The following is a 54644-nucleotide window of genomic DNA, read 5'->3' as shown; positions in this document are numbered from 1 at the left end:
CTTCCCCTTCGCCGGTCTCTTCACCCTCATTACACCCACGACGCTCGGCACCGTCACCACGACGATCGCCGACCAGAACCGGGTCTTCGGCTCATGACCGGGCCGCTCGCATATCACGCGCGCGCACTGCGCCGCTTCCTGCGCGACGAGGAGGGCGCGACCCTTGTCGAGTTCTCGCTGGTCTTCGGCCTCTACCTGCTGGTGTTCTTCGGGCTTCTCGATTTCGGGCGTCTGGCCTTTCACTATGTGAATATGCAGCGTGGGTTGCAGGTCGCGGCGCGAGTGGCAGCGGTACGTCCGGCGGCATGTGCCGGCGTGCCGGAGACGAATGAGCGCGGCGTGACGCCGAAAGACGAGACCGAGCCGCAATTCGGCACGAATTGCAGCGCCAAGAGCTGGGTCTGCGCGGCGCCCGCCACGGTGAGCTGCTCGGGCGCGACGACGAATGCGACAGTGGCCGAGATCTGGCCGATCGTCGCCCCGGCGCTTCCCAACGGCTCGACCGCTGCGAACCTGTCCTTCAGCTATTCCTACGATTCCGAGCTTGGATTTCTCGGCGGGCCCTATGTGCCGATGGTCACCGTCGAATTGCAGAATGTGAGCTTCCAATTCGCGACGCCGCTGGGCGCGCTGGTGGGGCTCGTGACCGGCACTGCCGATGAAAATCTTGATGCAGATATCGCCTTCCCGAGCATGAGCACGTCGATGCCGGGCGAGGATCTCGCGCAGGGCGCGGGAAGCTAAAGCAAGGGGAGACATGAAATGACCCGTAGAACCAAACCGATATTCCTGGTGCCCGAGCCGAGCGCGCGCGACCTTGCCGCGCCCGCCAAGCGCCGGCTGACCTTTTCCGCCGAGGCCGAGCGTCTGACGCATGCGCGGGCGCCCGACGAGGAGGGGCAGGTCATCGCGGTCGCGCGCAGCCGCGGCGGGATCGGGGCCACGATGCTGGCGGTGAATCTCGCCCATCAACTGGCGGCCCAAGGGGTGAAGAAAGGTCAGGCGCCGCGCCGCGTCGGGTTGATCGACCTCGATCTGCAATTCGGCATGGTCGCGGGCTTCCTCGATCTCGATCCGAGCCCGGCGCTCTACGACATGGCACGGAGCGGGGCGGTGCCGGACGAGACCTTCCTCGATCAGTCGCTCCAACATTCGAAAGACGGGCTCGAAGTGCTCTGCGCCCCCGCCGCTTTCGCGCCGCTCGGGGCGCTCGGCGCCGATCAGGTCACCGAACTCATCACGCTGATGCAGGCGCGGTGCGATTACGTCGTCGTCGATCTGCCGCATGCGCTGATCGACTGGGTTTCGCCGGTGCTGGCGCGCGCGTCTCTGATGTATCTGGTGACCGATCTCGCGGTGCCCTCGCTGCAGCAGGCACGCCGCCTGATCGACGCCTATCACGAGGAGAACCTCGCGCTGGAGATCGAGGTGGTCGTGAACCATCAAAGCCGTCCGCTGATGCGCTCGCGGGTGCAGCAGGAGGCGGCGAAGGCGCTCGATCGCGATCTGAGCCACTGGCTGCCCGATGACCCGCGCGCCGCCAAGGAGGCTGCCGATCGCGGCGTACCTCTCGCGCGGATCGGGCGGCGCTCTGCGCTGTCGAAAGCGATTGCCGGTCTGGCGAAGGGGCGGCTCGCACAGAGCGCAGCCCGGACGAATTGAGGGGGAGCACGAGATGTTTCGCAATTTCACGGATCGCGGGTCGAAACCGACCGAGACCGAAAAGGTGATCCCGCTCGGCAAGCCCTATGCGGGCAGCCCTCCGAAAGACGCGCGCGAGATGGCCGCACAGCAAGTTACGCCCAAACCGCCCGCGGCAGAGGTCGACGAAGACGCGCAGCGGCGAGCGCTGGAACTGAAAAGCCGCCTGCATGACGCGCTTCTGGACCGGCTCAACCTGTCGATGCTCGACAAGGTCGTGCCCGAGGAGCTGCGCCGCGAAGTGGCGGCGCTGGTGAGCGAAGAGCTGCGCGACGCGAAAACCCCGTTGCGCGCGGAGGAGTTCAAGACACTGGTCGACGAGCTTCTCAACGAGGTCCTGGGGCTTGGTCCGCTGGAGCCGCTGCTGGCCGACCCGTCGATCAACGACATTCTCGTCAATGGCTGCAACCGCGTCTTCGTCGAGCGTCACGGCGTCCTCGAGCGCACGGCGGTACGCTTCCGCGACGAGCGCCACCTGCTGCGGATCATCGACAAGATCGTCTCGCGGGTGGGGCGCCGGATCGACGAGAGCAACCCTTGGGTCGATGCGCGTCTCGAAGACGGCAGCCGCGTGAACGCGATCATCCGGCCCTGTGCGATTGACGGGCCGAGCCTGTCGATCCGCAAATTCGCGCGCCAACCCTATACGATGGAGCGGCTTGTCGAGACCGGGATGATGACGGGGGCTGCGTCGCGGTTCCTCCACGGGCTGGTGCATGCCCGCAAGAATATCCTGATCTCGGGCGGTACCGGCTCGGGCAAGACGACGCTCTTGAACGCGATTTCGGCTGCCATCGACCCGCGCACGCGGATCGTGACGATTGAGGACGCCGCCGAATTGCAGCTGCAACAGGAGCATGTGGTGCGGCTGGAAACCCGCGCGTCCAATCCGAACGGGCAGGGCGCGGTGATCCAGCGCGATCTGGTGAAGAACGCGCTGCGGATGCGCCCCGACCGGATCATCGTAGGCGAGGTGCGCGGCTCGGAAGCCTTCGACATGTTGCAGGCGATGAACACGGGCCATGACGGCTCGATGACCACCGTCCACGCCAATTCCGCGCGCGACGCTCTGGGACGGATCGAGCAGATGGTGACGATGATCGGCCTCGACATGCCGCTCAACGCGATCCGCTCGCAGATCGCCTCCGGCCTCGACATCGTCGTGCAGATCGCGCGCATGTCCGACGGTCGCCGCCGGGTGCTCTCGATCTCCGAGATCACCGGGCAGGAAGGCAATATCGTGATGATGCAGGACATCTTCACCTTCCGCAAAACCGGCACCTCCGCCGATGGCGTGATCGAGGGCGAGTTCACCGCCACCGGCCTGCGTCCGCGCTGCCTCGAAGACCTGATCGCGGCAGGCGTCGCGGTCGATCCGTCCGATTTCAAGATGCGGGGGAACTGAGCCATGTGGGAGATCATCGAAAAGGACCTCGCCGCCTATATCGCCTATAGCGGCATCGCGCTTGGCGTTCTGCTGGCGCTGACCGGCGGGCTGCACCTGCTCAACCGCACCGAGACCAGCGGTGAGGCGAAAAGCCGTCGGATGAAGATGATCGCGAAAGGGCGCGACACCGAGGAGATGCTCGCACTGCTCAAGCCCAACCCGCGCAAGGGCTGGATCGCCCGGCTGCCGAAGCGGTTCGACCTGCCGCGTCTGCTGCATCGCGCGGGCTTTCGGATCGGGCCGGACAAGTTTCTGCTGATCTGTGCCGCGCTTGCGATCGGGAGTTTCGTGCTGGCGCTTGCCCCGCTAGGCCCGTTGCGGGCGGCTTCGGCCGCGCTGACGATCGGGCTGGCGCTACCCTTCATGATCCTGCGCTCGCGGGCGACGCAACGGATGAAAGTGCTGACGAGCCAGCTGCCTGATGCACTCGACATGCTCGCGCGAGGTCTGAAGATCGGCCATCCGCTGAATATGTCTATCGGCGCCGTGGCCGAGGAGATGCCCGATCCGATCGGCACCGAATTCGGCATCATCTTCGATCAGGTGACCTATGGCGAAGACCTGCCCGACGCGGTGCTGGAATTCGCCGAGCGGGTGGGGCTGGAAGACGCCGACTATCTCGCAGCTAGCATCGGTATCCAGCACGGCACGGGCGGCGATCTCGCCCGCGTGCTCGAAGTGCTGGCGGCGACGACGCGGGGCCGGATCTCGATGCGACGCAAGATCCGCGCGATCTCGGCGGAGGGGCGCGCCTCGGCGTGGTTCCTGACCGCGCTGCCGTTCATCATGTTCGGCTTCACCTCGGTGATGTCACCAAATTACTACGGCGAAGTCGCCGATCACCCGATGTTCCGCACGATGGCGATCATCGTCGTCACGCTGATCATCCTGAATGCCGTGGTGCTGCGCCGTCTGGTGCAGTTCCGGATCTGAGCCGGGGAGAGAGACCATGTTGATGACAGGGATCGAGGATTTCGCGCTTCGGATGGGCATCGCGCCCGAGACGCTTCTGGCCGCCGGGATCGGCTTCGGCCTGCTGCTTCTGATAGTCGGGCTTCAGGCCGCCTTCCAGCGCGACCGCGCCGCCGAGCGCATTGCGGCCATCGGCGGGTCGAAAACGGGGGGACGCGCCGAGCACGGCTATCTCAAGGCACCGGAGGCACGTCCGGGCCAGATCCTGAAGGCCTTCGTGCCCGCCGACCGCCAGACCCGCTCCAAGCTGGAACGCAAACTTGCGCAGGCCGGGCTGTCCGGGGCCAGCGCATTGCGCCGCTTCACCCTGGTCCGGATCGCGCTGGGGATCGGCCTGCCGGGTATTTTCATGGGGCTTCTGTTTGCCGCGCGCAGCCCCGAAATAGGCCTGCCGATGGGGCTGGATGCCCGTCTCGGCAGCCTGAGCGGCATGGCGACCTATCAGATCCTGACCGGGCTCGTCGCAGGCGGCTATCTGCTGCCGCTGATGTGGCTCAACAGCCGGATGCGCGAGCGGCGGCTGCGGATCGAAGAGAGTTTCCCGAACGCGCTCGATCTGATGCAGGTCGCGATCGAGAGCGGCATGGGGTTCGATGCGGCGATGACCCGCGTGGGCAACGAGCTTGCGGAGACGTCGCCGGAGATTTCCTTCGAGTTCCTCTCGGTGCAGCGTCAGGTTCAGGCCGGGCGCGAGCGCGAGGCGGCACTGCGCGACATGGCCGACCGGACCGGGGTCGAGACCGTGCGCGCCTTCGCCAATGTCGCGAGCCAGTCGCTGCGCTTCGGAGCCTCGATGGCGCAGGCGTTGACCACCTATGCCGCCGATCTGCGCGGTATCCGCGAGATGCGGGCCCAGGAAAAGGCCAATCGCCTGCCGGTGCAGATGTCAGGGGTTCTGGCCTCGCTGATGCTCCCGGCGCTGATCCTGATCGCCGTTGGCCCGGTGGTGATTCGCTATTTCGTGAATTACGCGCAGTAAATCGAATCGTTTCCAAATTCGATCTTTTCCCAAAGCATTGTTTACGGACAATTTTTTCGGCCGAAATGTCGACTTAAATGCCGAATATGCAACCTTTGATTGCAGTGGGTATCAATAGAATCATCCACAGGAGGCTGTGGATATAGTCCAAATGGCTAGCTTAGGAATTAACGCATTTAGGGGTTACGCTTAGAGATGGTCTACGCGCTGTCACGCACATAAGTGGGCCACATATAATAGTTTCTGGGGATGGTGGGGACCATGCGGGACTATGGGACAGCCGGGGCTTCGCCCGGGCAAGAGCGCGCTATCGAAGCGGGCATGATTGGGGCCGTTGCACAGTGGTGTGAGTGTCTGCACGGGACGAACCCGCTGCGCACGGCGTTGAGATATCTGACCGACAGTATCGGGGCCGAGGCCGTCATATTGGCGCGCTATCCGCGAGATGCGGGCGCATCGGCACGGGCGTTGGTCCATGACAGGGCGCGATCCGGCTGCCGGATCCCGCTGGAGCAAAGCTTCGCAGGCGATCTGCTTGGCGATTATCTCGACAAGGCCAAACGGGGCTCGACCTGGTATCGCTCGATGCAGGACGAGGACGTGCCGCAGGCGGTCGCCTCGGCACTGGCGCGGCGCAACCTTGTCGAAATGGTCGTTATCCCGCTCGAGATCAGCGATCGCTGGGTCGATACGCTGGAGTTGCATTTCACCGAAAAGCTGCGCCAGTATCAGCAAGCGGTGCTGACCACGCTCGGCGATACGCTGAGCCGCACCTGGCACAACCGCGCCCGGGGCATGTTCACCGAGACCTTGCTGAAATCCGCCGCCAAACAGGCCGCGCCGCTCATCGGCTCGCCGATCCTGAGCGCGGACAACCCGGCGCGTCTGAGCCGTTCGGAATATCGCGTCTGCCTGCTGCTGCGCCACGGCCAGTCGCCCGATCAGATGCTTGCAGAGCTGGGGATCAAGGAATCCACCCTGCGCACCCATCTGAGCAATCTCTACGCCAAGACCGGCGCGCGCAATCTGGCGGAACTGACCTTCCAGCTTGTCTCCGAACTGCCCTTCGAACTCGCCGGCGCCAGAGCCGGACGGGTCGCATGACCGGGCAGCTCCTGCCGCTGGCGGCGCTGGCCCCGATATTGATCTGGGTCGCGCTCAGCGATCTGCGCGAGATGCGCATCCCGAACAAGATCGTGCTGATCACGCTTGGCTTCTTTGCGCTCTGCGCCCCGTTTCTGGGTCTGCACGAGCTGAGCCTGCGCCTCGCCGCAGGCGCGATCACCTTCTTGGTCGGCTACGTCTTTTTCGTGCTGCGCGCCTTCGGGGGAGGGGACGTGAAATTCCTCGCGGCCCTGATACTGTTCGTACCCTCTGCGGCGATGGGGGAGTTTTTGATCGCCTTTTCCGTCGCGCTTTTTGCGGGCTCGGCGTTGACGATGGGGCTGCAAAGCGCGCCGGTGGCGACGCGGCTTGGGCCCCGTTTGGGTTGGAAAAGTTGTTACGTACGGGGAAAGCTCCCGATGGGCGTCTCGATCGCGCTTGCGGGTCTGGCTTTGCCTTATCTGGTCGGCGGGTAGGCCCCGCCAAGGGAGGACCTATGTCACGCAAGATCTGGACCAAACCGCTCGGAGTGGTCGCTCTGGCTTTGTGCACGGTCAGCGCACCGCTCTTCGCGGACGAAACGAAGCCCGACGTCACCGAACGCGCGCAGGCGCTCGTCTGGGGCTCTGGCGATGTGAAGCCCGATCCACAGGCCGGGCTCTCGATGTTGGAGGACGCCGCGGCGCAAGGCGATCCCGAAGCGGCTTTGGCCGCAGGTGACCTGCTCCTCTGGGGCGGTCCTGTCGCTGCGGATCGTGATCGCGCCGTAGGCTATCTCGAACAGGCGGTCGAAGCGGGCAGCTGGGATGCGCACCGTCTGTTGGGCAAGCAGCTGATCGGCGGCTGGGCTTTGCCACGCGACACTGCGCGCGGGGTCGACCTGCTTGAGACGCAGATCGCAAAGGGCGATGCGAAAGCGGCGCTGATCTTGGGCGAGGCCTATCTCTACGGAACGGGACTGCCGCGCGATTATGCCAAGGCGCGCGACCTGTTCGAGACCGCAGCAGAGGCGGGCGACGCGACCGGATTGTGGAAATACGGCGAGACGCTGATGTGGTCGCAGCGCGATCCGAAGACAGCGCAGGCGTTTCTCGAACGCGCTGGCGCGGCGGGTGTCGATGGCGCTTATGCGACGCTGGCCGAGGGCGCGATGTATGGCTATCTCGGTGGCGGCAAGGTTTCGCGGGCGAAGTTCGACGGCTATGCCAAGGCCGCCCGCGCGGCGGGAAACGAGCGGATCGAAGTGCTCGACGCCACGCGCCGCATCTGGGGTATCTCGATGCGCGGCGATGGCAAACAGGCGGTGGCGCAACTGCGCGAGGCTGCCGAGGCGGGCAACAAGACCGCAGCGCGCTATCTGGTCGGCCTTTTGCGCGACGGCAACTCCTATAACGTCCGGCGCGATCCCAAAGGGGCGGCGGACTTCCTTGAAGCGCATAGCGATCTGTTCACGCCCGAAGAACGTGCGAATTACGCGATGACGATCCGTGTGGCGAGGCATCGGCACGATGTCGATTTCGCGCCGCTCGCAGGAGAGATCGCGCCCGCCCGGGGGAAGATGAATGCCGCGCAGGCGCGTGATCTGTTCAAGGCCAACCCGAGGCTCGCGGTCTATCTGATCCAGAAAGACCTCGCCGATAAGGGGCTGTATCGCGGCCCGCTCGACGGGTTCGCCGGGCGCGGCACACTTCGTGCGATGGAACGCGCCTGCGGCGGATTGTCGGGCGATATGGCTTGCCGTGACGGAGTTCTGGCGCCCGAGATCGTCGGCGCGATGCTGCGCGAAGGGTGGGGCTCGTAAGTGACATCGAAGGTTCTGGTCACCGGCGGCGCGGGCTTTATCGGATCGCATTGCTGCAAGGCGCTGGCTGCGGCGGGGCACGCCCCTGTGGTCTTCGACGATCTGTCGCGCGGCCATGCCGATGCCGTGCGCTGGGGGCCTCTGGTCGAGGGCGATCTGCGCGACCGGGATCTGGTGGAGACGGCGCTCAAGGAGCACCGGATCGACGCTGTGATCCATTTCGCGGCGCTGGCCTATGTCGGCGAGAGCGTGGCCGAACCCACCCGCTATTACGACGTCAATCTGGGCGGGATGACCGCGCTTCTGGGCGCGATGCAGGCGGTAGGGCTGGACAAGATCGTCTTCTCGTCGAGCTGCGCCACCTATGGCACGCCCGAGACGCTGCCGATCTCCGAAGACACGCCGCAAAATCCGATCAACCCCTATGGCCGCAGCAAGCTCATCTGCGAATGGATGCTGAAAGATGCCGCCGCCGCGACCGATCTGCGCTTCGCGGCCCTGCGCTATTTCAACGCGAGCGGCGCCGATCCGAGCGGCGAGATCGGCGAGCGGCACGATCCCGAGACTCATCTCATCCCGCTGGTGCTGCGCGCGGCCTCGGGGCAGGGCCCGGCGGTGAAGGTCTTCGGCACGGATTATCCGACGCCCGACGGCACCTGCATCCGTGACTACATCCATGTCGACGATCTGGCCCGCGCGCATCTTCTGGCGCTCGATCACCTGCAGGGCGGCGGCGGCAGCCTGAAACTGAACCTCGGGACCGGGCGGGGCGCGTCGATCCGCGAGGTGATCGCCTCGGTCGAGCGGGTGACCGGGCGCAAGGTGCCCTTCGAGGACGCCCCGCGCCGCCCCGGCGATCCGGCAGAACTGGTGGCCGACCCATCGCGGGCGCGCGACGCTCTGGGCTTTGCCGCGCGCTACCGTGAACTTGACGAGATCGTGTCCCATGCCGCCCCGTGGTTCGGCCTCTGACCTCGGGTTCGCCCATCGCCGGGGTTGAGCCTGCCGCCCAGCCATCTATCTTGCGGCTCAACGCAATTCAGGAGGCTCTCATGGCAAGCGACGCAATCGATCCGCAACTTCTCGACCGGCTGGCCGAGGTTGCCGTGCAGGTGGGGCTGAACCTGCAAGACGGTCAGGATCTGGTGTTGACCGCGCCCGTCGAGGCGCTGCCGCTGGTGCGCCGGATCGCCGCCGAAGCCTATCGCGCGGGCGCGGGCACCTTCACACCGATCCTCAGCGATGGTCAGATCACGCTGGCCCGGTTCGAGAACGCGAAGGACGAAAGCTTCGACCGCGCGCCCGACTGGCTCTATCAGGGCATGGCGAAAGCTTACGAGAGCGGCGCGGCCCGCATGGCGATCGTGGGCGAAGACCCGATGCTGCTGTCCGAACAGGACCCCGAGAAAGTCTCGCGCGCCGGCAAGGCCAACTCCATTGCCTATAAACCGGCGCTCGAGAAAATCTCGAATTTCGAGATCAACTGGTCGATCGTGAGCTACCCGACGGTGGCTTGGGCCAAGCGCGTCTTCCCCGATCTGCCGGAGGACGAGGCCGTGGGCAAACTGGCCGACGCGATCTTCGCCGCCTCGCGCGCCGACCAACCCGATCCCGTCGCCGCCTGGGAGGCGCATAACGCGGCCCTGCGCAAGCGCCGCGACTGGCTCAACGAGCAACGCTTCTCGGCGCTTCATTTCACCGGCGGCGGCACGGATCTGACCGTGGGCCTCGCCGACGATCACGAATGGAGCGGTGGTGCGTCCGAGGCCAATAACGGCGTCGTCTGCAACCCGAACATCCCGACCGAAGAGGTCTTCACCACGCCCCATGCCGAACGCGTCGAAGGCGTCGTTCGCGCGACCAAGCCGCTGTCGCATCAGGGCAGCCTGATCGAGAATATCGAGATGCGCTTCGAGGGCGGCAAAGTGGTCGAGGCGAAGGCAAGCCGCGGCGAAGCGGTGCTGCAGAAGCTGATCGACACGGACGAGGGCGCGCGCCGTCTGGGCGAGGTCGCGCTGGTGCCGAACGGCTCGCCGATCTCGGCCTCGGGGCTGCTGTTCTACAACACGCTCTATGACGAGAACGCGGCCTGCCATATCGCGATGGGGCAGTGCTATTCGAAGTGCTTCATCAATGGCGGCGAGCTGAGCGAGGACGAGGTCGCGGCCAAGGGCGGCAACAGCTCGATGATCCATGTCGATTGGATGATCGGCGGCCCCGAGACCGATATCGACGGCATCAAGCCCGACGGCACCCGCGTCCCGGTCTTCCGCAAGGGCGAATGGGCCTGATAGGCCGCGGAACCTGACAAAGTATAGCGCCCGGCACGCCGATTGGTGTGTCGGGCGCTTATTTTTTGTGCGGACGTGAGGAATTCCGCCTCATCTCGCGCAGTTCGATGCACCCGGCGTAGGATGGCGCCGCTGAACGCGGGCGCTGCTTGACGGAAACGGAAACTGGGCGAAATCTGAATATACGGGTCGGGCTTGGCCGACCCTCTTGGGCAACTCGCGCACCCTTGCGCTGTGTGAAGGGCCGCCCGGCCGACGCAGGTTTTCGATCCTCCTCCCCGAAAACGCGTTCAGGCCGGGCGGTGCCCAGCCTGACAAACAAGAATTCGAAATTTTCGTCCGCTTAGTTGCCGGTATCGAGGCTCTTCGAGATCAGTTCTTCGCGGCTCTTGGCGAGAGAGGGATGGATCAGCGCGTTCTCGATAGCGGCGACCTGCGTGAAGCCGATACTGTTGAGCTTTCTACCCTTAGCGAATTCCGCAGCCCGCGCTTGGTCGAGCATACTGAGATGCGGGTCGGCCGGCATGAAATAGGCCGGGTCGGACCCGCTCGAGCTCTGCTTGGGCGACTGCGATTGCGGGCCAAGGTCACCGGGCGGCTGCGACGTGACACCGGCTTGCGCGATCCCGACGCCAAGGCCAAGCGCCACTGCAAGGCTGCAACCGAATGTAGCGGCGGTACAACGGGTCGTCATAGGCAGTTTCCTCATTTCTTCTTCAGGGCCATACGGATCAGCGTTTCCTTCGCCGTGCGGTCGACATTCTGAACCAGCGCTTCCTTGATCTGCACGATCTGGCGGTCAGTCAGGTTGGACAGGTCGACATTGCCGACGAGGAAATGCACGCGTTGGATCTCCAGCGCATTGAGCGGCTGCTGCTGCGCGGCGGCCAGCGACGGCAACGCGGCGCAGGCGAGGGCGGCGATCAGGGCGATCGATTTCATCATGAGTCTCCTCAGGGTGCTCTTCCCAACGAAAATGCAGTTGCGCGCGCGTGGGACAAGCGTGGTCGCGCGCAAGTTTCGGTGAAGGTCGCTTGCCCTATGCGTCAAGATGGGGATTCACATCGCGAATTCATCATGATACCGTAACTATTAACAAGCAGAGGGCAGACATAAGCTCTCGCGAAATACGGGCAGGATCGAGGCAATGAAGGCGGGCTATCAGGGCACCTTCGTCATTTCATGGGCGCAGACGGAAATCGACGGCACTCCGGTGCCGCCACTTGAGGTCGTGACCGTGGGGGCATGTTGGCGATGGACGGGGCAGGCGATTTGCGTGGACGGGCCCAATGATCGGCTCATCTTGCACAATGCGCGCGGCGACGCGGAGCGGCGCACGAAAGCCGCCCGCGCGGTGCGTCGCCTGCTGGGCGAAGCGGTGGGACATACGCGAACGCTCGACGATCCCGACGAGACCGAGACGCCCAATCAAAGCTTTACCGTGACCGATGGCTATCACGCCTATGTCGTTACCCTGATCGAGCTGCCCGAAAGCGGCACGCGCATCCTGATGTTCGCCGGTCGGATGCCGCCGGTGGACAGCGATCTCTGGGTGGTCGACCGGGCGCTCGACCTGCGCCCGAAAGCGGCGCGGCAGGGGCCCGCGGGCGTCATCTGTTTCACCCCCGGCACGCTGATCGAGACCGACCAGGGCCGCCGCCCGGTCGAGGCGTTGCGCGAAGGCGACCGCGTGCTGACCCGCGATGACGGGGCGCAGCCGATCTGCTGGATCGGTCGGCGCGACATCTCGGGCGCGCGGCTCCATGCGATGCCGCATCTGCGTCCGGTGCGGATCTCGGCTGGGGCTTTCGGTATCGCCCGGCCCGATCGCGATCTGATCGTATCGCCGCAGCACCGGATGCTGGTGCGCGGACGCGCGGCGCAGGCGCTTTTCGCCGAGGACGAGGTTCTGGTGCGCGCCTGCGATCTGGTGAATGGCCGCCAGTTCCGCTTCGAAGGCGCGCTGCGGGGCCTGAGCTACATCCACCTGATGTTCGAGCGCCATCAGGTGCTGACCGCGAACGGGCTTGAGACCGAAAGCTTCCACCCGGCCTCCACCCGGCTCGAGATGATCGCCCGCGACCAGCGCGCCGGGCTCGAGGCGCTGGTGCCGCAGGTTGAGGAAAATCCGCTCAGCTACGGTGCCTTCGCGCGCCGTGCGCTCAAGCCCTCCGAGGCCGCGATCCTGCGCCACGATCTGGCCGCCTGAACGAGCAAATCCGCTGGAAATCGCTGCAGGCTTGGGCTGTGCGTCAGATGCACGGCTTCGTGCGCATTTTGCGCCTTTTCTCTGCCCGAACGTCGCCTTAGCTTCGGGACAAAGGAGATATCAATGACCAGACCCGTCGTCGGCATCATCGGCAATAGAGGCCTCGTAGGTGACCGCTACCCCGTCCATGAAGGCGGGCAGCTCAACTCGGAAGCGGTGAGCAAGGTCTCCGATTGCATCCCGCTGCTGATCCCCGCCGATCCCGAATATGTATCCGTTCAGGAGTTGATGGAGGTCTGCGACGGCTTCCTGCTGACCGGCGGCCGTCCGAACGTCCACCCGCATGAATATGGCGAGGAGCCGACCGAGAAGCACGGCACTTTCGATCGCGCTCGCGACGCGATCACCCTGCCGCTGGTGCGCGCCTGTGTCGAAAGCGGGCAGCCTTTCCTCGGCATTTGCCGCGGTTTTCAGGAGGTCAACGTCGCGATGGGCGGCACGCTGCATCCCGAGATCCGCGAGCTTCCGGGGCGGTTGAACCACCGGATGCCGCCGGAGGGGACGCTCGAAGAAGGGTTCTCCAACCGCCACATGGTCACGCTCACCCCCGGCGGCCGGTTCGCGCGTCTCTTCGGCGCGGATGAGGTCGAGACCAACACGCTGCACGGGCAGGGCGTTTGCACCGCTGGTACCCGGATTGTGATCGAAGGGCGCGCCCCCGATGGTACGCCCGAGGCGATCTATGTTAAGGACGCGCCGGGGTTTACCCTATCGGTGCAATGGCATCCCGAATGGCGTGCGGCGGAAGATCCCGTCTCGCGCCCTCTGTTCGAGGCATTCGGCGATGCGGTGCGTGCTTGGGCGCGCGGCGAACGGCCCGCCGCCTGCGTCGCCTGAGCCGCTAAGACAAAACGGAGAGACAGATGAAACGCTCGCGCGTGAACGAAATCATGGCCGCGGCCGAGGAAATGATCCAGGAATTCGGCTTCCGCCTGCCGCCCTTCGCATGGTGGAGCCCGGCCGAGTTCAAGGCGCGCCTGCCGCAGGCACAGCGCATCGTGGAAGCCGCGATGGGCTGGGACATTACCGATTACGGGCAGGGTGATTTCGACAAGCTGGGCCTGTTTCTCTTCACCCTGCGCAACGGCGATCTGCGCGATCTTCAGGCGGGCCACGGCATGGCCTATGCCGAGAAGCTGCTGATCTCGCGCAAGGACCAGATCAGCCCGATGCATACCCATATCATCAAGGCCGAGGACATCATCAATCGCGGCGGCGCAGACCTCGCGATCGAGCTCTATGGCTCTGACGCGGATGGCAAATTCGACGAGACCGCAGGCGGGCAGGTGATGTGCGACGGCGTCCCGCGCAATTACGAGCCCGGCGAGGTGCTGATCCTGCGCCCCGGCGAGAGCGTGACCCTGCGGCCCGGTGACTGGCATGCCTTCTGGGGCGAGGGCGGCGACGTTCTGATCGGCGAGGTCTCGACCGTCAACGACGACAATACCGACAATATCTTCCGCGAAGATATCGGGCGGTTCTCCGAGATCGAGGAAGACGAAGCGCCGCGCCACCTGCTGGTCAGCGACTACGACAAGTTCCTGTATTCATAAGTATTTACTGGCTTCCTTGCGGGCGAAAGGCTTCAGCCTTTCGCCATGCTCGGTCAGCCAGGCCTGTGCGCGGGCGGGGTCTTTCTTGCTCAGCTCGCGCAGCCACCACGCGATGGCTTTCTGGATGAACCAGTCGCGATCCTCGGCCAGTTGCGCAGCCCAGCCCAGAACCTCGTCGCGCACCGCCTCGTCCTCGGGCTTGGGATTGCGCTGCTTGGTCCAGGGCAGAGTGAATACGAAGGCCGCACGACGCGTCCACATGTGATCCGAGCGCACCCACTCCGCCACCTCGTCGAGCCGCGCGGGCTCGGCCTGAAGCCGTTTCGACCCCGCTTTTGCCGCGTGATCGGCAATCGCCCAGGCGTCGAATTGCGGCACCCAGCTCGCGATCAATTCCCATGCGGCATCATCGGGGCGCAGCCGCGCCTGCGTCAGTAGCTTGGCTGCCGCGATCCGCGCCTCGTGAATTTCGCTGTCCCAAAGCCCGCGGGCGAGTTCGACCCGCCCCGGAACATCAAGCTGGCCGCGCCACAGCGCGACCATGTCCTCGATCGCCGGAACGGAAACGCCCAGATAGCGCCGCTCCGCCTTGTGATAGGCGGCCATCTCGGCGGCCTTCTCAGCATCCGCCCAGCTTTCCAGCGCGAAATGCGCGTCTTCCAGCGTGGGCGGGGGCCCGGGTGGCTCGTCCGTATCGTCTTCCTCGGCGAAGCTCTCATAGTCCGCATCTGACGCCGCATAGGCTTTGGCCTCGGCGCGCAGCCGGGCGTCCTCCGCCGGGTCGAGCGGCGCGTAATCCGCCGCGCGCGGTCGGGCGACGCGTTTCTTGCCCCGTTTGCGGCTCATTCGACCGTCACCGATTTGGCGAGGTTGCGCGGCTGGTCCACGTCGGTGCCTTTCGCGACCGCCGTGTGATAGGCCAGCAGCTGCGCCGGAACCGCGTAAAGGATCGGCGCGAAAGGTTCTGCAATATCAGGCATTTGCAGCGTGCCCCAGGTGCCGTCCTGCGCCGCGCTGATGCCCTTGGCATCGGAGACCAGCAGCACCATCCCGTGGCGCGCCATCACCTCCTGCATGTTCGACACGGTCTTGTCGAAGAGCTTGTCATAGGGCGCCATAACGATCACCGGCACCAAGCGGTCGATCAGCGCAATCGGCCCGTGCTTCAACTCGCCCGAGGCATAGCCTTCGGCATGGATATAGCTGATTTCTTTGAGCTTCAGCGCCCCTTCCAGTGCCAGCGGATACATCGCGCCGCGTCCGAGGAAGAGGATGTCCTGCGCCTCGGCAAGCTGCTCGGCGAGATGCGCGATCGGCTCGGAAATCGACAGCGCCTGATTGAGCAGGCCGGGCAGGGTGCGCAACGTATCGGCATGGGCGCTAAGCGTGGGCCCGTCGGTGACGTCCCGATCACGGCCCGCTTTCAGCGCCATGACGGCCAGAACCAGCAGCTGCGCGGTGAACGCCTTGGTCGAGGCCACGCCGACCTCGACGCCTGCGAAGATCGGCAGCATGATGTCGGCTTCGCGCGCGATGGAAGAGGTGGGCACGTTGACCACGGCCACGGTTTTCGCAACGCGCTCGGAGCAATAGCGCAGCGCGGCCAGCGTATCGGCGGTCTCGCCGGATTGGCTGACGAAGACGGCGAGGCTGCGCTCGGACAGGGGCGGCTCGCGGTAGCGGAATTCAGAGGCCACGTCGATCTCGACCGGGATGCGAGCGAATTCCTCGAACCAGTATTTCGCCACCGCGCAGGCGTAATGCGCCGTGCCGCAGGCGATCAGGACAATCCGGTCGATGTTGGAAAAGTCCAAGTCTTCCGGCAGATTCAGCCCGGTTTCGGGCAGATAATGTCGCAAAGCGTCAGCTAGCACGACGGGCTGCTCGGCGATTTCCTTCGCCATGAAGTGCTTGTAGCCACCCTTTTCGACCTGCGCCTGACCCAGATCGATGCGGCTCTCGTCGCGGTTCGCACGGCGACCCTCGGCGTCGAAAATCTCGGCGCCTGCGCGGGTGACGAACGCGTAATCGCCCTCTTCGAGATAGGTGATCCGGTCGGTCATCGGCGCGAGCGCGATCGCGTCCGACCCAACGAACATCTCGCCATCGCCATGCCCGATCGCGAGCGGCGAGCCCTTGCGCGCCGCGATCAGCAGGTCGTCCTCGCCGTCGAAGAGCCACAGCAGTGCGAATGCCCCTTCGAGCTTGCCGAGCGTCGCCACGGCGGCCTCGCGCGCATCCATGCCGCGATCCATGAACATCCGGGTCAGTAGCGCGACGGTTTCGGTATCCGTCTGCGTCTCCGGGGTGATCCCGGCCTCGGCCAGCTCGGCCCGCAGCTCGCGGAAGTTCTCGATGATGCCGTTATGCACGACCGCGACGGGGCCGGAGCGATGCGGGTGCGCATTGCCTTGGGTGGCAGCCCCATGAGTCGCCCAGCGGGTGTGGCCGATGCCCGACTTGCCCGGCAGGGGCTCGTGCACCAGCAGATCGGACAGGTTCCACAGCTTGCCCACCGCCCGGCGGCGGTCCAGCTTGCCTGCATTTACCGTCGCGATCCCGGCACTGTCATAGCCGCGATATTCCAATCGCTTGAGGCTCTCAACGAGCCAGGGGGAAACCTCGTGCTTCCCCAAAACGCCAATAATTCCGCACATTTATCAATCTTTCTTCATGCGACGCGCTTTCTCCGCGCGCAGTTTCGCAAATAGCTTCGTAGCGAGGCCCGGACGGTTCACCTGCTCGGAGCGCTCGATCGCGATCGCCTCGGCGGGGACGTCCTTCGAGATCACCGATCCCGAGCCCGTCAGCGCACCGTCGCCCACCGTCACCGGGGCCACCAGCATCGTGTCCGAGCCGATGAAGGCATTCGCGCCGATGGTGGTGCGATGCTTCATCACCCCGTCGTAATTGCAGGTCACCGTGCCCGCGCCGATATTCGTATGCTCCCCGATATCGGCATCGCCCAGATAGGTCAGATGGCCGACTTTCACACCCTCCGCGAGGATCGCGTTCTTCACCTCGACAAAATTGCCGATATGCACGTCCTCGGCGAGTTCCGCGCCGGGGCGCAGACGGGCGAAGGGGCCGATCGTGGCGCCGCGGGAGATGTGGCAGCCTTCGAGATGGCAGAAGGCCTCGATCACCGCACCGGATTCGATGGTCACATCGGGGCCGAACACGACGTTCGGGCCTAGCACGACATCGCGGCTGATATAGGTGTCGAGCGCGAACCAGACGCTGGTGGGCTCGACCATGGTCACGCCGTTTTCCATCGCCTCGGCGCGCATCCGCTCCTGGAACAGGGCCTCGGCGCGGGCAAGCTCGGCGCGGGTGTTGATGCCCAGCGTTTCGGCCTCGTCACAGGTCACGACCTGCGCGGTCAGGCCCTTCTTGCGCGCGGCTTCGACGATATCGGTGAGGTAGTATTCGCCCGACGCGTTCTCGTTCGACAGCCCCGCGACGAGTTCGGTCAGAAGCACCGCATCACAGGCGATAACGCCGGAATTGCAAAGCGTTATGGCGCGTTCGTCATCCGTGGCATCCTTGAATTCCACGATCCGATCCAGCGTGTCGCCCTGCGCCACCAAGCGCCCGTAGCGGCCCGGATCGGCCGCCTCAAACCCCAGTACGGTCACCGCCGCATCGGACGCGGCCAGCCGCTCCAGTGTCTCGGGCCGGATGAAGGGGGTGTCGCCGTAAAGCACGATCACGCGGCCATCGAACCCGTCGAGCGCGGGCAGGGCCTGCGCCACCGCATGGCCGGTGCCGAGCTGTTCTTCCTGAAGCACGATCTGCGCCTCGGGATCGACCTTCGCGACGGCTTTCTTCACCTTGTCGGCACCGTGGCCCGCGACCACGATCACAGTCTCGGGTTCGAGGGCGCGTCCGGCAGCCAGTGCATGCGCCACCAGCGGCGCGCGGCCCACCTGATGCAGCACCTTCGGCAAGTCGGATTTCATGCGGGTGCCCTGTCCCGCCGCGAGGGTGATCAATGCAATCGCCATTAGAAACCTTTTCTTCTGCTCGGCCCCGTTTTAACCATTGGCTTGCTTGCCGCAAGTGGTGCGTCTTCACGCTTCCTTTCGCGGTGTTACGGAAGGAGCAAAAGGCAATGCGCACAGTGGTTTTCGACCTCGACGGGACCTTGGCGGATACCTCCGCCGACCTGATCGCGGCGGCAAATTCCTGCTTTACGGCGCGCGGCCATGCGCCGCTTCTCGATCCGGCGGAGGACGCGCTGACCGCCTTCCATGGTGGCCGTGCGATGCTCAAGGCCGGCTATGGGCGTCTGGGGCTGCCGGAGGCGGAGCTCGCCGAGCTGGTCGAGGCCGATTATCACCCGCTGCTTGCGCATTACGGCGAGAATATCGACCGCCATACGCAGCTTTATCCCGGCGCTGAGACGGCGGTGAAAACGCTGCGCGATCAGGGGTTTGCGACGGCTGTCTGCACCAACAAGCCCGAAGGTCTCGCGCGTGATCTGATCGACCGGCTCGGGATCACCGCGCTTTTCGACGCGCTGATCGGTGCCGATACGCTACCGCTGCGCAAGCCCTCGCCCGATCCCTATCTCGCGGCGGTCGAGCGGGCCGGGGGCAAGCTGGAAGCCTCGCTGCTGGTGGGCGACACCAATACAGATCGTGAGACCGCCCGCGCGGTCGGCGTGCCCTGCGTTCTTGTGACCTTCGGCCCGGAGGGGCGCGGCATCGAACGGCTCGCACCCGAGGCGCTGCTCGATCATTTCGACGATCTGCCCGCGCTTGCCGCGCGGATGCTCGGGTGAGCGCCTCGGCGGGGCTGTGTTGCCCCGAAACACCTCTCGGACGAGGCCTCCGACGGCCATGACCGCAGCCCCCATCGGTCCTTCGCGCTTTCACGCCACCGCCTTCGTTCTGATCGCGGTGTTTCTCGACATGGTGGGGTTCGGCCTGATCATCCCGGTGCTGCCCTCGCTGATCGCGGATGTCGGCCATGTCGATCTGGCGCAGGCGAGCCGGATCGGCGGCTGGATGTTCGCGGCCTTCAGCCTCGCGCAGTTCCTGTTCGCGCCGCTGATGGGCAACCTCTCGGATCGGTTCGGACGGCGCCCGCTTTTGCTGCTCGCCATCGGCGGTCTGGGCGTCGATTACCTGTTTCACGCCTTCGCGCCGACGCTGCTCTGGCTCTTCGTGGGCCGGATCGTCGCGGGCATCTGCGGCGCGTCCTATGTCATCGCGAATGCCTATCTTGCCGATATTACCCCTCCGGCCGAGCGCGCCCGCGCCTTCGGCCTGATCGGGGCGGCTTTCGGCTTCGGCTTCATCGCGGGGCCTGCGCTTGGCGGGTTTCTGGGCGAGCTTGGCCCGCGTATTCCCTTCTTCGTGGCCGCCGCGCTATCGGGGCTGAACCTGATCTACGGGCTGATCGTGCTGCCCGAAAGCCTGCCGCAGGGCCTGCGCCGTCCGGTGAACTGGCGCGCTTGCAACCCGCTGGGAACTTTGAAAGTCTTCGCGCGGTATCCGGGCGTGCTGCCGATGGGCACCGCGCTTGGCGTCTATCTGTTCGCCTCCGCCGTCTATCCCGCGATCTGGCCCTATTGGGGGATGGCGAAATTCGGCTGGTCCGAGGGGACGGTGGGGCTGACGCTTGCAGGCTACGGGGTCGTCGCGGCGATCTTTCAGGGCGGGCTGGCCGGTCCGCTCGCATCCCGTCTGGGCGAGGCGCGGGTGGTGGTGATCGGGCTGATTGTCGGGATCGGCATGACCATCGCACTGGGTCTGTCGACCTCGCTTGCAATGGTCCTGATCGTCCTCTTGATCACCGGGATCGAGGGGCTGGTGCATCCGATGATCGCCTCGCTGATGTCCAATGCGGTGCCCGAGGATGCGCAGGGCGCGCTGCAGGGTGGCATATCCGCGCTGATGAACCTCGCAATGCTGGCGGGCACCTTGTTCTTCACCCAAGTCTTCGGGATATTCCTCGCCGAGAACGCTCCGATCCGCACGCCGGATATGGCCTTTTACGTGGCTTCCGTGATCCTGCTGGTGGCATTGGCGCTGTTCATCCGCGCAAGAAAGGTTTGAGCGATGTCCGAGGTCTTCAAAGGCAACTTCACCCAGCAGGAGCCGATCCCCGAAGACGCGATCGAGCGCGCCGTCGAGGTGATGCGCTCGGGTCGCCTTCATCGCTACAACACCCTGCCCGGAGAGCCGGGCGAGGTGGCGCTGCTGGAGGAGGAATTCGCCGGATTGACCGGCGCGCCCTATTGCCTTGCGGTGGCCTCGGGTGGCTATGCCTTGGGCTGCGCGCTGCGCGCCGTGGGCGTGGGGCCGGGCGATCCGGTGCTGACCAATGCCTTCACGCTCGCCCCCGTGCCCGGCGCGATCGCGGCGGTCGGTGGCAAGCCCGTGCTGGTTGAGGTTACCGACCAGCTGACCATCGACCTTGACGATCTGGCGGCGAAAGCCCCGCAGGCGCGGGTGCTGATGCTGTCGCATATGCGCGGCCATATCTGCGACATGGATGCGCTGATGGAGATCGCGCGCGACCATGATCTAACGGTGATCGAGGATTGCGCCCATACGATGGGGGCGACATGGGCCGGGGTTCACTCGGGGCGGCATGGCGCGATCGGCTGCTATTCGACCCAGACTTACAAGCACATGAATTCGGGCGAGGGCGGGCTGATCGTGACCGACGATGCCGAGCTGGCGGCGCGGATGATCCTGCTCTCGGGCAGCTACATGCTCTATGAGCGCCACCGTGCAGCGCCCGGCCCGGAGGTGTTCGAGGGGCTGAAATACGACACGCCCAATGTCTCGGGCCGGATGGACCATCTGCGCGCCGCGATCCTGCGTCCGCAACTGTCGACGCTGGCGGATCGGGTGGCGCGCTGGAATGCGCTTTATCGTGAGGTCGAAGCCGGGCTTGCCGGGGCGGAGGGCGTCGCGCTGATCGAGCGCCCCGAGGCCGAGAACTATGTCGGCTCGTCCTTCCAGTTCCGCCTGCCGGGACGCTCCGCCCCCGAGATTCTGGATTTCGTCGCCCGGGCTGCGGCTCGCGGGGTCGAGTTGAAATGGTTCGGCGCGGATGAGCCTGCGGGCTTCACCTCGCGCCATGACAGCTGGCGTTACGCCGAGGCGCAGAACCTGCCGCGCACCGATGCGGTGCTGGCGACGCTGCTGGATCTGCGCCTGCCGCTGACTTTCTCGACGGATGACGCCGCCCAGATCGCGCGTATCCTGCGCGAAGAGGCCGAGACCTGAGGAGGTGGCGCGCTGACACTCACCCGGCGCGCGAGATCCAGTCGGCGATCATCAGGTCGAGATGCGCGCCGCCGCCATTCTTGTAAAGCGTGATCTCTTCGGCGCTTTCCCGCCCGCGCGCACCGCCGATCAGGTCGTAGAGATCGGCCTTCACCGCCTCGGGCGTGATCACCCCCTCGCGGATCGGGATCAGCAGCTCGCCGATATGGCCCAGCGTGGTGTCGCGGCTGTCGACGAAGAGGCTCGCCGTCGAAATCAGCGAGTCGTCGGCCTCGCGCATATCGGCCTTATAGGCTCCGATCAGATCGACATGGGTGCCGGGACGCATCCATTCGCCATGGAGGACCGGCGCGCGGGCCATGGTCGCGCTGCTGACGATATCGGCCTCTGCCACCGCCTCGGCCAGATCGGTCACCGCGCGCAAGCTGATGCCCTCGGGGGCGGGGCTAGCCGCCAGCTCCTGCGCCTGCTCGGGGCGGCGCGTCCAGAGCGTGATCTCGGTCAGCCCCGGAAAGCCCGCAGCATAGGCCGCGATCAGCGAGCGCGCGACCCGGCCGCCCCCCACGATCAGCAAACGGCGGCTGTCGGGGCGCGCGAGAAGCTGCGCGCCCAGAACGGAATCGGCGGCCGTCTTGAACTCGGTCACCAGCGGGCAATCGACGATCGCGGTGGGCTGGCCATGCTCGGGCTCGAACACCACCATCGCGCCTTGAACCGTCGGCAGCCCCGCCTGCGCATTGCCGTCGCAAACGGTGAAGGATTTCACCCCGTAGCCGAGCCCCGGAATATAGGCGGCGCGGCTCAGCAGCACCGCATCCGAGGGCCCGAGAAACGTATCGCCCAGCTCCGCCTTCGGGCGCGTATGGCCCGCGCGCAGCGCCGCGATTGCGCCCGGCCAGTCCAGTTGTTCGGCGATGTCATAGGGGATGATCTTCGGGCTCATGTGGTCTCCTTTATTGTCTCGGGCGTCACAGAGGCGCCAGCCAGCGCGCCGGGGCCGACACTTCGCGCGGCCCGTTGGCGGCACCGGTGATCGCATCGGCCAGTAGCGCGCCGCAGCCCGCCGACAGCGTCCAGCCCAGTTGGCCGTGGCCCGCATTGACCCACAGGTTGTCGTAAGACTTCACCCGGCCAAGGAAGGGCGGGCCATGCGGGGTCGAGGGCCGCAATCCGGTCCACAGCACCGGTGGTGCATCGCTCACCGCATCGCCGAAACGCGCGGCGACGTAATCGGTCAGCACCTTGGTGCGATCCTCGCGCAGCGTCCGGTCGCGCCCGGCGAATTCGGCGATCGCGGTCACCCGCAAGACACCACCGTAAGAGGCCACGGCGAGCATCGCCGCCTCGTCGATATAGGGGTGGCGGGGCAGGCGGCTCGGATCGCGCACCTCCCATGTCCCCGAATAGCCCTTCACCGGGTAGATATCCGGCGCAAAGCCCAGAGGGCGCGCCAGATCGGGCGTCTCGATCCCGGCGGCGAGGATCACCTGCGCGGCAGGCAGCGTCTCGTCGGCGAGGTTGACCCCGGTGATCTTCCCATGAGCCTGCGTGAACCCGGTCACCGCGCTGTTGTAGCGAAACTGCACGCCGTGCTTGGCGGTAAGGGCCTTGGCGGCGGCGCGGGTCACCTCGTGGCAATTGCCCGCGGCATCCATCGGCGAGAGAAACCCGCCTGCGAAACCCGCCTTGGCCAAGAGCGGATCGTTCTCGGCCAGCCAGTCCGGATCGATCCGCGTCAGCCGCCCGTCGTCATGCGCGTCGATCTCGGCGGTAGAATTGTGCAGGTAGAGCCCGCCTTCAAAGCGGATCAGCGCGTCCAGCCCCAGCTCCTGCGTCATGTCGGGCAGGGCGGCGCGGGCGGTCTCGGCCAGCCGCATCATCCGCGCGGTATTGCGTGCCTGCGCGGCCCCGGTGCAGTTGCGCAGGAAGGTCGTGCCCCAGCGCCACAGCGCCGGATCGAAGAGCGCGGTCAGCTTCACGCCCGGATTGCGCCCCGCCATCGCGCGCAGCAGTTGCGGCAAGGCATCCGGTCCCGCCCAGGCGCTCGCATGGCCAATCGAGACGATCCCGGCATTCGCGCGCGAACACAGCTCCGCCGGGCCGGGCAGGCGGTCGATCACCGTCACCGGCAACCCGCGGCGGGCCAGCGCCCATGCGGTCATCGTGCCGACGATCCCCGCTCCGATCACGATATGACGTGGCTGGCCCATCTCTGCTCCCGTCGGTTTTCAAGCTCTCAGGTCTCTTTGTGGCGGCAATCACTGCAAGTGACCAGCCCCTGTGCCAGTGGCTCGTGCCGCTGCGTCCTTTGCCCGCGTCCCAGCCCACGGGCCTTGACCCGACTCGGCAATTGCGCATAAATGAACGTACGTTCAATAAACCGGGGGAGGAGATCCGATGTTCGCAGGTTCGATGGAGTTCGATCTGGGCGAGGATATCGCCGCACTGCGCGATATGGTGCGCCGTTGGGCGTCCGAGCGTGTGGCCCCGATCGCGGCCAAAACCGATCTGGATAATGAGTTTCCGAACGAGCTTTGGACCGAGATGGGCGAGCTTGGCCTGCTCGGGATCACCGTGTCGGAAGAATATGGCGGGGCCGGGATGGGCTATCTCGCTCATGTCGTGGCCACCGAGGAAATCGCGCGGGCTTCGGCCTCGATCGCGCTCAGCTACGGCGCGCATTCCAACCTCTGCGTGAACCAGATCAAGCTGAACGGTTCTGACGAGCAGAAGAAGAAATACCTGCCCGGGCTGATCTCGGGCCAGTCCGTCGGCGCGCTTGCGATGTCGGAATCCGGTGCAGGGTCGGACGTGGTGGGCATGAAACTCAAGGCCGAGAAGCGTAACGGCTACTACGTGCTCAACGGCCATAAATACTGGATCACCAACGGCCCCGATGCCGATACGCTCGTGGTCTATGCCAAGACCGACCCGGAGGCGGGCTCCAAGGGCATCACCGCCTTCATCGTCGAGAAGGATTTCAAGGGCTTCACCACCTCCAAGCATTTCGACAAGCTCGGCATGCGCGGCTCGAACACGGCGCAGCTGTTCTTCGAGGATTGCGAAGTGCCGTTCGAGAACGTGCTGGGCGAAGAGGGGCGCGGCGTGCGCGTCCTGATGTCGGGCCTCGATTACGAGCGCGTGGTGCTTTCGGGCATCGGCACCGGCATCATGATGGCCTGCCTCGACGAGGTCGTGCCCTATTGCAAGGAGCGCGAACAGTTCGGCCAGCCGATCGGGAATTTCCAGCTCATGCAGGGCAAGATCGCCGATATGTATGTCGCGATGAACACCGCGCGCGCATATACCTACGAGGTCGCGAAGGCCTGTGATCGTGGCGCCGTGACGCGTCAGGATGCGGCGGCGACCGTGCTGTATGCGTCCGAGCAGGCGATGGTGCAAGCGCATCAGGCGGTGCAGGCCCTTGGCGGCGCCGGGTTCCTCAACGACTCCAACGTCTCGCGCCTGTTCCGGGATGCGAAGCTGATGGAGATCGGCGCGGGCACCTCGGAAATCCGCCGGATGCTCATCGGTCGCGAGATCATGGGAGCCGTCTGATGCGGGCGGGCGCTCTCCTCCTGATCGGGCTTGCAGCGCCTCTGGCGGCGCAGGCCCAAGGGGCAGGGGCGGATTTCGATCCGGCCCCGTTGGAGAGCTGCCTCTCGGGCGAAGGCGACCCCGCGTCCTGCATCGGCAAAGCGGCGGAGAACTGCATCGGCGGTGATGCAAGCGTCACCGACCGCCGCGCCTGCTATGATGCCGAACGTGCCCTCTGGTCCGACCGGGCGGCGACAGCCCTCGACAGCTTGCGCCAAGCGGCGGCGGCCAGCGACGCGGCGCAAATCGTGGCGGGCAAGTCTCCGTCCGGATTGCAAGGCGCGCAGCTGGGTGAGGCGGAAGCCGCCTGGGCCCGCTACCGCGATGGCGCCTGCGTCTATGGTGCCGCCCTGCAGGGCGAGGGTGCGGAGGCGGAGGAAGCGCGCTGCCTGATGCGCAAGACCGCCGAACATGCGCTGGAATTGCAGGACTGGGCCGCGACGCTGTCCGCTCAAGGCAAGGGAGGGACGCAATGAAGACGCTTTGGATGATCGCTGTCGCCGCGCTGGGCCTTTCGGCCACTGCCGCGCGCGCCGAAGGCATTCCCGTCACCTATGATCCGCAGGTGATTACGGCCTGTCTCTCTGCAAAGAGCGGACCCGCGCGCAGCGCCTGTATCGGGCTTGGCGCGGCACATTGCATGACTGTCGACAATGCCGGGTCGAGCAATGCGGGCATGGGCTTTTGCTTCGGCGCAGAACGCGACGATTGGGACAACCGCCTGAATGCAGCCTATCAGACGATCGTCGCGCAGGACGGCAAGATGGATGCGGAACTGAAAGAGCTGGGCTCCGCCGCGCCACCGCAGGTGCCTGCGCTGAAAGAAATGCAGCGCGCATGGATCGCCTATCGCGATGCGTCCTGCACCTATGAAATGTCGACTTGGGGCGGCGGCTCGGGCGCAGGCCCGGCCGGATCGCAATGCGAAATGCAACTGACCGGAGCGCAGGCGCTGCGCCTGATCGCGCGGGCCGAGCAGCTTGAAGGAGATACCCAATGAAAGGGCTATCAATCGTCGCGGCACTGATCTGTGCCACACCCGCCTTGGCGCAGGAGCCGAGCGTCGACACGAACGCGGTACGTGCCTGTTTCGACGGGGCGAAGGATACCCATCCCGCCTGTATCGGCGAAGCCGCCGCAGCTTGTCAGGATCAGCCCGGCGGCGATACGACCCTCGGCATTTCGGCCTGTCTGCAAGGCGAGGCGCAGGTCTGGGACGATATCGCGAAGTCGCAATACAAGGCGGCGCGCGCCCGTCTGCTGGAGCAGGGCGGCACCGAGCTCGCCAACAAGCTGCTCGATGCGCAAAGCGCGTGGGGGCAGTATCGCGATTCCGATTGCGGGCTGCTCTACGAGATTTGGAAGGATGGCACGATCCGCACGGTCGTGGCGTCGCAATGCTACCTCGAGCGTACAGCGCAACGCGCGCTGGAACTGCGCGATTTGGGGAGGATGGAATGAAACTGTTATCGCAGGCCCTGACCTCGTCGGAGGACTTTCAGGCCAATCGCAAGGCGCATCTCGACGCGCTGTCGCAGATCGAAACCGCGGCCGCACAGGCAGCCGCAGGCGGCGGCCCCGCCGCGCTGGAGCGGCACCTGTCGCGCGGGAAGATGGCGCCACGCGAACGGGTGGCAGGGCTTCTGGATCCCGGCTCGCCGTTTCTGGAAATCGGCGCGACGGCGGCGCATGACATGTATGGCAATGCCGCGCCCTGTGCGGGCGTGATCGCCGGCATCGGCCGGGTGCAGGGCCAGGAGGTCATGGTGGTCGCCAACGACGCCACCGTGAAGGGCGGCACCTATTATCCTCTGACGGTGAAGAAGCACCTGCGCGCACAGGAGATCGCCGAGGAAAACCATCTCCCCTGCATCTACCTCGTCGACTCGGGCGGTGCGAACCTGCCCAATCAGGACGAGGTCTTCCCTGATCGCGACCATTTCGGGCGCATCTTCTACAATCAGGCCCGGATGTCGGCGAAGGGCATTGCCCAGATCGCGGTGGTGATGGGGTCCTGCACGGCAGGCGGCGCCTATGTGCCCGCAATGTCGGATGTGACGATCATCGTGAAAGAGCAGGGCACGATCTTCCTCGCAGGCCCGCCGCTGGTGAAGGCCGCGACGGGCGAGGTCGTGACCGCCGAGGATCTGGGCGGCGGCGATGTGCATACGCGCCTCTCGGGCGTGGCCGACTACCTCGCCGAAGACGATGCCCATGCTTTGGCGCTGGCGCGCCGCGCGGTCGGTAATCTCAACTACACGAAACCTTCGACGGTGAACTGGCAATCTCCCGAGGAGCCCGCCTACGATCCCGAGGAAATCCTCGGCGTCGTCCCGGCCGACCTGCGCACCCCCTATGACATCCGCGAGGTCATCGCGCGCCTCGTGGACGGCTCGCGCTTCGACGAGTTCAAACCGCGCTTCGGCGAGACCATCGTCACCGGCTTCGCCCATGTGAAAGGCTGCCCCGTCGGCATCGTCGCCAATAACGGCGTGCTGTTCTCGGAAGCCGCCCAGAAGGCCGCGCATTTCATCGAGCTGTGCTCGCAGCGCTCGATCCCGCTGGTCTTCCTGCAAAACATCACCGGCTTCATGGTCGGACGGAAATATGAAAACGAGGGCATCGCGCGTCACGGGGCAAAAATGGTCACCGCCGTCGCCACCACCTCGGTGCCGAAGATCACCATGCTGGTCGGCGGCTCCTTTGGGGCGGGCAATTATGGCATGGCGGGCCGCGCCTATTCCCCGCGCTTCCTCTGGACCTGGCCCAACTCGCGGATCTCCGTGATGGGCGGCGAACAGGCGGCCGGCGTGCTCGCTACCGTCAAACGCGACGGGATCGAGCGCAAGGGCGGCCAGTGGTCGGCCGAAGAAGAGGCCGAGTTCAAGCGCCCCACCATCGAGATGTTCGAGCGCCAGTCGCACCCGCTCTACGCCTCGGCGCGGCTCTGGGATGACGGCATCATCGACCCGCGCAAATCGCGCGACGTGCTGGCGCTCTCGCTTTCCGCCGCGCTCAACGCTCCGATCGAGCCGACCCGCTTCGGCCTGTTCCGGATGTAACTTTCATGCCTCCGGCGGGGATATTTGGACCAAGAGGAAGTGCAAATCTTCGACTTGGCCGAAATTTCCCGGGGGGGCTCCGCAGGAGCGGGGGCAGCGCCCCCTCCGACGCTCTCAAAGGGGAGACCGACATGTTTTCCAAGATCCTGATCGCCAATCGCGGGGAGATCGCCTGCCGCGTGATCGAGACCGCACGCAAACTGGGCGTGGCGACCGTCGCCGTCTATTCCGAGGCCGACAGCGAGGCGCGCCATGTGGCGATGGCCGACGAGGCGGTGGCCATTGGCGGCCCCGCGCCCAAAGACAGCTATCTGCGGGGCGATGCGATCATCGCCGCTGCCAAACAGACCGGCGCGCAGGCGATCCATCCGGGCTACGGGTTCCTCTCGGAGAACCCCGATTTCGTCGATGCCGTCGAGGCGGCGGGGCTGGTCTTCATCGGCCCCTCGGCCAAGGCGATCCGCGCGATGGGGCTCAAGGACGCAGCCAAGGCGCTGATGGAAAAGGCGGGCGTGCCTGTCGTGCCGGGCTATCACGGCGACAATCAGGACCCCGAGCATCTCGCGGGCGCCGCCGACACGATCGGCTATCCGGTGCTGATCAAGGCGGTCGCGGGCGGCGGCGGCAAAGGGATGCGTCTGGTCGAGGCACCGTCCGAATTCGCGGATGCGCTGGCCTCGGCGCAAGGCGAGGCGCAGACCGCCTTCGGCAATCCTGCCGTGCTGATCGAGAAATTCATCGGCTCGCCGCGCCATATCGAGGTGCAGGTCTTCGGCGATGGCGAGGACGCGGTGCATCTGTTCGAGCGCGACTGCTCGCTCCAGCGGCGCCATCAGAAGGTGATCGAAGAGGCCCCGGCGCCGGGCATGACGCCCGAGATGCGCGAGGCGATGGGTCAGGCGGCCACCCGCGCCGCTGAGGCGATCGGCTATAAGGGCGCGGGCACGGTGGAGTTCATCGTGGACGGCTCGGACGGGCTGCGCCCGGATCGGTTCTGGTTCATGGAGATGAACACCCGCCTGCAGGTCGAGCATCCCGTGACCGAGGCGATCACGGGGGTCGATCTAGTCGAATGGCAATTGCGGGTGGCCTCGGGTGAGCCGCTGCCCTGCGCGCAGGACGATCTGACGATCACCGGCCATGCGTTCGAGGCGCGGCTTTACGCGGAAGACGTGCCCGCGGGCTTCCTGCCCGCGACGGGGACGCTCTCGCATCTGCGCTTCGCCGATGGGTGTCGCGCCGATACCGGAGTGCGCACCGGCGACACGATCAGCCCGTGGTACGATCCGATGATCGCCAAGGTCATCACCCATGGGCCGACGCGGGCGACCGCGCTGGGGCAACTTGCGCGCGCCTTGGAAGAGACGGAAGTGGCGGGCACGGTGACGAACCTCGCCTTCCTCGCGCGGCTTGCGCGGCACGAGGGCTTCGCGCAGGGCAAGGTCGATACCGGGCTGATCGGGCGCGAGATCGACGCGCTCGCCGCCCCGACCGAGACGCCGGTTGCCGCAAAAGCGCTGGCCGTAGTCGCTGCGGCGGGGCTTTGGGACGGCGATGCGAGCGGCTTCAGCCTCTGGCAGTCGCCGCGCCGCGCCGTGCCCTTCGAGGAAGAGGCCGCGATCCGCGTGCACGGGCCGGGCCATGTCGCGGTCGAGCTGGGCGAGGAGGCTCATACGTGCCAGCTGGCCGAGGATGGCTGGCGGGTGGATGGCGCTAAGACCGGGGCGCGGATGGCGCAATCGGACGGGGCGATCACCATCTTCCTGCATGGCGCGCATCGCTTCGATATCCCCGACCCGCTGGCGCGCGGCGCGGATGCCGACGCCTCCGATCTGACGCTGGCACCGATGCCGGGGCTCGTGAAGGCCGTCTTCGTCTCTGCCGGCGACACGGTGGCGGCGGGGGACCGGCTTGCCATCATGGAAGCGATGAAGATGGAACACACGATGCGCGCGGCCCGCGACGGTGTTGTGGCCGAGGTTCTGGTCGCCGAAGGCGCGCAGGTCGAGGCGGGCGCGGCGCTCATTCGGCTGGAGGACGAGGCATGATCCGACTGCATCACGTCCCCGGCGCGCGCTCGATGCGGGTGCTGTGGCTGCTGGAGGAGATGGGGCTCGATTACGAGCTTCAGACATGGTCGCTCACCGATGGCTCGCTGCGCAGTCCCGAGTTTCGCGAACTCTCGCCCGCCGGGCGCATCCCGGCGCTGGAGGTCGACGGGCGGTCGATCTTCGAGAGCGGCGCGATCGTCGAATACCTCACCGAGACCCGGCCCGAGGCCGGGCTGGCGCCGGTCACGGGAGAGCCCACCCGTGCCGATTTCCTCGAATGGGTGCATTTCGCGGAGACGCAGGGTAACATCCTGCAAAGCCTCAACATTCAGCATATCTTCCTGCGTCCGCCCGAAGCGCGCTCGCCCGCGATGATGGCGCTCGAGACGAAGCGGCTCGGCGTCACGATGAAGGCGCTGGAGGCGCATCTGGCCGGGCGCGATTGGCTGATCGGGACGTTCTCGGCGGCCGATTGCATGATGGGGTTCAATATCGACGCGATGTTCCGCTTCGTGCCGCGTGAGGGCTTCCCGAACATCTCCGCCTATCGCGACCGGATCGAGGCGCGGCCCGCCTATCAGCGCGCGGTCGCGAAGGGCGGGGCGAGCATGTATGCGCAGGACTTCTACGAGCTGCCCCCGATGGAGCAAACCAATGGCTGAGAGCGTCGAAATCTTCGAGATGGCCCCGCGTGACGGGCTGCAGAACGAAAAGCGGCAGATCGCGCTTTCCGACAAGATCGCGCTGGTCGATTGCCTGAGCCGGGCCGGGTTCCGGCGGATCGAGGTGGGGTCTTTCGTCAGCCCGAAATGGGTGCCGCAAATGGCCGACTCGGCGGAGGTCTTCGCCGGGATCACGCGCCGCCCCGGCATTTCCTACGCGGCGCTGACGCCGAACATGAAAGGCTACGAGGCGGCGAAAGCGGCCAAAGTCGATGAGGTTTCGATCTTCGCCTCTGCCTCCGAGGGGTTTTCGCGCGCGAACCTCAATTGTTCGGTAAGTGAAAGCTTGGAGCGGTTTGCGCCCATCATGGAGGCCGCGAAAGTCGATAATATGAAAGTCCGAGGCTACATCTCTGTCGTCACGGATTGCCCTTTTGACGGGAAAACGCCGCCGGAGAACGTGGCCCGGGTCGCGGCGCAGCTGCGCGACATGGGCTGTTACGAGATCAGCCTCGGCGACACGATCGGGCAGGGTACGCCCGAAAGCGTGACGGCGATGCTGCGCGCGGTGTTGGGTGAGGTCCCGGCGGAAAAGCTCGCCGGGCATTTCCACGACACCTCCGGGCGGGCGCTGGAGAATATCGAAGCCTCGATGGCGATGGGCCTGCGGGTATTCGACGCCTGCGTTGGCGGTCTGGGCGGCTGTCCCTATGCGCCCGGCGCGGCTGGCAATGTCGCGACCGAAGCGGTGCAGGCGCGTCTCGACGCTTTGGGCTACGAGACCGGGCTGGATACGGCCGTTCTGGCCGAGGCGGCCGCGATGGCGAAGAAGATGAAAGGGCAGGGCGATGTTTGAGACGATCAAGACCGAGACCGATGCGCGTGGCATCGCGCGGCTCACGCTGGCGCGTTCGGAGAAGCATAACGCGCTCTCCGAGCAGATGATGGAGGAGATCACCGCGGCGATCGGCCAGCTTGGCACGGACGATGCGGTGCGCGTGGTGATCCTTGCTGCCGAAGGGCGCAGCTTTTGTGCGGGCGGCGATCTGAAATGGATGCAGAGCCAGATCGCGGCGGGCGCGAAAGAGCGCGCGGCGGCGGCGCGCAAGCTCGCGGGGATGCTGCAGGCGCTCAACACCTGCCCGAAACCGGTGATCGGCGCGGTGCAGGGCAACGCCTTCGGCGGCGGCATCGGCATGATGTCGGTCTGTGACGTGGCCATCGGTGTCGAGGGCGCGAAATTCGGGCTGACCGAAACGCGGCTGGGCCTGACGCCCGCGACGATCTCTCCTTATGTCGTCGCGCGCATGGGCGAGGCCCGGGCGCGCCGCGTCTTCATGTCCTCGCGGATCTTCGAGGCCGCCGAGGCGCGTGATCTGGGATTGCTGGCCAAGGTGGTTTTGCCCGAGGTGCTGGAGCGCGCCGTGATGGCCGAGGCCGAGCCCTATCTCGCCTGCGCGCCGGGCGCGGTGGGCGAGGCCAAGGCCTTGGTCCGCGCGCTGGGGCCGCGGATCGACGAGAGCGTGATCGACATGACGATCGAGGCGTTGGTGACTCGCTGGGAATCCGCCGAGTCGGATGAAGGAATCACCGCGTTTTTCGAGAAGCGCGATGCGGCGTGGAAAGCTTAAGGCAGCCTTAAGCGGCACCCTGCGGCGCGCAGGTCGAATATTCCGAAAATTCAAAGCGCCGTTAAGTTTGATCGAAGGCTGCGCTGCTGCAAAAGCGGCGCAGTCCAACGCGGGCAGGCTCTGAGCGGCGCTCGAAGCGCAAAAAATTCGCATACATTCGTATGCAAAAAGCATCTGTGGCCCGCATTTGCATGATTTTCCGGCCTGCTCTCGGTTGACCCCAATGGGGCGCAAGGCTATTGCTCGCCTAGCCAGAACCTGCGCGACAAGTCGTCGCGATGTTAGGGAGCCAAGCCCATGCATGACATGCTGCGCGAATATCTTCCCATCCTCATCTTTCTCGCCATGGCGATCGTGTTGGGCCTTGTGCTCATGCTCGCCGCGGCAGTGGTGGCGGTCCGCAATCCCGACCCTGAGAAGGTGTCGGCCTACGAATGCGGCTTCAACGCCTTCGACGATGCCCGGATGAAGTTCGACGTTCGTTTCTACCTCGTTTCCATCCTCTTCATCATTTTCGATCTCGAAGTGGCCTTCCTCTTCCCTTGGGCGGTGGCCTTCGGTCAGCTTTCCATGGTCGGATTCTGGTCGATGATGGTCTTCCTGACGGTCCTGACCGTAGGATTCGCATATGAGTGGAAGAAAGGGGCGCTGGAATGGGCGTGATGACCTCTGCCAATACCGCCGGTGCGGATCGCGAAGTCGCGACGCAGACGCTGAACAAGGAATTGCAGGATAAAGGCTTCCTGCTGACCTCCACCGAAGACATCATCAACTGGGCGCGCAACGGCTCGCTGCACTGGATGACCTTCGGCCTTGCCTGCTGCGCCGTCGAGATGATGCAGGTCTCGATGCCGCGCTACGACCTCGAGCGCTTCGGCACCGCGCCGCGCGCAAGCCCGCGTCAGTCCGACCTGATGATCGTCGCCGGCACCTTGACCAACAAGATGGCGCCCGCTCTGCGCAAGGTCTACGACCAGATGCCCGAGCCGCGCTACGTGATCTCGATGGGCTCCTGCGCGAATGGCGGTGGCTATTACCACTACAGCTATTCGGTGGTGCGCGGCTGTGACCGCGTCGTGCCGGTCGATATCTACGTTCCGGGCTGCCCGCCCACGGCGGAGGCGCTGCTTTACGGCATCCTTCAGCTGCAACGCAAAATCCGCCGCACCGGCACGCTGGTGCGCTGAGGAGAGCGAGAGATGGACGATACTGCCCTTCGCGAACTGGCCGGCCATATCGAGCTGAAGCGCCCCGATGACGTGGTCTCCACCGAGATCGCCTTCAACGAACTGACGGTCACGATCACCGCGCAATCCGTTCCCGGGTTCACCGAGTTCCTGCGCGACGATCCGAATTGCCGCTTCACCAACCTCGTGGACATCACGGCCATCGACTGGCCCGAACGCCCGCAGCGCTTCGATGTCGTCTGGCATTACCTGTCGATGTATCGCAACCAGCGCATCCGCATTAAGGCGGCGGTCCGCGAAGAGGACATGGTGCCCTCGATCACCAAGCTGCACCCCTGTGCCGATTGGTTCGAGCGCGAGATCTTCGACATGTTCGGCATCCTGTTCTCGGGGCACCCGGATCTGCGCCGTCTGCTGACCGATTACGGTTTCCGCGGCCATCCGCTGCGCAAGGATTTCCCGACGACGGGTTATGTCGAAGTGCGTTACGACGAAGTGCTCAAGCGCGTCGTCTATGAGCCGGTGAAACTGACGCAGGAATACCGGCAGTTCGATTTCCTCTCGCCATGGGAAGGCGCAAAATACATCCTTCCCGGTGACGAGAAGGGCGAGGAGGCGAAATGATGGACGGCGATATCCGCAACAATGTCTATGATGACGGCTCGAGGGACACGCTGACCGACGAGCAGCGCATCCGCAACTTCAACATCAACTTCGGTCCCCAACACCCGGCCGCCCACGGCGTGCTGCGCATGGTGCTGGAGCTGGACGGCGAGGTGGTGGAACGCGCCGACCCGCATATCGGGTTGCTGCACCGTGGCACCGAGAAGCTGATGGAAAGCCGCACCTATCTGCAGAACCTGCCGTACTTCAATCGCCTCGACTATGTCGCGCCGATGAACCAAGAACATGCGTGGTGCCTCGCTATCGAGAAGCTGACCGGCGTGGAAGTGCCGCGTCGCGGTTCGCTGATCCGCGTGCTCTATTCCGAGATCGGGCGCATCCTGAACCACCTGCTGAACGTGACCACGCAGGCGATGGACGTCGGCGCGCTGACGCCGCCGCTCTGGGGCTTCGAGGAGCGCGAGAAGCTGATGGTCTTCTACGAGCGGGCCTGCGGCGCGCGTCTGCACTCGGCCTATTTCCGGCCCGGCGGCGTCCACCAGGACCTGCCGCCGAAGCTGCTCGACGATATCGAGGCATGGGCGCATGAGTTCCCGAAAGTGCTCGACGATATCGAAGGGCTGCTGACCGAGAACCGCATCTTCAAGCAGCGCAACGTCGATATCTGCGTCATCTCCGAGGAAGAGATCCAGCAATGGGGCTATTCCGGCGTGATGGTGCGTGGCTCCGGCCTTGCATGGGACCTGCGCCGCGCGCAGCCCTACGAATGCTATGACGAGTTCGACTTCCAGATTCCGATCGGCAAGAACGGCGATTGCTACGACCGCTACCTCTGCCGGATGGCCGAGATGCGCGAGTCGACCAAGATCGTCCTGCAGGCGATCGAGAAGCTGCGGATGCCGGAAAATCAGGGCGACGTGCTCGCCCGTGGCAAGGTGACCCCGCCGAAGCGGTCGGAGATGAAGCGCTCGATGGAAGCGCTGATCCACCACTTCAAGCTTTATACCGAAGGCTTCCACGTCCCCGCGGGCGAGGTTTATGCCGCCGTCGAAGCGCCCAAGGGCGAGTTCGGCGTCTATCTGGTGGCCGACGGCACGAACAAGCCGTATCGCGCGAAGATCCGCGCTCCGGGTTACCTGCATCTGCAATCCATGGATCACGTCGCCAAGGGGCACATGCTCGCCGACGTGTCTGCAATCATCGGCACGATGGATATCGTGTTCGGGGAGGTTGACCGCTAATGCTTCGCCGTCTTTACCCGGAACAACCCGATAGTTTCGAGTTCACGCCCGAGAACCTCGCATGGGCCAAGGCCCAGATGACCAAGTTCCCGGTCGGCCGTCAGGCCTCGGCGATCATCCCGCTGCTGTTCCGCGCGCAGGAACAGGAAGGCTGGCTGAGCCGTCCGGCAATCGAAACCGTCGCCGAAATGCTTGACATGCCCTATATGCGGGCGCTCGAGGTCGCGACCTTCTACTTCATGTTCCAACTAGCCCCGGTCGGCTCGGTCGCGCACCTGCAGATTTGCGGCACCACCTCGTGCATGATCTGCGGCGCGGAAGACCTGATGAAGGTCTGCAAGGAAAAGATCGCCGCCGAGCCGTTCCAGCTCTCGGACGATGGCAAGTTCTCGTGGGAAGAGGTCGAATGCCTCGGCGCCTGTGCGAACGCCCCGATGATGCAGGTCGGCAAGGATTACTACGAAGACCTGACCGAAGAGAGCCTCGCGAAGCTGATCGACGAAATGGGCAAGGGCGACGTGCCGAAGCCCGGCTCGCAGACCGGCCGCTTCTCGTCCGAGCCCGCCTCGGGCCTGACCGCGCTCACCGAGTCCAAGGGCGACAAGGAAGATTACAACGCCTCGGTCGATCTCGCGGTCGGCATCGGCGACACGATCAAGCGCATCGATGGCACCGAAGTTCCGCTCGCCGCACCGTGGCAAAGCTCGGGCCAGCGCGGCCCGATCGGCACGATGGGGCAGGAGCGTCCGCGCTCTGCCGCGCAACAGGACGAGGCGCGCAAGGCCGCCAAGAAAACCGAGGCCAAGCCCGCCAAGGACACGCCCGCCGACAAGACCGGCGTGACGAAATCCGAAGCTCAGGCCACGTCGAAGGCCCGCCCGGAGTCCAAGCGTGAGCCGGAAGGCACCGAGGCTGAGGCCGTGGGTGCAGAGGCGGGCGAAAAGCCCAAGCTGCTCGACGCACCGCGCGACGGTGGGGCGGATGACCTCAAGATGATCAAGGGCGTCGGGCCGAAGCTTGAGACGCTGCTTCATTCGATGGGCATTTATCACTTCGACCAGATCGCTGGCTGGACCGATGCGGAACTCGCTTGGGTCGACAGCAATCTCGAAGGGTTCAAAGGTCGCGCGACGCGCGACGACTGGAAAGGTCAGGCAGAGAAACTGGCCAGCGGGGCGGAGACCGAATTCTCGTCGCGCGCAAAGAAAGATGGCATTTACGAGTAATCGCAACAGGGTAGAACCGCCGTTCGGCGGAGTGAATGGAGAGACGGGAATGGGTGATCAGACACAAGGGTGCCGCGGCAAGGCGGGTATCTGGGCAGGTATTACGGGGCTTGTGGTCACCGTATTCCTGATGGTCGTGGCGCATGAGCCCTTCCTCGTGGCTCTGTTCCTCGGTCTGATGACCTTCCTGCTGTTCGGCGCCTTCCTGATCTGGGCATTCTGCTCCGAACATGGCGCGCCGGGCGCGGCTGACGGTACCGGCGCATCCTCCGACGACTCCGCAATTCCCGAAAGCCCGGTCGAAACCTTCAACGCCTCGTCTCCGGAAGGGGTTGCAGCCCAAGCGCAGGCGGCAGCGGCGGCACCGACGCCCGCAGCCGAGCGCGAAGTGGCGCGTGCCGACACCATGACGCCCAAGGACGAAGAGGCCACGCCCGAGGCGGACAAGCCCGAGCCCGGCCCGACCACCAAGCCTGCGACGGAAGAGGCCGTGGCGGATGAGCCCAAGGCCGAGCCGAAGGCGGAAGAGCCTAAAGCCGAAGAGCCGAAAGCGGCGCCCAAAGCCAAGCCCGAGAGCGACGAAACGAACCCGCTCTCTGCCATGTCGGCGCAGGTCGCGGACAAGCCCGCCGCGAAAAGCGCGGCAGGCCAACCCGAGGCCGCCGAGGGCGACGGCAAGAAGCCGCGTGGGCTCAAGCAGCCGCGCAAGGCGGGGGCCGACGATCTCAAGAAGATCGAAGGCGTCGGACCGAAGCTCGAAGAGACTCTGAACGGCTGGGGCATCTACCATTACGACCAGATCGCGAAATGGGGCCCCGAAGAGATTGCCTATGCGGACCAGAACGTGCCGCGTTTCAAAGGCCGCTGCACCCGCGACAAGTGGGTCAGCCAGGCGAAGATCATCGTCGAGGACGGCATGGATGCCTTCCTCGAACGGGCGAAGACGAACGATTACTGAGCGGGGGTGAATGAGCCAGATCGACGAGCACGACAGGGCGTTGGGGCGTAAAGCCGCCCTTATCATTGCCGTCGCCACGATCCTCTGGCTCCTCCTGCAATGGATCGGACGACAACAGGGCTGGTCGGCGCAGGTCGCGCTGATCGGCGATCTCGCGGCGATAGCCGCCTATATCTACGCGCTGGCACTCGTCTGGCGCATCTGGCGCCGGAAATCCGGCAAGTGAGGGAAGCGATATGCTGAAGGATCAAGACCGGATCTTCACCAATCTCTACGGGATGCATGACCGCTCTCTGCAGGGCGCGAAGATGCGCGGGCATTGGGACGGCACTGGCGAGATCCTGTCGAAAGGCAAGGATTGGATCATCGAGCAAGTGAAGGCCTCCGGCCTGCGCGGGCGCGGTGGGGCAGGCTTCCCGACGGGTCTCAAGTGGTCCTTCATGCCGAAGGAAAGCGACGGGCGTCCGGCCTTCCTCGCGATCAATGCCGACGAATCCGAGCCCGCGACCTGCAAGGACCGCGAAATCATGCGCCATGATCCGCATACGCTGATCGAAGGCGCGCTGATCGCCGGTTTCGCGATGGGCGCTGCGGCCGCCTATATCTACATCCGCGGCGAATATGTCCGCGAGAAAGAGGCGCTGCAGCGCGCTATCGACGAGGCCTATGAAGATGGCCTGATCGGCAAGAACGCCTGCGGCTCCGGCTACGATTACGACGTCTACCTGTCGCATGGCGCGGGGGCCTATATCTGCGGCGAGGAAACGGCGCTGCTGGAAAGCCTCGAAGGCAAGAAGGGCATGCCCCGGATGAAACCGCCGTTCCCGGCAGGCGCGGGCCTCTACGGTTGCCCGACCACGGTGAACAACGTGGAATCCATCGCTGTCGTGCCGACCATCCTGCGTCGCGGCGCGGAGTGGTATGCGGGCTTCGGTCGTCCGAACAACACCGGCGTGAAGCTGTTTGCGATGTCGGGCCACGTCAACACGCCCTGCGTCATCGAAGAGACCATGTCGATCTCGATGAAGGAACTGATCGAGAAGCATGGCGGCGGCGTCCGTGGCGGCTGGAAGAACCTCAAGGCGGTGATCCCGGGCGGTGCGTCCTGCCCGATCCTGCCCGCCGATCAATGCGAAGACGCAATCATGGATTACGATGGCATGCGCGAGCTGAAATCCAGCTTCGGCACCGCCTGCATGATCGTCATGGATCAGAATACCGACGTGATCAAAGCCGTCTGGCGCCTGTCCAAATTCTTCAAGCACGAGAGCTGCGGCCAGTGCACGCCGTGCCGCGAAGGCACCGGCTGGATGATGCGCGTGATGGACCGTCTGGTGCGCGGCGAGGCCGAGATCGAAGAGATCGACATGCTGTTCGACGTGACCAAACAGGTCGAAGGCCACACGATCTGCGCGCTCGGTGACGCAGCCGCCTGGCCGATCCAGGGTCTGATCCGTCACTTCCGCGAAGAGATCGAAGACCGCATCAAGGCCCGCAAGACGGGCCGCATGGGCGCGATGGCTGCCGAATGAAGCAACCCGCCGGATATCACCTGGCCGAGCTGAATATCGGCCGACTGGTTGCCGAACCGGGCGACCCGCGTGTGGAGGCTTTCATGAAAGCCCTCGACGCGGTGAACGGCATTGGCAAGCGGTCGGACGGGTTCGTCTGGATGATGGAAGGCTCGGGCGAGCCCGGCACCGGCAATACCGAGGCCAAGATCGGCGGCGACCCGTGCTTCGTGTCGAACCTGACGGTCTGGGAAGACGTGGAAAGCCTCGAGAAATTCGTCTGGAACACCGTGCATCGCGCTTTCTACGAGCGTCGCGCGGAGTGGTTCGAACTTCTCGGTCAACAGCATTTCGTCATGTGGTGGGTGCCCGCGGGGCATCAACCGACGCTCGACGAGGCGCTGGAACGGCTCGAAGAGCTGCGCGCGAATGGCGCGTCCGAGCGTGCTTTTGGCTGGAAAGACCTGCCGCAAGCCACGCTGTGGAAGACCCGCGCCTGCACGGCGGAGGTGGCGGCATGAACCTCTCGATCAAACTCTTCTCGCTAGCACTGGTCGCGACAGTTCTCTCAGGCTGCGTGCCGAGCGGCACCATCAAATTGTCGGAAAAGGGCGACGTGCGCGAGGAAGCCCTGAGCGAGATGGTTGCGATGAAGAAAGCCAGGATGCTTTCGGAGAATTGTCGGCGCATGTCTTTGATCACGCTCGGCTATAATGAGTTTCGCGACACCGACATGCGCATTGCCCTGACGGAAAAGGCAAAGGCGCAGGGATATACACGGCGCGATCTGTCGAAATGGGCGTCCAAGCTCGACCATGCCACGCTTCAGAACGATCTCATGAATTACATCAAGTCGCGTAAACTCGTGTTCGGCGAACCGCTGACCTTCTGTGAAGCGGGCGAAAAAGAAATCGCGATGAAAAGCCAGATTGGATCCTACCTCTATATCCGCGATATCCATGGCAAAACACGCGAAGAGCTGGGCGTGACCATCCCGAAACCGGAGGGGAAATAGGGCATGGCAAACGACGGGATGACAGCCGGACTGGCGAAAGGCGCTGTTGCCATGATCTTGCCAACGCTTTTGGCAGGCTGCATGGGCACTCCGGGCGGCAACGAGGCCTCCAAAGGGCCGCGCCGTCTGGCGGCGGTCGAGGGCTATACGGCGGCCTATGACGCGAGCGGCGCGCTTGTCGTGATGCGGCAGGCGGCGCCCTTTGGAAATGACGAGGGTGCCGAGGCCAAGCGGGCCGCGAACGCCATCTGCGGCGGGGCCGTGGCCTCGTCGATTGACGATACATACCGGGACGGCGCTTGGGTCTTCCCGATGGGCTGCGGACACGCGGCCTGACCTAAAACCCGCGCGGGGGCAACCTCGCGCCCGAAGAGACGAGACGGATAGCCATGGCTGACCTGAGAAAGATCATCATCGACGGGAACGAGGTCGAGGTCGATCCGAACCTCACGCTGATCCAGGCGTGCGAACAGGCGGGGATCGAGATCCCGCGCTTCTGCTACCACGAGCGTCTGTCGATCGCAGGCAACTGCCGGATGTGTCTGGTGGAAGTCGTGGGCGGCCCGCCGAAGCCCGCCGCCTCCTGCGCGATGCAGGTGCGCGACATGCGTCCGGGGCCGGAAGGCGCGCCGCCGGTGATCAAGACGAACTCGCCGATGGTCAAGAAGGCCCGCGAGGGGGTGATGGAGTTCCTGCTCATCAACCACCCGCTCGACTGCCCGATCTGCGACCAGGGCGGCGAATGCGATTTGCAAGACCAGGCAATGGCTTACGGGGTGGACTTCAGCCGCTACCGCGAGCCCAAGCGCGCCGCGACCGAGCTAAACCTCGGCCCGCTGGTCGAGACCCATATGACGCGCTGCATCTCCTGCACCCGCTGCGTACGCTTCACCACCGAAGTCGCTGGCATTACCCAGATGGGCCAGACCGGCCGGGGTGAGGATGCGGAGATCGCGAACTACCTGAACATGACGCTCGATTCCAACATGCAGGGCAACATCATCGACCTGTGCCCGGTGGGCGCGCTGGTCTCCAAGCCCTACGCGTTTACCGCGCGTCCGTGGGAGCTGACGAAGACCGAGACCGTCGACGTGATGGACGCCGTGGGCTCGAACATCCGCGTCGACACCAAGGGGCGCGAAGTGATGCGCATCCTGCCGCGCAACAATGACGACGTGAACGAGGAGTGGATCTCCGACAAGACCCGCTTCGTCTGGGACGGCCTGCGCCGCCAGCGTCTCGACAAGCCTTACGTCCGCGTCGACGGCAAGCTGAAGCCCGCAAGCTGGGGCGAGGCGCTGCGCGCCGCCGCCGAGGCGATGAAGGGCAAGAAAGTCGCCGGTCTCGTGGGCGATCTGGTCTCGACCGAGGCAGCTTTCTCGCTCAAGCAACTGATCGAAGGTCTGGGCGGCACCGTCGAATGCCGCACCGATGGAGCGCGTCTGCCGATCGGTAACCGCTACGGCTATGTCGGCAACGCGACGATCGCCGATCTGGATAACGCCGAGATGGTGCAGATCATCGGCGCGAACCCGGCGGTGGAAGCGCCTGTTTTAAACGCGCGTATCCGCAAGGCCTGGGCCAAGGGCGCGACTGTCGGTCTCGTCGGCGAAGCCTGCGATCTGACCTATGACTACGTCCATGTCGGCACCGACCGCGCGGCGCTTGCCGAGCTGTCGGGCAAGACGATCTCGGACGAGACCAAGGCGAAGAACACCGTCGTCATCATCGGGCAGGGCGCTCTGAACGAAGCCGATGGCGAGGCGGTTTTGGCCCATGCGATGAAGCTGGCCGAGAACTCCAACGCCAAGTTCATGGTGCTGCACACCGCTGCGGCCCGTGTCGGCGCGATGGATGTGGGCGCTGTGACCGAGGGCGGTCTGCTCGCGGCCATCGACGGCGCCGAAGTGATCTACAACATGGGCGCCGACGAGGTGGAGATCACCCCGCGCGCCGAGGGTGGCCCCTTCGTGATCTATCAGGGCAGCCACGGCGACCGCGGGGCCAACCGCGCCGACGTGATCCTGCCGGGCGCGGCCTATACGGAAGAAAACGGGCTCTTCGTGAACACCGAAGGGCGTCCGCAGCTTGCCTTCCGCGCGGCCTTCCCGCCGGGCGAGGCGAAAGAGAACTGGGCGATCCTGCGCGCGCTCTCGGCCGAGCTGGACGCCAAGCAGCCTTGGGACACGCTGGCCGGTCTGCGCCGCGCGATGGTGGCAGAGGTGCCGCATCTCGCGCAGGTCGATGAGGTTGTGGAGAACGAAGTGCAGGCGATCGAGCCGCGCGACATGGGCAAGGCGACCTTCCGTCTGCCGATCCACGAATTCTACCTGACCAACCCGATCGCACGGGCCTCCGTCGTGATGGGCGAATGCGCCAGCCTCGCGAAAGCGCGGGCCGAAGCGCCGGTCGCCGCCGAGTGAGGTTGAGACGGATGATGCAGACCCTGCCCAATATCGCACCGCTCGCCCCCGGCCTTCTGGCCGGTCTGGCGGCGTGCACGCCGACTGGCGGGGCGCAGGGGGATAGCGCGGTCAAACCGGACTATCGGGGCACCGAGACACGGCTCCTCGACAGCGATCTGGTGGAGATCCGCGCGCGCGTCTCGGGCGAGGGCGCTGGCGAGAAAGCGGCGACCGATTATGCCCAATGCGCAGCCGCGCAATATGCGCTGGTGCGCGGCTATGGATTTGCGCGCCACGTGCGCACGAATGTGACTGAAGAGGGTGGCATCTGGCGGGCAGATGCGGTCTACACCATCTCGCCCGCCTTGCCGCAGGGACTCAAGACGATCGACGCGGAAGTGACCGTCGCCGATTGCAAGGATCGCGGCATTCCGACCGTATGAAGAGAGTGGGACATCATGGCTGAATTCTTCGCGACACCTTTCGGGATCTTCCTGCTGATCGTGCTGCAGAGCTTGGCGGTTATCGCCTTCGTGATGCTTTCGATGATCTGGCTGGTCTATGGCGACCGCAAGATCTGGGCTGCCGTGCAGATGCGTCGCGGGCCGAACGTCGTCGGGCCTTGGGGGCTGATGCAGACCTTCGCGGATGCGCTGAAATATGTGGTCAAGGAAATCGTCGTACCGGCGGGCGCCGACAAGTTCGTCTATTTCCTCGCCCCGATCCTGAGCTTCGTGCTGGCGATGCTGACCTTCGCGGTGATCCCCTTCGCCGACGGTTGGGTGCTGGCCGATATCAACGTGGCCCTTCTGTTCGTCTTCGCGGCTTCCTCGCTCGAGGTGTATGGCGTGATCATGGGCGGCTGGGCGTCGAACTCGAAATACCCGTTCCTCGGCTCGCTCCGCTCGGCCGCGCAGATGATCTCCTACGAGGTCTCGATCGGCCTGATCATCATCGGGGTGATCATCTCGACCGGCTCGATGAACCTGTCGACCATCGTGCGCGCGCAGGATACCGGCTGGGGCCTGCTGGGCTGGTACTGGCTGCCCCATCTGCCGATGGTGGCGCTGTTCTTCATCTCGGCGCTGGCCGAGACCAACCGCCCGCCCTTCGATCTTCCGGAAGCGGAATCCGAACTCGTCGCGGGCTTCATGGTGGAATACAGCTCGACCCCGTATCTGCTGTTCATGGCCGGCGAATATATCGCGATCTGGCTGATGTGCGCGCTGATGTCGATCCTGTTCTTCGGCGGCTGGCTGTCCCCGATCCCGGGCCTGCCCGACGGGGTGCTGTGGATGTTCGCCAAGATGGTGTTCTTCTTCTTCATGTTCGCGATGGTGAAGGCGATCGTGCCGCGCTACCGCTACGACCAGCTCATGCGGATTGGCTGGAAAGTCTTCCTGCCGCTATCGCTGGCGTGGGTGGTGATCATCTCCTTCCTCGCGAAATTCGAAATCTTCGGGCACTTCTGGGCCCGCTGGGCGATGGGGAGCTGATAGATGGCTTTCGACTATAACCGCGCTGCCAAGTATTTCCTGCTGGTGGACTTCATCAAAGGCTTCGGTCTGGGGATGCGCTATTTCTTCGCGCCGAAACCCACGCTGAACTACCCGCACGAGAAGGGCCCGCTGTCGCCGCGCTTCCGTGGCGAGCACGCCCTGCGCCGCTACCCCAACGGGGAAGAGCGCTGCATCGCGTGCAAACTGTGCGAGGCGATCTGCCCGGCGCAGGCGATCACGATCGACGCGGAACCCCGCGCCGACGGCTCGCGCCGCACGACGCGCTACGACATCGACATGACGAAATGCATCTATTGCGGCTTCTGTCAGGAAGCCTGCCCGGTGGATGCGATCGTCGAGGGTCCGAATTTCGAATTCTCGACCGAGACCCGCGAGGAGCTGTTCTACGACAAGCAGAAGCTCCTTGAGAACGGGGCCCGCTGGGAAGCCGAGATTGCCCGCAACCTCGAACTGGATGCGCCTTACAGATGACCGACGATTTTTCGAAACTCTTTAGCAACATGATGGAGCAGTCGGCCGAGATGGCGCGGCTGTTCAATCCGGCGCTGGAAAGTTTCAATCCGGCTGCGATGGAGAAACTCTTCCCCACCATGTCGAAGGACATGATGGAGATGTGGTTCGGCAAGACCTTCAACCGCGAAGGGCTCGACAGCCGGACGCGGCTTCTGGTGACGATCGCCGCGCTCACGGTGCTGGGCGCGCAAGCGGACTCGCAGCTGCGCCTGACGATCCGCCACGCGCTCGAGGCCGGGGCCACGCAACGCGAGATCGCCGAGGTGATCTTTCAGATGAGCATGTTCGGCGGGGTGCCCGCCATGACCCGCGCGCTCGAGATCGCGCAATCGGTCTTCGACGAGAATTCGGGAGAGAACGAATGACGGTGTTTGCTTTCGCCTTCTACCTTTTCGCCATTACGGCGGTGGTCGCGGGCTTCATGGTGGTGATTTCCAAGAACCCGGTCCATTCGGTGCTCTGGCTGATCCTCACCTTCCTGTCGGCGGCGGGGCTTTTCGTGCTGCTGGGCTCGGAATTCGTCGCGATGCTGTTGATCATCGTCTATGTCGGCGCGGTCGCGGTGCTCTTCCTCTTCGTGGTGATGATGCTCGATGTCGACTTCGCCGCGCTGAAAGGGGAGCTGGCGCGCTACATGCCGCTGGGCCTGCTGATCGGGGTCGTGATGCTGGTGCAGCTGGGCATCGCCTTCGGCGCATGGCAGACCTCCGGCATGGCGGAAAGCCTGCGTGCCGATCCGGTGCCCGAGGGCATGACCAACGCGCAGGCGATCGGCCTGCTCGTCTATGACAAATACCTCTACCTCTTCCAGACGGCGGGCCTGATCCTGCTGGTCGCGATGATCGGGGCGATCCTTCTGACGCTGCGCCATCGCACCAACGTCAAGCGCCAGAACGTCATCGCGCAGATGCATCGCGATCCGTCCAAGACGATGGAAATGGTGGACGTCAAACCGGGGCAGGGGCTGTGAGCGAACAAAAGCAAGCGAAAAACGCGAGTTCGGAAACGAGGGTGAACGCATGATCGGATTGGAACATTACCTTGGCGTGGCTGCCGCGCTGTTCGTGATCGGCATTTTCGGGATCTTCGTGAACCGCAAGAACGTGATCGTCATCATGATGTCGATCGAACTCATGCTGTTGGCGGTGAATATCAACCTGGTGGCCTTCGCGGCCTATCTGGATGACCTCGTCGGACAGATCTTCACCCTCTTCGTGCTGACCGTTGCGGCAGCCGAGGCCGCGATCGGCCTTGCGATCCTCGTGGTCTTCTTCCGCAACCGCGGCTCGATCGAGGTCGAAGACGTCAACGTGATGAAGGGATAAGGGACGATGGAAACGATCATTCTCTTTGCGCCGCTGGTCGGTGCGATCCTTGGTGGCTTCGGCTGGCGGGTGATCGGCGAAAAGGGCGCGATGGTCCTGACCACGGGCCTTCTGTTCCTCGCCGCTCTGCTCAGCTGGATCGTGTTCCTTACGCTGGGCGATCAGACGCAGCACATTCACGTCCTGAACTGGATCACCTCGGGTGAGCTGGACGTCTCGTGGGCGATCCGGATGGACCGACTGACCGCGATCATGCTGATCGTGGTGACGACGGTCTCCTCGCTCGTGCATCTCTACTCGTGGGGCTACATGGCCCATGACGAGAATTTCGACGAAGGGAAAGGCGAGAACTACAAGGCACGCTTCTTCGCCTACCTGTCCTTCTTCACCTTCACCATGTTGATGCTGGTGACCTCGGACAACCTGCTGCAGATGTTCTTCGGCTGGGAAGGCGTCGGTGTCGCCTCCTACCTGCTGATCGGCTTCTACTACAAGAAACCCTCGGCCAACGCGGCCGCGATGAAGGCCTTCATCGTCAACCGTGTCGGCGATTTCGGCTTCCTGCTGGGGATGTTCGGTCTGTTCTACATGACCGGCTCGCTGCAGCTGGACGACGTGTTCTCGGCGGCCCCGGCCTTGTCAGAGACCAATCTCGACTTCCTCTGGGGGTCCTGGAACGCGGTCGAGCTCTGTGCCTTCCTGCTCTTCGTGGGTGCGATGGGTAAATCGGCGCAGCTCTTCCTGCACACATGGTTGCCGGACGCGATGGAAGGCCCGACGCCTGTGTCGGCGCTGATTCACGCCGCGACCATGGTGACCGCGGGCGTGTTCCTCGTCTGCCGCATGTCGCCGGTCTACGAATACGCTCCGCATGCGCAGACCTTCATCGTCGTGATCGGCGCCTCGACCGCCTTCTTCGCCGCGACCGTGGGTCTGGTGCAGAACGACATCAAGCGCGTCATCGCCTATTCGACCTGTTCGCAGCTGGGCTACATGTTCGCGGCGGCCGGTGTCGGCGTCTATTCGGTGGCGATGTTCCACCTGCTGACCCACGCGTTCTTCAAAGCGCTGCTGTTCCTCTCGGCGGGTTCGGTCATCACTGCGATGCACCACGAGCAGGATATGCGGAACTATGGCGGCCTTCGCAAAAAGGTGCCGCTGACCTTCTGGGCGATGATCTTCGGCACGCTGGCGATCACCGGGGTTGGTATTCCCTTCACGCCGATCGGCTTCGCAGGCTTCCTGTCGAAAGACGCAATCATCGAGAGCGTCTGGGGTGGCACGGGTGCAGGCTATGCCTTCTGGCTTCTGGTCATCGCGGCGGCCTTCACGTCCTTCTACTCGTGGCGCCTGATCTTCATGACCTTCTTCGGCAGGCCGCGCGGCGATCATCATGCGCATGATCACGCGAAGGAAAGCCCCTGGGTCATGACGGTGCCGCTGGTGGTGCTGTCCTTCGGCGCGATCTTCGCCGGAATGATCTGGTACAACGTCTTCTTCGGCGATCACGCGAAGCTGGTGAAGTTCTTCGGGCTTCCCGCCCATGCCGAGCAGACGGCGGATGCGGGTCACGCGACGACTGGCGAGGCTGCGCAGACCGGCGAGGGCACCCATGGCGCAACGCCGCCGGTGCCGGATGCGACCATGTCCGAAAATCAGGCCGAGGCCGAGCTGATGGACGAGGCCAAGACCTCGCCGGATGTCGGCGTCTCGACGGCGGTGATCAAATATCCGGGCGTCGCACCTCAGGGCGCGATCTACATGGGTCAGGAAAACGAGGTCATCGACAAGGCGCACCACGCGCCGGCCTGGGTCAAGGTTTCGCCCTTCGTGGCGATGCTTGCAGGGCTTCTCGTGGCATGGCTGTTCTACATCAAGGACACCAGCCTGCCGAAGCGGTTCGCCGAGGCGCAGCCGGGCCTGTACCGCTTCCTGCTCAACAAGTGGTATTTCGACGAGCTGTACGAGCGCATCTTCGTGCGCCCGGCGCTCTGGTTCGGCTATCAATTTTGGAAGAAAGGGGACGAGGGCTCGATTGACCGAGTTATCGACGGCATGGCCGTCGGCATCGTCCCGACATTCACGAGGTTCCTTAACAGGATGCAATCGGGCTATCTGTTCCACTACGCCTTCGCCATGGTGATCGGGATTGTCGGTCTCATGCTCTGGGTCGTCCTCAACGGGGGGGCGAACTGATGCAACACCTGCTTTCCATCGTCATCTTCACGCCCGCCGTGGCGGCGCTGATCCTCGCGCTGGTTCTGCGCGGCGGCTCGCCCGAGGCGGACCGGAACGCGAAATGGGTGGCGCTGACCGCGACGTCGGTCACCTTCCTGATCTCGCTGTTCCTGCTGGCCGGGTTCGACCCGTCCAACACCGGCTTCCAGTTCATGGAGAAATACTCCTGGATCATGGGGTTCCAGTACCGCGTGGGTGTCGACGGCCTGTCGATCCTCTTCGTGATGCTGACCACCTTCATGATGCCGCTGGTGATCGTAGGTAGCTGGAACGTCACCGACCGCGTGAAGGAATACATGATCGCCTTCCTCGTCCTCGAGACGCTGATGGTGGGCACCTTCGTCACGCTCGATCTGGTGCTGTTCTACCTGTTCTTCGAAGCGGGCCTGATCCCGATGTTCCTGATCATCGGCATCTGGGGGGGCAAGCAGCGCGTCTACGCCGCGTTCAAGTTCTTCCTCTACACCTTCTTCGGCTCGGTCTTCATGCTGGTGTCGATCATCTACATCTACTTCCACACCGGAACGACGGACATGCCGGGGCTGCTCGTCTACGAGTTCCCATACACACCGGTGCACATACTCGGGATAACGATCCCCGGCGGGGTGCAAACGCTGCTCTGGCTCGGCTTCTTCATCTCCTTCGCGATCAAGATGCCGCTCTGGCCGGTGCACACCTGGCTGCCTGCTGCGCACGTGCAGGCGCCGACGGCCGGTTCGGTCGTGCTGGCCGCGGTGCTGCTGAAGCTCGCCGATTACGGTTTCCTGCGCTTCTCGCTGCCGATGTTCCCGGTGGGCAACCTCGTGGTCGGCCCTTGGGCGATGTGGCTCGCGGTGATCGCGATCATCTGGACCTCGCTGGTGGCGCTGGTGCAGACCGATATCAAACGCGTCATCGCCTATAGCTCGGTCGCGCACATGGCCGTCGTGCTGCTCGGGATTTTCTCGGGCACGCAGCAGGGCATCGAGGGCGGCATCTTCATGGTGGTCGCGCACGGTTTCACCTCGGCGGCGCTGTTCCTCGCGGTGGGTGTGGTCTACGACCGGATGCACACGCGCGAGATCTCGGCCTATGGCGGCCTTGTGAAGCGCATGCCCGCCTATGCGACGATCTTCATGTTCTTCACGATGGCCAATGTGGGTCTTCCGGGCACCGCCAATTTCGTCGGCGAGTTCCTGATCCTCGTGGGCGTCTTCCAGGTGAATACGTGGGTTGCGCTCTTCGCCACGACGAGCGTGATCCTGTCGGCGGCCTATGCGCTCTGGCTCTATCGCCGGGTGGTCTTCGGCGATCTCATCAAGGAGAGCCTGCGCTCGATCACCGACCTGAGCACGCGCGAGAAATGGATTTTCGCGCCGCTGGTCGCGATGACGTTGTTGCTCGGGGTCTATCCCGATCTGGTGACCAACATCATCGGGCCGTCGGTGACGCAACTCGTCCAGAACTATCACGATGCCTTGCCGGACAACCTTCTGTCCGACCTGGTCGAACACTGAGGAGCTGAGGGATGACTTCTGCGGATTTCTCGATCGTCCTTCCGGAGTTTTTGCTCGCCATCTACGCGATGGTGGCGCTGCTCGCGGGTGTGTGGTTCGGCAAGGACAAGCTTGCGCCGACCCTGCTGTGGATCACTTCCGGCGTCATGCTGGTGATCGCGGCCTGGATCGGTCTGGCCGAGGTAGGGTCGCATGAGGCCTTCGGTGGCCTCTTCATCGACGATGCGTTCTCGCGCTTCACCAAGGTGATGATCCTGGTCTCGGCTGCGCTGGTTCTCGCGATGGGCACCGATTACATGCAGCGCCGCGGGTTGCTGCGCTTCGAATACCCGATCCTCGCGACGCTGGCCGTCATCGGCATGATGATGATGGTCTCGGCGGGCAACCTGATGTCGCTCTACATGGGGCTCGAGCTGCAATCGCTCGCGCTCTACATCGTGGCCGCGCTGCGCCGCGAGAGCGAGAAGAGCTCGGAAGCGGGTCTGAAGTACTTCGTGCTCGGCGCGCTGTCCTCGGGCATCCTGCTCTACGGCGCCTCGCTGACCTACGGCTTTGCGGGCACCACGCAATTCGCGGGTATCATCGGAGTGGTCCAACAAGGTCATCTGCCGATCGGCCTGCTGTTCGGCATGGTCTTCCTGATCGCCGGTCTCGCCTTCAAGGTCTCGGCGGTGCCGTTCCACATGTGGACGCCCGACGTCTATGAAGGCTCGCCCACGCCGGTCACCGCCTTCTTCGCCACCGCGCCGAAAATCGCCGCGATGGCGCTGATCGCTCGGCTCGTCTTCGACGCCTTCGGTCAGGTGCCGGCGGAGTGGGGCCAGATCCTCGCGCTGCTCGCGGGCCTGTCGATGGTCTGGGGTTCGGTCGCGGCGATCGGTCAGACCAACATCAAACGCCTGATGGCCTATTCCTCGATCACCCATATGGGCTTCGTGCTGCTGGGCCTGTCGGCGGGCACTGCCGAGGGCGTGCAGGCGATGCTGACCTATATGGCGATCTACGTGACGATGAATGTCGGCGTCTTCGCCTTCATGCTCTCGATGGAGCGTGACGGCCAGCCGGTGACCGATATCAAGTCGCTGAACCAATATGCCCGTCAGGATCCGACCAAGGCGCTGGCGATGCTGGTACTGCTGTTCTCGCTTGCGGGCGTGCCGCCGTTCCTGGGCTTCTTCGCCAAGTTCGCGGTGCTTCAGGCGGCGCTGCATGCGGGCTATATCTGGCTCGTGCTGCTGGGCGTGATCGCCTCGGTCGTGGCGGCCTTCTACTACCTGCGGATTGTGTTCTACATGTATTTCGGCAAGGAGACGGACCCGCTGGACAACCGGATGCCCGCGATCCAATGGGGGCTTCTGATGGTCTCCGCGCTGGCGATGCTGCTCGGTATCTTCAACCTCTTCGGCATCGAGGGCGCGGCCCAGGCTGCGGCGGCGGCTCTTGTCAACTGAGCGCGATGACTGGCCCGAGGGTGTGGCGCGACACGTCCTGCCCTCGGTCGATAGCACAATGGATGAAGCGGCCCGGCTAGCGCCGGGCCTCTCCGGTTCAGCGTGGATCTTCGCGCATGAGCAGACCGCGGCCCGCGGTCGGCGCGGGCGTGCCTGGCGCGCGCCCACGGGCAATTTCTCGGCGACGCTTGTGATGCGGCCCGAGGGCGGGCTCGGGCAGGCGGCGCTCTATTCCTTCGTCGCGGCTCTGGCGCTCGAGGCGGCGCTCGCCCATGTCGGGGGCCCGCATGCGCGGCTCTCGATCAAATGGCCCAATGACGTGCTGCTGAGCGGTGGCAAGATCGCGGGTATCCTGCTGGAGAGCCTGCGGGGCGGAGAGCAGATCGCGATCGGCATCGGGGTGAACCTCGCGCAGGCGCCCGACCGCAGCGAGGTCGAGCCCGAGGCGATGGCCCCGGTCAGCCTGATTGGCGAGACCGGGATGCAGATCGCCCCGGTCGACTTCCTGCCGATGCTGGCGCAGGCCTTCGATCACTACGACCGGCAATTCCGCGATTACGGCTTCGACGCGATCCGCAATGCGTGGCTCGCCCGCGCGGCGCGTCTGGGCGAGGAGATCACCGCCCGAGTCGGCAACGAGACCTATCGTGGCACCTTCGAGACCATCGACGAGACCGGGGCGCTTATCCTGACCACGCCCGAGGGCCGTCGCGCCATCTCGGCAGCGGATATCTTTTTCTGAGCGGAAAGGGGGAGCCATGCTTCTCTGCATCGACTGCGGTAACACCAATACGGTCTTTTCGGTCTGGGACGGGACGGATTTCGTCGCCACTTGGCGGATGGAGACCAATCACCAGCGCACGGCGGACGAATATTTCCTCTGGCTGTCGGGCATGATGCGCGTGCAGGAGATCGCCGGCGAGATCACCGAGGTGATCATCTCGTCGACCGTGCCGCGCGTCGTGTTCAACCTGCGGGTCCTGTCGAACCGGTATTTCAACTGCCGCCCGCTGGTGGTGGGCAAGCCCGAATGCCGTCTCCCGGTCGAGCCGCGCGTCGATCCGGGCACGACCGTGGGGCCGGATCGCCTCGTGAACACGGTGGCGGGCTATGACCGGCATGGCGGCGATATCGTCGTCGTCGATTTCGGCACCGCGACCACCTTCGACGTGGTGGCCTCCGACGGGGCCTATATTGGTGGCGTGATCGCACCCGGCGTCAACCTCTCGCTCGAGGCGTTGCACGCGTCCGCCGCCGCCCTACCTCATGTCGACGTGACGATGCCCGAAAAGGCCATCGGCACGAATACCGTCGCCTGTATCCAATCGGGCGTTTTCTGGGGCTATATCGGCCTCGTCGAAGGCGTCGTGCGCCAAATCCGGCTCGAACGCGACCGCCCGATGAAAGTCATCGCGACCGGCGGTCTGGCCGAACTGTTCTCGCAGGGCTTTGACCTCTTTGACAGTGTGGATTACGACCTTACCATGCACGGCCTTCGCCTCCTCAACGACTATAACAAGGATCTTCCCGCGTGAGTGACAGACTGATCTACCTCCCCCTCGGCGGTGCCGGCGAAATCGGCATGAACGCCTATGTGTACGGCTACGGCCCAGAGGGGAAAGAGCGGCTGATCGTTGTCGATCTGGGCGTGACTTTCCCGGATATGGACGGCACGCCCGGCGTCGATCTGATCTTCGCCGATCTCGAATGGCTGGAAGCGAATGCCGACCGGATCGACGCGATCTTTATCACCCACGCCCATGAAGACCATATCGGCGCGCTGCCCCATGTCTGGAACAAGCTGCGCAAACCGGTCTATGCGCGCGCCTTCACCGGCCGCATCGGTCAGCTGAAGCTGGAAGAGGCGGGCATCCCGCCCGAGACGATCCAGATCGTCGAGCCGCGCCCGAAGGTGATCGAAGCCGGTCCGTTCAAGGTGCAGTTCGTGCCGATCTCGCACTCGATCCCCGAGAGCTCCGGCCTCATCATCGACACGCCCGCCGGGCGCGTCGTCCATACGGGCGATTTCAAGCTCGACGGCAATCCAATCGTGGGCGAGCCCTTCGAGCCCGAGATGTGGCATGCCATCGCCAAAGAGGGCGACGGTGTGAAGGTTCTGGTGAGCGATTCCACGAACGTCTTCTCGCCGCTGCCGGGCCGGTCGGAGGCCACGCTGGCCGAGCCGATCTCGGAACTGATCCGCGCCCAGACCGGCATGGTCGTCGCCACCACCTTCGCCTCGAACGTCGCGCGCCTGAAGACACTCGCCGAGGCAGGCAAGGCTGCGGGGCGCTCGGTCTGCCTGCTTGGCCGCGCGATGAAGCGCATGGTCTCGGTCGCGGAAGAAACCGGGGTGCTCAAGGGCATGCCCGGCACGATCTCGGCGGAAGAGGCGAGCGACGTGCCGCGCCAGAACCTGATGCTGATCGTGACCGGGTCTCAGGGCGAGCGCCGCGCGGCCTCGGCTCAGCTGAGCCGCGGCAAATATCTGGGTCTCGAGCTGAAAGAGGGCGACACGTTCCTGTTCTCCTCGAAGACGATCCCGGGCAACGAGCGCGGCGTGATCCGCATCATGAATGCGTTCTCCGAGATGGGCGTCGATGTGGTGGACGATCACGGCGGGCTCTATCACGTCTCGGGCCACGCGAACCGCCCCGATCTGGAAGCGGTCCATGAGCTGCTCGCGCCGAAGATGCTGATCCCGATGCATGGCGAGCATCGCCACCTGCGCGAACACGCGAAGCTGGCCTCGGATAAGGGCATCGCGTCAGAAGTCGCGACGAACGGCACGATGATCGACCTGACCGGCAAGTCGCCGAAAGTCGTCGAATATATCGAAGCGGGCCGCACTTACCTCGACGGTTCGGTGCAGATCGGCGCGATGGACGGCGTGGTGCGTGACCGGATGCGCATGGCGCTGAACGGGCTGTGCCTCGTGACGCTGATCCTCGACGAGGAAGACCAGCCCCTGGGCGAGCCCTGGGTCGAGCTGAACGGCCTGCCGAAACTGGGCCGCTCGGGCGCGCCGCTGGCCGAGACGATCGAAGACGAGATGACGCAATATCTCGAACGCGCTTCGATCAAAGTCCTCAAAAATGACGACAAGATCGACGAGGGCCTGCGTCGCATCGCACGTCAGGTCTCGATGGAAGAGATCGGCAAGAAGCCCGAAGTGATCGTCGTCACCAGCCGCCTGACCGAGTGAGCGTGGCTCCGCGCCTGTGAAGGGCGCGGATCGCCCTAGGCGCAGGCGGGCAGGGGCGCGCGCCATCCCTAAAGACAAAGAAAAACCCCGCCGGAGGAGGCCTCCGGCGGGGATATTTTTACCAATACGAAAGCGTCAGCTGTCCGCTTTGTCCTCGGCGGTCTCCTCAACCGCGCCGGGGCGGAAGGAGACGGTGAGGAAGTCCGGGACGTGATCGCCCATGCCCACGACTTCGTTGTCGCGCTCGCGGCGATTGCGGCCACCGCGCGACCGGCGGGCATTGCCGCCCTCGTCGGAAGACTGGCTGCGCGATTGCGGCTTCGGAGCGCTCGCGGCCTCGGGGGCTGCTTCGCTGCGGGCCT

General features: G+C 64.7%; 58 protein-coding genes (2 of these 58 cut by a window edge). 50 read left to right on the top strand and 8 right to left on the bottom strand.

Going from position 1 to position 54644, the window contains the following annotated elements; all coding sequences use genetic code 11:
* The 11 genes from BMI91_RS02215 to BMI91_RS02165 form a co-directional block, all read left to right on the top strand.
* A protein-coding gene (locus BMI91_RS02215; RefSeq protein ID WP_078603827.1) for a TadE/TadG family type IV pilus assembly protein crosses the window boundary here: on the top strand, positions 1–97 show its final stretch. 413 nt of this gene lie to the left of the window's left edge; the window shows 97 of its 510 coding nt (coding positions 414–510); its start codon lies beyond the left edge, outside the window; its stop codon occupies positions 95–97.
* Complete coding sequence (locus tag BMI91_RS02210; RefSeq protein WP_078603826.1) at positions 94–744, top strand: TadE/TadG family type IV pilus assembly protein; 651 nt, start codon at positions 94–96, stop codon at positions 742–744. The genes BMI91_RS02215 and BMI91_RS02210 overlap by 4 nt, the downstream gene beginning before the upstream one ends.
* An 18-nt stretch (positions 745–762) precedes the next feature.
* A complete protein-coding gene (locus tag BMI91_RS02205; RefSeq protein ID WP_078603825.1) occupies positions 763–1662 on the top strand; it encodes a CpaE/TadZ family protein in 900 nt (299 codons plus the stop codon).
* Between the two features lie 13 nt (positions 1663–1675).
* Positions 1676–3106, top strand: coding sequence for a TadA family conjugal transfer-associated ATPase (locus tag BMI91_RS02200; protein WP_078599330.1), 1431 nt, complete (start codon positions 1676–1678; stop codon positions 3104–3106).
* 3 nt (positions 3107–3109) lie between these two features.
* The gene (locus BMI91_RS02195; RefSeq protein ID WP_078603824.1) at positions 3110–4081 is read left to right on the top strand and encodes a type II secretion system F family protein; all 972 of its coding nucleotides are present in this window, start codon (positions 3110–3112) and stop codon (positions 4079–4081) included.
* A gap of 16 nt (positions 4082–4097) precedes the next feature.
* Positions 4098–5099 carry a type II secretion system F family protein gene (locus tag BMI91_RS02190; protein ID WP_244176533.1) on the top strand — a complete coding sequence of 334 codons (1002 nt, stop codon included), beginning with the start codon at positions 4098–4100 and terminating at the stop codon, positions 5097–5099.
* Positions 5100–5420: 321 nt separating this feature from the next.
* Entirely contained in the window at positions 5421–6203 is a 783-nt protein-coding gene (locus BMI91_RS02185) for a helix-turn-helix transcriptional regulator (protein WP_158522069.1), read from the top strand.
* On the top strand, positions 6200–6679 hold the full coding sequence (locus BMI91_RS02180; protein WP_078603822.1) for an A24 family peptidase: 480 nt from the start codon (positions 6200–6202) through the stop codon (positions 6677–6679). Before BMI91_RS02185 ends, BMI91_RS02180 begins: the two co-directional genes overlap by 4 nt.
* Positions 6680–6699: 20 nt before the next feature.
* Positions 6700–8004, top strand: coding sequence for a tetratricopeptide repeat protein (locus BMI91_RS02175; RefSeq protein ID WP_078603821.1), 1305 nt, complete (start codon positions 6700–6702; stop codon positions 8002–8004).
* Positions 8005–8976, top strand: coding sequence for a UDP-glucose 4-epimerase GalE (gene galE / locus BMI91_RS02170; protein ID WP_078603820.1), 972 nt, complete (start codon positions 8005–8007; stop codon positions 8974–8976). It begins immediately after the preceding gene.
* Between the two features lie 80 nt (positions 8977–9056).
* Entirely contained in the window at positions 9057–10295 is a 1239-nt protein-coding gene (locus BMI91_RS02165; RefSeq protein ID WP_078603819.1) for an aminopeptidase, read from the top strand.
* A gap of 343 nt (positions 10296–10638) precedes the next feature.
* Here BMI91_RS02165 and BMI91_RS02160 read toward each other — a convergent pair whose 3' ends face one another.
* Together BMI91_RS02160 and BMI91_RS02155 are read right to left on the bottom strand one after the other, a co-directional pair.
* Positions 10639–10989 (bottom strand): hypothetical protein, encoded by a 351-nt coding sequence (locus BMI91_RS02160; protein ID WP_078603818.1) that lies wholly within the window; start codon positions 10987–10989, stop codon positions 10639–10641.
* A gap of 11 nt (positions 10990–11000) precedes the next feature.
* Positions 11001–11237: a hypothetical protein gene (locus BMI91_RS02155; RefSeq protein ID WP_143594660.1), complete on the bottom strand. Its 237-nt coding sequence runs from the start codon at positions 11235–11237 to the stop codon at positions 11001–11003.
* A 205-nt stretch (positions 11238–11442) separates the two neighbouring features.
* Between BMI91_RS02155 and BMI91_RS02150 the strand changes: the two genes are divergently transcribed.
* The 3 genes from BMI91_RS02150 (at position 11443) to BMI91_RS02140 (ending at position 14117) form a co-directional block, all read left to right on the top strand.
* Complete coding sequence (locus BMI91_RS02150) at positions 11443–12504, top strand: Hint domain-containing protein (RefSeq protein ID WP_078603817.1); 1062 nt, start codon at positions 11443–11445, stop codon at positions 12502–12504.
* A gap of 123 nt (positions 12505–12627) precedes the next feature.
* Positions 12628–13401 (top strand): gamma-glutamyl-gamma-aminobutyrate hydrolase family protein, encoded by a 774-nt coding sequence (locus tag BMI91_RS02145; RefSeq protein ID WP_078546578.1) that lies wholly within the window; start codon positions 12628–12630, stop codon positions 13399–13401.
* A 26-nt stretch (positions 13402–13427) separates the two neighbouring features.
* Positions 13428–14117: a D-lyxose/D-mannose family sugar isomerase gene (locus BMI91_RS02140; protein WP_078599320.1), complete on the top strand. Its 690-nt coding sequence runs from the start codon at positions 13428–13430 to the stop codon at positions 14115–14117.
* Here the strand turns inward: BMI91_RS02140 and BMI91_RS02135 are convergent.
* From BMI91_RS02135 to glmU, 3 genes are read right to left on the bottom strand one after another with little or no spacing between them, the layout of a single operon-like run.
* A complete protein-coding gene (locus BMI91_RS02135; RefSeq protein ID WP_078603816.1) occupies positions 14112–14963 on the bottom strand; it encodes a DNA alkylation repair protein in 852 nt (283 codons plus the stop codon). The two genes, BMI91_RS02140 and BMI91_RS02135, sit on opposite strands and share 6 nt — an antisense overlap.
* Positions 14960–16774: a glutamine--fructose-6-phosphate transaminase (isomerizing) gene (gene glmS / locus BMI91_RS02130; RefSeq protein WP_078603815.1), complete on the bottom strand. Its 1815-nt coding sequence runs from the start codon at positions 16772–16774 to the stop codon at positions 14960–14962. Before glmS ends, BMI91_RS02135 begins: the two co-directional genes overlap by 4 nt.
* Positions 16775–16777: 3 nt before the next feature.
* On the bottom strand, positions 16778–18124 hold the full coding sequence (glmU, locus tag BMI91_RS02125; RefSeq protein WP_078603814.1) for a bifunctional UDP-N-acetylglucosamine diphosphorylase/glucosamine-1-phosphate N-acetyltransferase GlmU: 1347 nt from the start codon (positions 18122–18124) through the stop codon (positions 16778–16780).
* A 107-nt stretch (positions 18125–18231) separates the two neighbouring features.
* Here glmU and BMI91_RS02120 point away from each other — a divergent pair, with 107 nt between their 5' ends.
* The 3 genes from BMI91_RS02120 to BMI91_RS02110 are packed head-to-tail and all read left to right on the top strand — an operon-like array spanning position 18232 to position 21364.
* Positions 18232–18903 (top strand): HAD-IA family hydrolase, encoded by a 672-nt coding sequence (locus tag BMI91_RS02120; RefSeq protein WP_078603813.1) that lies wholly within the window; start codon positions 18232–18234, stop codon positions 18901–18903.
* A gap of 58 nt (positions 18904–18961) precedes the next feature.
* Positions 18962–20182 carry a TCR/Tet family MFS transporter gene (locus BMI91_RS02115; protein ID WP_078603812.1) on the top strand — a complete coding sequence of 407 codons (1221 nt, stop codon included), beginning with the start codon at positions 18962–18964 and terminating at the stop codon, positions 20180–20182.
* 3 nt (positions 20183–20185) lie between these two features.
* Complete coding sequence (locus BMI91_RS02110; protein ID WP_078603811.1) at positions 20186–21364, top strand: DegT/DnrJ/EryC1/StrS family aminotransferase; 1179 nt, start codon at positions 20186–20188, stop codon at positions 21362–21364.
* A gap of 19 nt (positions 21365–21383) precedes the next feature.
* Here BMI91_RS02110 and BMI91_RS02105 read toward each other — a convergent pair whose 3' ends face one another.
* The gene (locus BMI91_RS02105) at positions 21384–22307 is read right to left on the bottom strand and encodes an ornithine cyclodeaminase family protein (protein WP_078603810.1); all 924 of its coding nucleotides are present in this window, start codon (positions 22305–22307) and stop codon (positions 21384–21386) included.
* 25 nt (positions 22308–22332) lie between these two features.
* A complete protein-coding gene (locus tag BMI91_RS02100; RefSeq protein ID WP_078603809.1) occupies positions 22333–23574 on the bottom strand; it encodes an FAD-dependent oxidoreductase in 1242 nt (413 codons plus the stop codon).
* Between the two features lie 187 nt (positions 23575–23761).
* On the opposite strand from BMI91_RS02100, the gene BMI91_RS02095 reads away from it, so the two are divergent.
* The 33 genes from BMI91_RS02095 (at position 23762) to BMI91_RS01935 (ending at position 54282) form a co-directional block, all read left to right on the top strand.
* Positions 23762–24922, top strand: a complete 1161-nt coding sequence (locus tag BMI91_RS02095) for an isovaleryl-CoA dehydrogenase (protein WP_078603808.1) — start codon at positions 23762–23764, stop codon at positions 24920–24922.
* Positions 24922–25437 carry a lysozyme inhibitor LprI family protein gene (locus tag BMI91_RS02090; RefSeq protein ID WP_078603807.1) on the top strand — a complete coding sequence of 172 codons (516 nt, stop codon included), beginning with the start codon at positions 24922–24924 and terminating at the stop codon, positions 25435–25437. Before BMI91_RS02095 ends, BMI91_RS02090 begins: the two co-directional genes overlap by 1 nt.
* On the top strand, positions 25434–25961 hold the full coding sequence (locus tag BMI91_RS02085; RefSeq protein ID WP_078603806.1) for a lysozyme inhibitor LprI family protein: 528 nt from the start codon (positions 25434–25436) through the stop codon (positions 25959–25961). The genes BMI91_RS02090 and BMI91_RS02085 overlap by 4 nt, the downstream gene beginning before the upstream one ends.
* Positions 25958–26422, top strand: a complete 465-nt coding sequence (locus BMI91_RS02080; RefSeq protein WP_078603805.1) for a lysozyme inhibitor LprI family protein — start codon at positions 25958–25960, stop codon at positions 26420–26422. Before BMI91_RS02085 ends, BMI91_RS02080 begins: the two co-directional genes overlap by 4 nt.
* The gene (locus tag BMI91_RS02075) at positions 26419–28023 is read left to right on the top strand and encodes a carboxyl transferase domain-containing protein (RefSeq protein WP_078603804.1); all 1605 of its coding nucleotides are present in this window, start codon (positions 26419–26421) and stop codon (positions 28021–28023) included. The genes BMI91_RS02080 and BMI91_RS02075 overlap by 4 nt, the downstream gene beginning before the upstream one ends.
* 131 nt (positions 28024–28154) lie before the next feature.
* The gene (locus BMI91_RS02070) at positions 28155–30071 is read left to right on the top strand and encodes an acetyl/propionyl/methylcrotonyl-CoA carboxylase subunit alpha (RefSeq protein ID WP_078603803.1); all 1917 of its coding nucleotides are present in this window, start codon (positions 28155–28157) and stop codon (positions 30069–30071) included.
* Positions 30068–30736 carry a glutathione S-transferase family protein gene (locus tag BMI91_RS02065; RefSeq protein WP_078603802.1) on the top strand — a complete coding sequence of 223 codons (669 nt, stop codon included), beginning with the start codon at positions 30068–30070 and terminating at the stop codon, positions 30734–30736. Before BMI91_RS02070 ends, BMI91_RS02065 begins: the two co-directional genes overlap by 4 nt.
* Positions 30729–31592, top strand: a complete 864-nt coding sequence (locus tag BMI91_RS02060; RefSeq protein ID WP_078603801.1) for a hydroxymethylglutaryl-CoA lyase — start codon at positions 30729–30731, stop codon at positions 31590–31592. Before BMI91_RS02065 ends, BMI91_RS02060 begins: the two co-directional genes overlap by 8 nt.
* Complete coding sequence (locus tag BMI91_RS02055) at positions 31585–32367, top strand: crotonase/enoyl-CoA hydratase family protein (RefSeq protein WP_078599304.1); 783 nt, start codon at positions 31585–31587, stop codon at positions 32365–32367. Before BMI91_RS02060 ends, BMI91_RS02055 begins: the two co-directional genes overlap by 8 nt.
* A 297-nt stretch (positions 32368–32664) precedes the next feature.
* The gene (locus tag BMI91_RS02050; RefSeq protein ID WP_078519432.1) at positions 32665–33030 is read left to right on the top strand and encodes an NADH-quinone oxidoreductase subunit A; all 366 of its coding nucleotides are present in this window, start codon (positions 32665–32667) and stop codon (positions 33028–33030) included.
* A complete protein-coding gene (locus BMI91_RS02045) occupies positions 33030–33554 on the top strand; it encodes a NuoB/complex I 20 kDa subunit family protein (protein ID WP_075774728.1) in 525 nt (174 codons plus the stop codon). The genes BMI91_RS02050 and BMI91_RS02045 overlap by 1 nt, the downstream gene beginning before the upstream one ends.
* Before the next feature lie 12 nt (positions 33555–33566).
* A complete protein-coding gene (locus tag BMI91_RS02040; RefSeq protein ID WP_078539531.1) occupies positions 33567–34178 on the top strand; it encodes an NADH-quinone oxidoreductase subunit C in 612 nt (203 codons plus the stop codon).
* On the top strand, positions 34175–35419 hold the full coding sequence (locus tag BMI91_RS02035) for an NADH-quinone oxidoreductase subunit D (RefSeq protein ID WP_078546608.1): 1245 nt from the start codon (positions 34175–34177) through the stop codon (positions 35417–35419). Before BMI91_RS02040 ends, BMI91_RS02035 begins: the two co-directional genes overlap by 4 nt.
* Positions 35419–36645, top strand: coding sequence for an NADH-quinone oxidoreductase subunit E (locus BMI91_RS02030; RefSeq protein WP_078603800.1), 1227 nt, complete (start codon positions 35419–35421; stop codon positions 36643–36645). Before BMI91_RS02035 ends, BMI91_RS02030 begins: the two co-directional genes overlap by 1 nt.
* Before the next feature lie 49 nt (positions 36646–36694).
* Positions 36695–37603 (top strand): NADH-quinone oxidoreductase subunit E, encoded by a 909-nt coding sequence (locus BMI91_RS02025; RefSeq protein ID WP_078603799.1) that lies wholly within the window; start codon positions 36695–36697, stop codon positions 37601–37603.
* 10 nt (positions 37604–37613) lie between these two features.
* Entirely contained in the window at positions 37614–37829 is a 216-nt protein-coding gene (locus tag BMI91_RS02020; RefSeq protein WP_078603798.1) for a DUF5337 family protein, read from the top strand.
* Positions 37830–37839: 10 nt separating this feature from the next.
* A complete protein-coding gene (gene nuoF, locus BMI91_RS02015; RefSeq protein WP_078539526.1) occupies positions 37840–39135 on the top strand; it encodes an NADH-quinone oxidoreductase subunit NuoF in 1296 nt (431 codons plus the stop codon).
* The gene (locus BMI91_RS02010) at positions 39132–39635 is read left to right on the top strand and encodes a DUF3291 domain-containing protein (protein WP_078603797.1); all 504 of its coding nucleotides are present in this window, start codon (positions 39132–39134) and stop codon (positions 39633–39635) included. The genes nuoF and BMI91_RS02010 overlap by 4 nt, the downstream gene beginning before the upstream one ends.
* Positions 39632–40129, top strand: a complete 498-nt coding sequence (locus tag BMI91_RS02005; protein ID WP_078519424.1) for a DUF5333 family protein — start codon at positions 39632–39634, stop codon at positions 40127–40129. The genes BMI91_RS02010 and BMI91_RS02005 overlap by 4 nt, the downstream gene beginning before the upstream one ends.
* Positions 40130–40180: 51 nt before the next feature.
* Complete coding sequence (locus tag BMI91_RS02000; RefSeq protein WP_158522068.1) at positions 40181–40465, top strand: hypothetical protein; 285 nt, start codon at positions 40181–40183, stop codon at positions 40463–40465.
* Between the two features lie 53 nt (positions 40466–40518).
* Positions 40519–42552: an NADH-quinone oxidoreductase subunit NuoG gene (gene nuoG / locus BMI91_RS01995; protein WP_078599296.1), complete on the top strand. Its 2034-nt coding sequence runs from the start codon at positions 40519–40521 to the stop codon at positions 42550–42552.
* A gap of 14 nt (positions 42553–42566) precedes the next feature.
* Positions 42567–42977, top strand: coding sequence for a hypothetical protein (locus BMI91_RS01990; protein WP_172976187.1), 411 nt, complete (start codon positions 42567–42569; stop codon positions 42975–42977).
* 15 nt (positions 42978–42992) lie between these two features.
* Positions 42993–44030, top strand: a complete 1038-nt coding sequence (gene nuoH, locus BMI91_RS01985) for an NADH-quinone oxidoreductase subunit NuoH (RefSeq protein WP_078599295.1) — start codon at positions 42993–42995, stop codon at positions 44028–44030.
* Between the two features lie 3 nt (positions 44031–44033).
* The gene (gene nuoI, locus BMI91_RS01980) at positions 44034–44525 is read left to right on the top strand and encodes an NADH-quinone oxidoreductase subunit NuoI (RefSeq protein WP_075774482.1); all 492 of its coding nucleotides are present in this window, start codon (positions 44034–44036) and stop codon (positions 44523–44525) included.
* Positions 44522–44932, top strand: a complete 411-nt coding sequence (locus BMI91_RS01975) for a carboxymuconolactone decarboxylase family protein (RefSeq protein ID WP_078519420.1) — start codon at positions 44522–44524, stop codon at positions 44930–44932. The genes nuoI and BMI91_RS01975 overlap by 4 nt, the downstream gene beginning before the upstream one ends.
* Entirely contained in the window at positions 44929–45537 is a 609-nt protein-coding gene (locus BMI91_RS01970; RefSeq protein ID WP_078519419.1) for an NADH-quinone oxidoreductase subunit J, read from the top strand. Before BMI91_RS01975 ends, BMI91_RS01970 begins: the two co-directional genes overlap by 4 nt.
* Positions 45538–45586: 49 nt before the next feature.
* Complete coding sequence (gene nuoK, locus BMI91_RS01965; protein WP_075774485.1) at positions 45587–45892, top strand: NADH-quinone oxidoreductase subunit NuoK; 306 nt, start codon at positions 45587–45589, stop codon at positions 45890–45892.
* Positions 45893–45898: 6 nt separating this feature from the next.
* Positions 45899–48088, top strand: a complete 2190-nt coding sequence (nuoL, locus tag BMI91_RS01960; RefSeq protein ID WP_078603795.1) for an NADH-quinone oxidoreductase subunit L — start codon at positions 45899–45901, stop codon at positions 48086–48088.
* Positions 48088–49626, top strand: a complete 1539-nt coding sequence (locus BMI91_RS01955) for an NADH-quinone oxidoreductase subunit M (protein WP_078519417.1) — start codon at positions 48088–48090, stop codon at positions 49624–49626. Before nuoL ends, BMI91_RS01955 begins: the two co-directional genes overlap by 1 nt.
* An 11-nt stretch (positions 49627–49637) precedes the next feature.
* Positions 49638–51077 carry an NADH-quinone oxidoreductase subunit NuoN gene (nuoN, locus tag BMI91_RS01950; protein ID WP_078603794.1) on the top strand — a complete coding sequence of 480 codons (1440 nt, stop codon included), beginning with the start codon at positions 49638–49640 and terminating at the stop codon, positions 51075–51077.
* The gene (locus BMI91_RS01945) at positions 51067–51819 is read left to right on the top strand and encodes a biotin--[acetyl-CoA-carboxylase] ligase (protein ID WP_269780194.1); all 753 of its coding nucleotides are present in this window, start codon (positions 51067–51069) and stop codon (positions 51817–51819) included. Before nuoN ends, BMI91_RS01945 begins: the two co-directional genes overlap by 11 nt.
* A 16-nt stretch (positions 51820–51835) precedes the next feature.
* Positions 51836–52612: a type III pantothenate kinase gene (locus tag BMI91_RS01940; protein ID WP_078599292.1), complete on the top strand. Its 777-nt coding sequence runs from the start codon at positions 51836–51838 to the stop codon at positions 52610–52612.
* A 47-nt stretch (positions 52613–52659) separates the two neighbouring features.
* Positions 52660–54282: a ribonuclease J gene (locus BMI91_RS01935; protein ID WP_078570495.1), complete on the top strand. Its 1623-nt coding sequence runs from the start codon at positions 52660–52662 to the stop codon at positions 54280–54282.
* A 135-nt stretch (positions 54283–54417) separates the two neighbouring features.
* On the opposite strand, the gene BMI91_RS01930 is transcribed toward BMI91_RS01935, so the two are convergent.
* On the bottom strand, positions 54418–54644 hold the final stretch of the coding sequence (locus BMI91_RS01930) for a DEAD/DEAH box helicase (protein WP_078603793.1). Its footprint extends 1357 nt past the window's final position; 227 of the gene's 1584 nt are visible here — the last part of the coding sequence; its start codon lies beyond the right edge, outside the window; its stop codon occupies positions 54418–54420.

Source organism: Thioclava sediminum (assembly GCF_002020355.1).
Classification (GTDB): Bacteria; Pseudomonadota; Alphaproteobacteria; order Rhodobacterales; family Rhodobacteraceae; genus Thioclava; species Thioclava sediminum.
Note: the sequence above shows the minus strand (reverse complement) of the source record. Positions and strands in the feature narration are given on the sequence as shown.

Excerpts from the sequence above, each read along its gene's own strand:
- BMI91_RS02035 (WP_078546608.1), top strand. The coding sequence starts at position 34,175 with ATGATGGACGGCGATATCCGCAACAATGTCTATGATGACGGCTCGAGG.
- BMI91_RS02090 (WP_078603807.1), top strand. The coding sequence starts at position 24,922 with ATGCGGGCGGGCGCTCTCCTCCTGATCGGGCTTGCAGCGCCTCTGGCG.
- BMI91_RS02080 (WP_078603805.1), top strand. The coding sequence starts at position 25,958 with ATGAAAGGGCTATCAATCGTCGCGGCACTGATCTGTGCCACACCCGCC.
- BMI91_RS02155 (WP_143594660.1), bottom strand. The coding sequence starts at position 11,237 with ATGAAATCGATCGCCCTGATCGCCGCCCTCGCCTGCGCCGCGTTGCCG.
- nuoK (WP_075774485.1), top strand. The coding sequence starts at position 45,587 with ATGATCGGATTGGAACATTACCTTGGCGTGGCTGCCGCGCTGTTCGTG.
- BMI91_RS01975 (WP_078519420.1), top strand. The coding sequence starts at position 44,522 with ATGACCGACGATTTTTCGAAACTCTTTAGCAACATGATGGAGCAGTCG.
- BMI91_RS02190 (WP_244176533.1), top strand. The coding sequence starts at position 4,098 with ATGTTGATGACAGGGATCGAGGATTTCGCGCTTCGGATGGGCATCGCG.
- BMI91_RS02115 (WP_078603812.1), top strand. The coding sequence starts at position 18,962 with ATGACCGCAGCCCCCATCGGTCCTTCGCGCTTTCACGCCACCGCCTTC.
- BMI91_RS02210 (WP_078603826.1), top strand. The coding sequence starts at position 94 with ATGACCGGGCCGCTCGCATATCACGCGCGCGCACTGCGCCGCTTCCTG.
- BMI91_RS02150 (WP_078603817.1), top strand. The coding sequence starts at position 11,443 with ATGAAGGCGGGCTATCAGGGCACCTTCGTCATTTCATGGGCGCAGACG.
- nuoH (WP_078599295.1), top strand. The coding sequence starts at position 42,993 with ATGGCTGAATTCTTCGCGACACCTTTCGGGATCTTCCTGCTGATCGTG.
- nuoI (WP_075774482.1), top strand. The coding sequence starts at position 44,034 with ATGGCTTTCGACTATAACCGCGCTGCCAAGTATTTCCTGCTGGTGGAC.
- BMI91_RS02135 (WP_078603816.1), bottom strand. The coding sequence starts at position 14,963 with ATGAGCCGCAAACGGGGCAAGAAACGCGTCGCCCGACCGCGCGCGGCG.
- nuoL (WP_078603795.1), top strand. The coding sequence starts at position 45,899 with ATGGAAACGATCATTCTCTTTGCGCCGCTGGTCGGTGCGATCCTTGGT.
- BMI91_RS02105 (WP_078603810.1), bottom strand. The coding sequence starts at position 22,307 with ATGAGCCCGAAGATCATCCCCTATGACATCGCCGAACAACTGGACTGG.
- BMI91_RS01970 (WP_078519419.1), top strand. The coding sequence starts at position 44,929 with ATGACGGTGTTTGCTTTCGCCTTCTACCTTTTCGCCATTACGGCGGTG.
- BMI91_RS02110 (WP_078603811.1), top strand. The coding sequence starts at position 20,186 with ATGTCCGAGGTCTTCAAAGGCAACTTCACCCAGCAGGAGCCGATCCCC.
- glmU (WP_078603814.1), bottom strand. The coding sequence starts at position 18,124 with ATGGCGATTGCATTGATCACCCTCGCGGCGGGACAGGGCACCCGCATG.
- BMI91_RS02060 (WP_078603801.1), top strand. The coding sequence starts at position 30,729 with ATGGCTGAGAGCGTCGAAATCTTCGAGATGGCCCCGCGTGACGGGCTG.
- BMI91_RS02145 (WP_078546578.1), top strand. The coding sequence starts at position 12,628 with ATGACCAGACCCGTCGTCGGCATCATCGGCAATAGAGGCCTCGTAGGT.
- BMI91_RS01990 (WP_172976187.1), top strand. The coding sequence starts at position 42,567 with ATGCAGACCCTGCCCAATATCGCACCGCTCGCCCCCGGCCTTCTGGCC.
- BMI91_RS02180 (WP_078603822.1), top strand. The coding sequence starts at position 6,200 with ATGACCGGGCAGCTCCTGCCGCTGGCGGCGCTGGCCCCGATATTGATC.
- nuoN (WP_078603794.1), top strand. The coding sequence starts at position 49,638 with ATGACTTCTGCGGATTTCTCGATCGTCCTTCCGGAGTTTTTGCTCGCC.
- BMI91_RS02020 (WP_078603798.1), top strand. The coding sequence starts at position 37,614 with ATGAGCCAGATCGACGAGCACGACAGGGCGTTGGGGCGTAAAGCCGCC.
- BMI91_RS02045 (WP_075774728.1), top strand. The coding sequence starts at position 33,030 with ATGACCTCTGCCAATACCGCCGGTGCGGATCGCGAAGTCGCGACGCAG.
- glmS (WP_078603815.1), bottom strand. The coding sequence starts at position 16,774 with ATGTGCGGAATTATTGGCGTTTTGGGGAAGCACGAGGTTTCCCCCTGG.
- BMI91_RS02095 (WP_078603808.1), top strand. The coding sequence starts at position 23,762 with ATGTTCGCAGGTTCGATGGAGTTCGATCTGGGCGAGGATATCGCCGCA.
- BMI91_RS02175 (WP_078603821.1), top strand. The coding sequence starts at position 6,700 with ATGTCACGCAAGATCTGGACCAAACCGCTCGGAGTGGTCGCTCTGGCT.
- BMI91_RS02070 (WP_078603803.1), top strand. The coding sequence starts at position 28,155 with ATGTTTTCCAAGATCCTGATCGCCAATCGCGGGGAGATCGCCTGCCGC.
- BMI91_RS02200 (WP_078599330.1), top strand. The coding sequence starts at position 1,676 with ATGTTTCGCAATTTCACGGATCGCGGGTCGAAACCGACCGAGACCGAA.
- BMI91_RS02085 (WP_078603806.1), top strand. The coding sequence starts at position 25,434 with ATGAAGACGCTTTGGATGATCGCTGTCGCCGCGCTGGGCCTTTCGGCC.
- BMI91_RS02140 (WP_078599320.1), top strand. The coding sequence starts at position 13,428 with ATGAAACGCTCGCGCGTGAACGAAATCATGGCCGCGGCCGAGGAAATG.
- BMI91_RS01935 (WP_078570495.1), top strand. The coding sequence starts at position 52,660 with ATGAACGCCTATGTGTACGGCTACGGCCCAGAGGGGAAAGAGCGGCTG.
- BMI91_RS02055 (WP_078599304.1), top strand. The coding sequence starts at position 31,585 with ATGTTTGAGACGATCAAGACCGAGACCGATGCGCGTGGCATCGCGCGG.
- BMI91_RS02165 (WP_078603819.1), top strand. The coding sequence starts at position 9,057 with ATGGCAAGCGACGCAATCGATCCGCAACTTCTCGACCGGCTGGCCGAG.
- BMI91_RS02005 (WP_078519424.1), top strand. The coding sequence starts at position 39,632 with ATGAACCTCTCGATCAAACTCTTCTCGCTAGCACTGGTCGCGACAGTT.
- BMI91_RS02160 (WP_078603818.1), bottom strand. The coding sequence starts at position 10,989 with ATGACGACCCGTTGTACCGCCGCTACATTCGGTTGCAGCCTTGCAGTG.
- BMI91_RS02025 (WP_078603799.1), top strand. The coding sequence starts at position 36,695 with ATGGGTGATCAGACACAAGGGTGCCGCGGCAAGGCGGGTATCTGGGCA.
- nuoG (WP_078599296.1), top strand. The coding sequence starts at position 40,519 with ATGGCTGACCTGAGAAAGATCATCATCGACGGGAACGAGGTCGAGGTC.
- nuoF (WP_078539526.1), top strand. The coding sequence starts at position 37,840 with ATGCTGAAGGATCAAGACCGGATCTTCACCAATCTCTACGGGATGCAT.
- BMI91_RS02195 (WP_078603824.1), top strand. The coding sequence starts at position 3,110 with ATGTGGGAGATCATCGAAAAGGACCTCGCCGCCTATATCGCCTATAGC.
- BMI91_RS02100 (WP_078603809.1), bottom strand. The coding sequence starts at position 23,574 with ATGGGCCAGCCACGTCATATCGTGATCGGAGCGGGGATCGTCGGCACG.
- BMI91_RS02065 (WP_078603802.1), top strand. The coding sequence starts at position 30,068 with ATGATCCGACTGCATCACGTCCCCGGCGCGCGCTCGATGCGGGTGCTG.
- BMI91_RS02030 (WP_078603800.1), top strand. The coding sequence starts at position 35,419 with ATGCTTCGCCGTCTTTACCCGGAACAACCCGATAGTTTCGAGTTCACG.
- BMI91_RS02000 (WP_158522068.1), top strand. The coding sequence starts at position 40,181 with ATGATCTTGCCAACGCTTTTGGCAGGCTGCATGGGCACTCCGGGCGGC.
- BMI91_RS02010 (WP_078603797.1), top strand. The coding sequence starts at position 39,132 with ATGAAGCAACCCGCCGGATATCACCTGGCCGAGCTGAATATCGGCCGA.
- BMI91_RS02120 (WP_078603813.1), top strand. The coding sequence starts at position 18,232 with ATGCGCACAGTGGTTTTCGACCTCGACGGGACCTTGGCGGATACCTCC.
- BMI91_RS02205 (WP_078603825.1), top strand. The coding sequence starts at position 763 with ATGACCCGTAGAACCAAACCGATATTCCTGGTGCCCGAGCCGAGCGCG.
- BMI91_RS01955 (WP_078519417.1), top strand. The coding sequence starts at position 48,088 with ATGCAACACCTGCTTTCCATCGTCATCTTCACGCCCGCCGTGGCGGCG.
- BMI91_RS02185 (WP_158522069.1), top strand. The coding sequence starts at position 5,421 with ATGATTGGGGCCGTTGCACAGTGGTGTGAGTGTCTGCACGGGACGAAC.
- BMI91_RS02050 (WP_078519432.1), top strand. The coding sequence starts at position 32,665 with ATGCATGACATGCTGCGCGAATATCTTCCCATCCTCATCTTTCTCGCC.
- BMI91_RS02040 (WP_078539531.1), top strand. The coding sequence starts at position 33,567 with ATGGACGATACTGCCCTTCGCGAACTGGCCGGCCATATCGAGCTGAAG.
- BMI91_RS02075 (WP_078603804.1), top strand. The coding sequence starts at position 26,419 with ATGAAACTGTTATCGCAGGCCCTGACCTCGTCGGAGGACTTTCAGGCC.
- BMI91_RS01940 (WP_078599292.1), top strand. The coding sequence starts at position 51,836 with ATGCTTCTCTGCATCGACTGCGGTAACACCAATACGGTCTTTTCGGTC.